The organism is Janthinobacterium aquaticum (assembly GCF_009208565.1).
Classification (GTDB): domain Bacteria; phylum Pseudomonadota; class Gammaproteobacteria; order Burkholderiales; family Burkholderiaceae_D; genus Janthinobacterium.
The window spans coordinates 57672-114936 of record NZ_WFLK01000016.1 but is presented as its reverse complement, the minus strand read 5'-3'; the positions used below and the strand labels follow the sequence as shown (position 1 = coordinate 114936).

The following is a 57265-nucleotide window of genomic DNA, read 5'->3' as shown; positions in this document are numbered from 1 at the left end:
CCGCCGTGACAATGTCGCTCGACAAGGCAGATAGCGGACTTGCGCTTGCTTTTGCCCAAAGAGATCCGTGGATTTGGTTGGCAACAATCATCAACCTATGGAGTCAAGCTGCGCCAGCGGCGCCACTTCGTTGCACCCTGATAGAAGAACTCGGCAAATGGACCGCCCGATCTCGGCATCTTTATCAAAAGCCTGCCAGCAACATGCAAGCGCTGCTGACATCGTCGGCAAGCGCCATGGCGTTGGAGGAAATGCTTGCAGGCAGTTCGTCAAGACGGCAAATAATCATGGATATGCTGGCTAGAATCTGTGGAAGCCAGCCTTAACCATCGTCATCTTGTCGATATCGAGCACACTGAAATCACTTTCTGGCAGATTGGGTAGCGCCTCAGGCAGCGTTTTCCTGGAAACGGCACAGGCCTCAGTTCCATGCACGCATTAACCTCGCCACAGGGACTGCGTATCGACAATTCGCTTGGCTAACCCGGCCAATTTTCGCTTGCGTCACCGTTCTCCCATGATATTGCCCAAGGAAGGCGAAGGCGCATGGTTGCGACAGCTACAGATAGGCGGTTTGCGCAGGCGCGGCGCTCCAGTTGTCGTTTCGTCCATCCAAGTAGGTAATTGGAATAGCGGCCAGTTCGTCCGCCGTCACATCATCAAGACAGGCAAGATTGACCGCATAAAAGTCACCCCAGCGCGGCGAGCGTCCTGTGCCGAATGGATGGACGCCGCACTGTTTGCAAAACAGGTGCTGGTCGGTCATGGTGTGAAACTGGTAGTTGCCCAGCCCGGTTTCGCCCGACAATAGCCGGAACGCGGCTGGCTTGATAATGGCCGGCCAGAACCGCAGCTTGCTGCAGATGGAGCAATTGCAGCGGATGCTGCCGCAGCGCAGGTCGATATCGGCCTCGAAGCGTACCTGGCCACAATGACAGCTTCCCCGGTAGGTTTTCATCCGCGCGCCTTTTGTTTCAGAGGCACTGACTCTAGCAGCCGATTGCAATTTAATCAATTACAATCGGGCGCACATCAGTATGGCGCGGGCACGTGTATCAGTGCTGGCCGATCTTGGTGATCTTCAGCGAATTGGTGCCGCCGACCTTGCCCATCGGCTCGCCCCAGGTCATGACCACGGTGTCGCCCTTGGCCACGATCTTGTTTTCCAGCAGAATATCTTCAGCCTGCTTCAGGACCTTGTCGCGGTCGGTGCCCGAGCTCAGCTCCACCGTGCTGACGTTGCGGTACAGCGCCAGCTTGCGGCGCGTGGCCACGCTGGGTGTCAACGCAACGATCGGAATATCGATATTGATACGGCTCATCCACAAGGCCGTCGAGCCGGACTCGGTCAGGGTGGCAATCGCTTTGACGCGCAGATGGTGCGCGGTAAACAGCGCGCCATAGGCAATCGACTGGTCGATGCGGGTAAAGGTGGCGTTGAGGAAGTCGGCGTCGAGCCGGCTGACATCCCATTTCTCGGCATCGAGACAGATGGCGGCCATCGCTTCCACGGTTTCGATCGGATAGCGGCCGGACGCGGTTTCAGCCGAGGTCATGACGGCGTCGGTACCGTCGAGCACGGCGTTGGCCACGTCGGACACTTCGGCGCGGGTTGGCACGGCGTTGACGATCATCGACTCCATCATCTGCGTGGCGGTAATGGCCAGCTTGTTCGAGGCGCGCGCCATCTTGATCATGCGTTTTTGCAGGGCCGGCACGGCCGCATTGCCCACTTCCACCGCCAGGTCGCCGCGCGCCACCATAATGCCGTCGGACGCGTCGAGGATTTCCTGCAGCGCAGGAATGGCTTCGGCGCGCTCGATCTTGGCAATCATCATCGGCTTGTGGTCCCATGCTTCGCCGGCAATATTGGCCAGCTGACGCGCCATCACCATATCGGTGGCGTTTTTCGGGAACGACACGGCCACGTAATCGGCCTGGAAACTCATCGCCGTTTTGACGTCTTCCATGTCCTTGGCCGTTAGCGCCGGCGCCGACAGGCCGCCGCCCTGGCGGTTGATGCCCTTGTTGTTGGACAACTCACCGCCGATTTTCACGGTGGTATAAATTTCGCTGCCGACCACTTTGTCGACCGTCAGCACGATCAGGCCATCGTTGAGCAGCAGCACATCGCCTGGACGCAGGTCGCGCGGCAGTTCCTTGTAGTCGAGGCCGCAGCGTTCCTGGTTGCCCAGTTCGCCATTCTCGCCCCATTTGGCGTCGAGAATGAAGCCGGCGCCGTTTTCCAGGAAAATCTTGCCTTCTTCAAATTTGCCGACACGAATTTTCGGTCCTTGCAGGTCGGCCATAATGGCCACTTCACGGCCGCACAGGGCCGCTGCCTCGCGCACCATGCGGGCGCGGTCGATATGGTCCTGCGCCTTGCCATGCGAAAAATTGAGGCGCACTACATCAACGCCTGCCTTGAACATGCGCACCAGCGTGTCGATGTCGTTCGAGGCCGGGCCGATGGTGGAAACGATCTTGGTGGCGCGTTGCTGTACTTGCAGTGTCATATCTGTTCTTTCTATAAAAGGTCTGGTGCGGCGCGCCTTGTGGGCACGCCGATGCGCTGGTGAGGTGTCTTAGCCGCTGTTGCGCAAGCCGGCCGCAATGCCGTTGATCGACAGATGAATGCCGGTGCGGGCAGCGTCATCCTGCTTGCCTTCGCGGAAGCGTTGCAGCAACTCTACCTGCACATGGTTGAGCGGGTCGATATACGGGAAACGGTTGCGTATCGAGCGCTGCATCAGCGGGTTGGCCTGCTGTAATTCTTCCTGGCCGGTAATCAGTTTCAAAGCATCGAGCGTGGCCGCGTATTCGGTGCGGATACGGCTGAAAATCGCTTCGCGCAAGGCTTCGTCCTTGACCAGCTCGGCGTACTTGCCGGCAATCGCGATATCGCTCTTGGCCAGCACCATGTCCATGTTCGACAGCAGCGACGAGAAGAACGGCCAGTCCTGATACATGCTGCGCAGCACCTGTTGGCCATCGGCAGGATGGGCGGCCAGGTAGGCTTGCACGGCCGAACCGAAGCCGAACCAGCCCGGCAGCATGAGGCGGCACTGCGCCCAGCTCAGCACCCAGGGAATGGCGCGCAGGTCTTCGATCGAGGTCGATTTCTTGCGCGAGGCAGGCCGGCTGCCGATATTCAGGGCGGCGATTTCGGCAATCACGGTCGATTCCCAGAAATACTGCTCGAAGCCTTCGGTGCCGTAGACCAGTTCGCGGTAGGCGTTCAGGGCCGTGCCCGACAGCTCTTCCATGGCGGCCAGGTGGCCGGCGCCGGCCGACACACCAGGCTGCAGCTGCGCCTGTGGCAGCAGCGTCGACTGGATGGTGGCAGCCACCAGCACTTCGAGGTTGCGACGGCCTACTTCCGGGTTGGCGTATTTGGCGGTAATGACTTCGCCCTGTTCGGTCAGGCGGATCTGCCCCTGCACCGCGCCAGCGGGCTGGGCCAGGATGGCTTCATAGCTGGGGCCGCCGCCGCGGCCGACCGAGCCGCCGCGGCCGTGGAACAGGCGCAGCTTGATCTGGTGTTCGCGAAATACCTCGACCAGTTCGATCTCGGCCTTGTACAGTTCCCAGCCCGATGTCAGGAAGCCGCCGTCCTTGTTGCTGTCGGAGTAACCGAGCATGACTTCCTGCTGGTCTGCGCGCGAGGCCAGCAGGCCGCGGTAGAACGGCAGGCCGAAGGCGCGCGCCATAATGGCCGGGCCGGCGCGCAGGTCGTCGATGGTTTCAAACAATGGGATGATATTGACGTCCACTTCCAGTTTGTCCTGGCGCAGCAGGCCCACTTCTTTGAGCAGCAGCGCCACTTCCAGCAGGTCCGACACGCTGGCCGCCTTGGAAATGATGCAGTTGGTCACCGACTCGCGGCCATAGCGGGCATGCGCCTCGCGCACGGCGCCGAAGATGGCCAGCTCGGAGGTGGTTTCTTCCGAATACGTAGCGTAAGGCGAGACCAGCAGGCGCGGCGAAGCCAGTTCGCCCAGCAGCAAGGCGATGCGCTGCTCTTCGTCCAGGTCCAGGTAGGCCAGGTCCGGCTGGGCACCGGCAAACAGTTCGGCCACCACGCGCTCGTGTACATCGGAATTCTGGCGCAGGTCGACCGGCGCCAGCGAAAAGCCGAACACCCGCACGGCGCGGCGCAACTGACGCAGGCGGCCACGCGCCAGCGCGCGCAGACCGGTCGATACCAGCGACTGGTGCACCACATCGAGGTCGGCCAGCAGGTCGCTTGAGGCCGCGTATGCTTGCACGCCTTCGACCGCCTTGCCTTTGCCGGTCAGGCTGAAACGCGCTGCTTCCAGGCGCGCGCGCACGCCATGCAACGCGCGGCGGTACGGCTCGTCGGCGCGGTGCGGCGAATGGTCGGCCGAGCGCTCGGCCAGTGCGGTCAAAGCTTCGCTGCAGCCATTGAGTTTTTGCGCCAGCGACAGCTGCGAGGCCAGCTTGCGCAATTCATCGAGATAGAAGCCGAGCGCCTTGTCGGCCTGGCGCTGCAGGGTCTGGCGCAGGATATCGGCCGTGACAAAAGGATTGCCATCGCGGTCGCCACCGATCCAGCTGCCCACTTTCATAAAATTGGGCAGCTCGGCGTCTTCCCAGCGCGCATCGCGCTGCGCCAGCATGCTTTCCAGCGAAGCGTACAGCTGCGGCAGTTCGCGCAAGATCGTATGGTCGTAGAACGACAGGCCGTTTTCCACCTCGTCCATGACCGACAACTTGCTCGAGCGCAGCAAACGCGTATGCCACAGCGTGACGATGCCACGGCCCAGCGCTTCTTCGTTCTGCGCTACCTCTTCCGGCGTCATCTGCACGCGGTCACGCTCATTGAGCAGGCGGGCGATGGCCAGCTGGCAATTCTGGATGCTTTTGCGCTGTACTTCAGTCGGGTGGGCGGTAAACACCGGGCTGATAAAGGCGTCTTCAAAGAAACTTTCCAGCGCATCGGCCTTGTCGGCATCGAATACATTGGCCACCGCATGCACCAGGCTGCCCTGGCGCGGCGGCGAGCCGGCAATCAGATGGGCGCGGGTACGGCGGATATGATGCTGGTCTTCGGCAATATTGGCCAGCAGCGAAAAGTAGCTGAAGGCGCGGATCAGCTGGGTGGTTTCTTCCTGCGACAGCGCCTGCAGGGCATCGGACAATTGCGCGCGCGCGGCCTGGTCGTTATCGCGACGAAAGCGCAACGCCAGCTGGCGCACATGTTCGATGCGTTCGAAAGCGGGGTCGCCCAGATGGCTGCGGATGGCGTCGCCCAACAGGCGGCCCAGTTGACGGATATCGCTGCTGAGCAGCTCGTCTTTTACTTCATTCATTTGCATGGTATTTATTCCTGGCGCAGCCCGCACGGGCACGCAGTTTGCATCGCACACGCTTTCCGCTACAGAAAACGCCCCATCAATTTGTAGTAAATTTACGAATCAGCCTGGCCATCTCCTATATTTTCCATTTTTCGGCAGAAGAAAACAGCCTTATTGCGGTGCAGCATACAGAAAACTACGTGCTTTCCACAATAATATGAAAATTTACTACGCATTCAGGTGAAAAGCAATCGACTTTTCCTACTTTTGGTGTGTTGCGCTGGTGAAAGGCGGCGGCAGGCGATACGGCGTAGTGCCGATGGCAGGCTGTGACCATGACGCATTTCCTGTATGCTGACGCCACTGTATCCCTACCTGCCCTTTCCCTGCCCAGCAATGCGATTGACCGCCTACACCGACTACACCCTGCGCACCCTGATGTACCTGGGCATGCACCGCGACCGCCTGGTCACCATCCAGGACATCGCCGACCTGCACTCGATCTCGAAAAATCATCTGATGAAGGTGGTGCACCAGTTGGGCTTGTCGGGCATCGTGGAAACCGTGCGTGGCCGCAATGGCGGCCTGCGCCTGGCGCGCGATCCGTCCGAAATCAATATCGGCAAAGTGGTGCGGGAAACGGAAAGCGATTTTTTTATGGCCGAGTGTTTCAATACCGAATTCAATACCTGTCCGCTGACCCCAGGCTGCCAGCTGCGCTCGGCGCTGGGCCAGGCTACCGGCGCTTTCCTGGCCGTGCTCGATCAAGTGACGCTGGCGTCGATACTGACCCCGGCGCCAGGCATGGCGCCGGCAATGCGGGAAGGCGTGATTACCCTGCAGCTGGCGCCTTGAGGGGAGCTGGCTGATAACGTATGATCACGGGCGGATAAACAGACGGATGCCTGCCGTCAGAATAGACCGTAAAACTTGACCCAACGGCAAAATGCCCGGGCAATCAACCATCGCTACGACTCGCCATCCATGACCACACCCCCACTGCCCGCCAACTTGCGCCTGATCGACTGCACCGAGGCCGAGCATGCGCCAGCCATTCTCGCCATTCTGAACGAAGCCATCGTCAACACCACCGCGCTGTACGACTATGCGCCGCGCCCGCCGCAGGCGATGAGCACCTGGTTCGCCACAAAAAAAGCCAACGGCTTTCCCGTGATCGGGCTGGTCGATGAAGCGAATCAATTGCTGGGCTTTGCCAGCTGGGGCACGTTTCGCGCCTTTCCGGCGTTTAAATATACGGTCGAGCACAGTCTCTACATTCATACGTCGCAGCGCGGGCGCGGCCTGGGCAAACTGCTGATGCGCGAACTGATACGGCGCGCGCGCGCAGCGCAGGTGCATGTGCTGATCGGCTGTATCGACGCCAGCAACCAGGCCAGCATCGGCCTGCACCAGCAACTGGGCTTTACCCATTCGGGCACCCTGCCCCAGGTCGGCTTCAAGTTCGGCCGCTGGCTCGACGCTGCCTTTTACCAGCTCACGTTAGATACGCCTGACCAGCCGCAGGACGGCTGATCCACCTGCTAAGCAGACGCACGATGGACAAAAAAAGGGCCGGTCAATCAACCGGCCCTTTTTCTATTGCACTAGCGCATAGCGATCAGTGTCCGCTCGCTCCTGCTGCGCCGATACCCGTTTCCGAACGCATTTGCTGCGCTTCGTAGCCGGCACGGTCGATGCGGGCACGCGGGCTGTTGTCGAGGATCGAGAACAGCCAGATACCGACGAAACCGGCCGTCATCGAGAAGATGGCTGGGGACGCGTAAGGGAACAGCGCATCGGTGTGGCCCAGTACGTCAACCCAGACCGATTTCGAGACGATGGTCAGGCCAACTGCGGTGATCAGGCCGATAAAGCCGCCGATGGTGGCGCCGCGGGTGGTGCAGTCTTTCCACAACACCGACATGAACAGCACCGGGAAGTTGGCCGATGCCGCAATTGCAAAGGCCAGCGAGACCATGAAAGCGATGTTCTGCTTTTCAAACGCAATACCCAGCACCACTGCCACGATACCGAGGCCAATGGTGGTCAGGCGCGACACTTTCAGTTCGCTGCCGGCAGCCGGATTGCCCTTCTTGAACACGGTGGCGTACAAGTCGTGCGAGACAGCCGAGGCGCCCGACAGCGTCAAGCCAGCAACCACTGCCAGGATGGTGGCAAACGCCACGGCCGACATAAAGCCCAGGAAGACGTTGCCGCCCACTGCCTTGGCCAGGTGCACGGCCGCCATATTGTTGCCGCCCAACAGTTTGCCGGCTGCATCCTTGAATTCAGGATTGGTGCTCACCAGCACGATGGCGCCAAAGCCGATAATAAAGGTCAGGATGTAGAAGTAAGCGATCCAGGTGGTGGCCCAGAACACCGACTTGCGTGCTTCCTTGGCGGAGGGCACCGTAAAGAAACGCATCAGGATATGCGGCAGGCCGGCGGTACCGAACATCAGCGCCATGCCGAAGGAAATGGCCGAGATCGGATCCTTGATAAAGCTGCCAGGACCCATAATGGCTTCCTTGGTGGCGTGCACTTCCACCGACTTGGCAAACAGCGCTTCCGGGCTGAAGTTGAACTGCGCCAGCACCGCAATGGCCATAAAGCTGGCGCCGCCCAGCAGCATGACTGCTTTGATGATCTGCACCCAGGTGGTGGCCGTCATGCCGCCAAACAGCACGTAAATCATCATCAGTGTGCCGACCAGCACCACCGCGATCCAGTATTCCAGGCCGAACAGCAGCTTGATCAGCTGGCCGGCGCCGACCATCTGCGCGATCAGGTAGAACGCCACCACCACCAGCGTGCCGGAGGCCGAGAAAATACGGATCGGCGCCTGCTTGAAGCGATAGGCGGCCACATCGGCAAAGGTATAGCGGCCCAGATTACGCAGGCGTTCGGCCATCAGGAAAGTAATGATGGGCCAGCCGACCAGAAAGCCGATCGCATAGATCAGGCCGTCATAACCGTTCAGGAACACGGCAGCGGAAATGCCGAGGAAGGACGCGGCCGACATATAGTCGCCGGCAATCGCCAGGCCATTCTGAAAGCCGGTAATGCCGCCGCCAGCCGTATAGAAGTCGGACGCCGATTTGGTCTTGGCCGCCGCCCATTTGGTGATGAACAGGGTAAAGATGACAAAGACCGCAAACATGATGATGGCGGTCCAGTTGGTCGGCTGCTGCTGCGCCTGGCCCAGGTCGGCGCCGGCGGCTACCGCGACACTGGCGGCACTGGCAAGGGCTGCTGCAAACAGCGCGTGGCGGGTATCGAAACGGGCGCTCATGCTTGCACCCGCTTTTGAATCGCTTGCGTCAGGTCGTCGAATTGCTTGTTGGCGCGGCGTACATAGACGCCGGTAATCAGCACCGTAAAGACGATCACGAACAGGCCAGCGGGCATGCCCCAGGTCATGACACCGTCGCCGATTCTGGTGGCGAGAAATTCCTTGTCGAATGCAATGAGCAGAATGTAGCCGTAGTACACCAGCAGCATCATGCCTGTCAGCGCCCAGCCGAAGCGCGAGCGTACCCGCACCAGCTCATGATAATTGGGATCGCTTTTGAGTTTTTGAACCAGATCGTCCTGCATTTTATTGCCTCCGTATTTATGTGAACCTATACCCGTTTAGTTCGGGCTTGGTTTCACAGTACAGCGCGAGGCTTACCCGCCGCTTACGGCGGATGATTTTGCAGACAGATCGAAAGTTCAGGCGGCAGCTCAGTTCAGCGCCGCTGCCGGGCCGAAAAATTCGTAATGCGTTTGCGCTTCCGGCACGCCCAGTTCGCGCAATTGCGCCTTGATGGCGCGCATGAACGGCTGCGGCCCGAGGAAATACGCTTCGACATCGCGCGAGGCCGGCAGCCATGCCGCCAGCCTGGCCTGGTCGAGCAGGCCCACCGCGTCGGGCGCATGGTCGCTGCCCTGGTGTTCAGCATAGATATAATGGCGCTGCAGTTGCGGATGTTGCCCGGCCAGCGCATCGATATGGCTGCGGAATGCATGCACGCCATGGTGGCGCGCCGCATGGATAAAATGCACCGGCCGCTTCGTTTGCAACGCAGCGTCCAGCATGGTCAGCGTGGGCGTGATGCCGACGCCGCCGCTGATCAGCACCAGCGGCTTGTCGCTATCGGCCAGCACGAAGTTGCCCGATGGCGGCGTCAGTTGCACCGTATCGCCCACGTTGACGCCGTCATGGAAAAAGTTCGACACCTTGCCGCCCGGCTCGCGCTTGATGCTGATGCGGTAGGTCTGGCCATTGCTGGCCGCCGACAGCGAATACTGGCGGCGCATGGCTACGCCGCCGACTGTCACCACCACGCCGATATACTGGCCCGGCGCGAAGGCCAGTACGGCCTGGCCGTCAACCGGCGCAAACACAAACGAGGTGATTTCTTCGCTTTCGGCGGTCTTGCCGAGCACCGTGAAGTCGCGCGTATCGCGCCAGCCGCCGGGCAGTGCCGCCTGCGCGCGGTAGATGCGCCCTTCTTCGCCGGCCAGGATTTCGGCCAGCTGGCCATAGGCGGCGGCCCAGGCTTCGATCACCGCATCGCTGGCCACCTCGGCGCCCAGCACTTCGCGGATCGCCTGCAGCAGGCTGGCGCCCACCAGCGGATAATGCTCGGCGCGGATCTGCAGCGCCACATGCTTGTTGACGATGGTCGCGACTAGCGGACCGAGCGCCTCTAACTGGTTGATATGGCGCGCATACATCAGCACGCCGTTGGCCAGCGCGCGCTGCTGGTCGCCGCTATGCTGGTGCGCCTGGTTAAAGTAAGGCAGCACTTCAGGGTGATCGCGGAACAGGCCCTTGTAGAAATGGCGGGTCAGCGCTTCGCCGCCCTGCTCGAGGATGGGGACGGTGGCGGTAATAATGTCGCGGTGCTGCTGGGATAACATATGAAACTCCTGGCTGGTTCGGATAGTAAGGTCAGGCTAAGGTCAGGCGGCCATGCGAGCCGGCGCCATCGCCTCGATGGCCGGATACAATTCGTGGTCTTCGCGGCGCATGCGCTGGTACAGCGCATGCAGCACGGTATTGGCTTCGCTGCGGAACTGTTCCGGCTCGGCCTCCAGGCGCAGCGCCGTATTCCAGCGGCTGGCAAACGCCAGGTAGGCGCCGGCGATACCGTCCATCTCAGTCTCGTAGCGATGGCCCATGCGCACCAGGCTGGCCATGCCGCTGCCCTGCACGGCCGGATACAGGTAGCGCTGCTCGACAGCCAGATGCAGTTTGATCAAGCCGCTCATGGCCACGATCTGCGCGGCGATGGCAGGGGCTTGACCGGCCACGCCGGCACGCGCCAGCGTGCGCAGCGCATCGATGGCAGCCAGGATGTCGAGGTGCTGCTGTTTGAATTTGTCGATATTCATCACACTCACTCTTTTCGCTGTTGGTGTAGCGCCAGTGTAAATCAAAGCAGTTAAACATGCAATTTATATGCATGTTTAAATGTGAAAAGATAATTTGTAAAATTCACATGCACAGTTGCGCAACAGAACACGAAAACAGGCTTTGCGCAGTCTATAATCGTGCGACAACAGACCGCCCCTGGCTACCGACTCTTTCGGCGACGGCGAGGCGGCACTCCACAAGCCAAGGATCAACATGACTATCGAGACAGACGCCAATCAAGCCAGGCAACTGGCCGCCATCATTACCGAGTACGAAACCCCATTGCTGGAAGGCTGGATCGCCGATCTGATCGGTCGCCTGATGCGCCGCGACAAGATCGCCGAGAACGAACTGCGCCAGCAAGCGTCGCAGTTCCTGCCGACGCTGGCGCGTGCACTCGAGGCGAGCGGCAACTTCAATATCGAGCACAGCGCATGGGATGACGCGCGTCACCTGCTGACCGATATTTCACAATCGCGCGTGCGCCAGGGCTATTCGCCGATCGATACGGCCAGCTTCATTTTCGCGCTCAAAGAACCGCTGTTCAACTACCTGCGCAATGCGCTCAATGACCAGCCGCAAGTGCTGGCCGATGCCGTCGTCAGTACCAGCAAATTGTTCGATGAACTGGGCCTGCTGACCATCGAGGTCTACCAGAAAACACGTGAACAGGTGATCATGCGCCAGCAGCAGGAACTGCTGGAACTGTCCACGCCGGTGGTGCAGCTGTGGCAGAACGTGCTGGCCCTGCCCCTGATCGGCACGCTTGACAGCGCGCGCACCCAGGTGGTGATGGAAAGCCTGCTGCAAAAGATCGTCGACACGGGCGCGCTGATCGCCATTATCGACATCACCGGTGTGCCCACCGTCGATACGCTGGTAGCGCAGCATCTGCTCAAAACCATTGCCGCTGCACGCCTGATGGGCGCCGACTGCATTATCAGCGGCATCCGTCCGCAAATCGCGCAGACCATCGTGCACCTGGGCGTCAATCTCGACGATGTGATTACCAAGGCCACGCTGGCCGACGCGTTCGTGGTGGCCCTGAAGCGCACCGGCTCGACCATTACCACCACCCAGCCACTCTGAGACGCCCATGGACAAGATTCCCATTTTACGGATGGGCCGGCTGTTGCTGGTCACCATCCAGGTGGACATGCATGACCGCCTGGCCATGGCGCTGCAGGACGACCTGACGCAGCGCATCGTCAAGGACCGCGCCACGGGCGTGCTGATCGACATTTCCGCGCTCGATATCGTGGACTCGTTTATCGGCCGCATGATCAGCAATACGGCGGCAATGGCCAAGATCCTTGACGCGCGCACGGTGGTGGTCGGCATGCAGCCGGCCGTTGCCATCACGCTGGTCGAACTGGGATTGACCCTCGAAGGCGTCAGCACCGCGCTCAACGTGGAGCTGGGCATCAAGCTGCTCGAACGAGGCAGTTTGTGGAGCTGAGTGTGATGCTGATGACGATGGGTGCACCATGCTAGCCGCAGCGCAGGAACTGGTGCTGCCGCTGCATACGGACGAAGACGTGGTGCGCCTGCGCAAGCAGGTACGCGAGCATATGATCGCCATGGGTTTTGGCCTGATCGAGCAGACCAAAATCATTACGGCCGCCAGTGAGCTGGCGCGCAATACGCTGCGCTACGGCGGCGGTGGCGAAGGGCGCATCGCACGCGTGCAGAAAGGCGCGCAGCAGGGGCTGGAAATGAGTTTCAGCGACGAAGGCCCCGGCATACCCGATATTCCACAAGCGCTGACGGACGGCTTTACCAGCGGCGGCGGCCTCGGTCTCGGTCTCGGTGGCGCCAAGCGCCTGGCGGATGATTTCAGGATCGACACCGCCCCTGGCGCCGGTACCACCGTCACCATCGTGAAATGGAAACTGTTTTAATGATTTCGCCCAGCAGGCCTGACTACATCAGGCAGGAACAACATGTCATTGCCGAGGCCAGCGATGTTGCTGCCGCACGCCGCGCCGGCAATGCGCTGGCGCGCGCCATCGGCTTTGACGAAGTGCGCACCGGCCAGTTGGCCATCCTTATTACCGAGGCAGGCACCAATATCCTCAAGCACGCCAACAGCGGCGAGATATTGCTGCGCAAGGTCTTGCGGGCCGGCGCTGCCGGCATCGAAGTGCTGGCGATCGACAAAGGGCCCGGCATCAGCAACGTGGCGCGCCACATGCAGGACGGCCATTCCACAGCCGGCTCGTATGGCGTGGGCCTGGGCGCCATGCGCCGACTGAGCCAGCAATTCGACCTCTATACCCTGCCCGGCCAGGGCACGGTGCTGCTGATGGTCATCTGGGGGCTGCCGGCTGCCGGCGTGTTTGTCCGTCCGGTGCAGTGGCAGGTCGGCGCCGTCTGTCTGCCGCTGGCGTCCGAAGAGATCAGCGGCGACGCCTGGAATGCCGTGTGCGAAGCCGACGAAATCACGGTGATGATGGCCGATGGTCTGGGCCACGGCCCGCTGGCGGCCGAACCGTCGGAAACGGCGGCCGTGCTGCTCGAACAGGCGGCGCCGGGCCTGGCGCCACTGCCGGCGTCGTTCCTGCAACTGGCCCACGGGGCGCTGCGCAGCACGCGCGGCGCTGCCATGGGGGTGACGCATATCGACGCCGGGCGCGGTGAGCTGCGCTTTGCCGGCGTGGGCAATATCAGCGGCTACGTGATCGGCCACGGGCACGAGCGCAATCAGCGCCATCTGCTGTCGCATAACGGCATCGTCGGCACCAATTTGCGCAAGGTGCAGGAATTCGTGCATCCGTGGCAGGCCGACTCGCTGCTGCTGATGCATTCGGACGGCCTGCACACGCGCTGGGACCTGGACTTGTATCCGGGCCTGTTGCGCTGCCATCCGAGCCTGATTGCCGCCGTCATGTACCGCGATTTTTCGCGCCAGCGCGACGATGTGTCGGTGGTGGTGGCGCGCCAGATGCCGCCGGAAGACCTGGAACTGACCGCAGGAGAGCTGCCATGAGCCAGCGCATCCTGACGGCGCATATCGGCAATGAACTCGAAGTGGTCGGTGCGCGCCAGCGCGCGCGCCAGATCGCCGCCCTGTGCGGCTTTGGCACGCAGGACCAGGTGCGCATTGCCACTGCGGTGTCCGAACTGGCGCGCAATGTGTACAACTACGCTGGCAAAGGCAAGATCCACTTTACCATCGAGGGCAGCACGGCGCCGCAGGTGCTGGCTATCCGCGTGGAAGACCAGGGCCCGGGCATCGCCCAGCTCGACCGCATCCTGGCCGGCCAGTACCAGTCGCCAACCGGCATGGGCCTGGGCATTATCGGTGCGCAGCGCCTGATGGACCGCTTCGATATCCAGAGCGCACCGGGCAAAGGCACCGTCATTACGCTGCAAAAGCTGTTCCCGCGCAGCGCCCCGCTGCTCGATGGCCGCCGTATCGGCGCACTAGGCGCCGACCTGCAGGCGCTGCCGTCCGATATCACGCTGTCCGAAGTGCAGCAGCAGAACCATGAACTGATGGGTACCCTGGCTGAACTGAAGGCGCGCCAGGACGAACTGGTGCAGCTGACACGCGAACTGGAAGACACCAACCGCGGCGTAGTGGCGCTGTATGCCGAACTCGATGAAAAGGCCGACCACCTGCGCCGCGCCGACCAGATGAAGTCGCGCTTCCTGTCGAACATGAGCCACGAGTTCCGCACGCCATTGAGCTCGATCCGCGCGCTGTCCAAGCTGCTGCTCGACCGCATCGATGGTGAGCTCAGCGAAGAGCAGGAAAAGCAGGTGCTGTTTATCCTGCAAAGCGCGTCCGGCCTGAACGATCTGGTCAACGACCTGCTCGACCTGGCCAAGATCGAGGCCGGCAAGGTCGATATTGCACCGGGCAATGTCAGCGTGGCCGAACTGTTCAGCGCCCTGCGCGGCATGCTGCGCCCGCTGCTGGTCTCGGAATCGCTGACGCTGACCTTTGTCGAACCTGAAGCGGGCCTGCGCCTGCAGACCGACGAGGGCAAGCTGTCGCAAATTTTGCGCAACTTTATCTCCAATGCGCTGAAATTTACCGAGGCCGGTTCCATCATGGTCAGCGCCATGGCGCTGCCGGACCAGCCGGCAATCCGCTTTTCGGTTGCCGACACGGGCCTGGGCATCAGCGAGGCCGACCTGCCGTATATTTTTGAAGAATTTACCCAGGTGGAGAACCATCTGCAGCGCAAGGTCAAGGGCACCGGCCTGGGCCTGCCGCTGTGCCGCAACCTGGCCACGCTACTGCAAGGCTCGGTGGCGGTAGAGAGTACGCCCGGCGTCGGTTCGGTGTTTTCCGTCACCCTGCCACTGGTCTACCATGCCGCCGCGCCGGAGCCGGAGGCCGCACTGGCGCAGCAGGCCGACAGCAAGTCCGATGGTCGCATGCCGGTGATGGTGGTGGAAGACAATCCACCGATCCGCCTGCTGTACGAAAAATACCTGGCCGGCACCGAGTTTCGCATGGTACCGGCGCGCAGCCTGCGCGAGGCGGTCGAATTGTGGCAGCACGCAGCACCGAGGGCGGTGCTGCTCGATATCGTGCTCCACGGCGAAGATTCGTGGCACTGGCTGGCCGAACTCAAAAACGATCCGCAGCGGCGCGATGTACCGGTCATCGTTGCCACCGAAGTGGACGACCAGCGCAAGGGACTGGCGCTGGGCGCCGACGCCTATTATCTGAAACCGCTGCCGCGCCAGAAGCTGCTGGCCACGCTGCGTGCACTGATCGGCCACCCCACCAGCGAGCATCTGCGCAATGGGGTGCCGCTGGCCACCTATGAACTCCATCAGCGTGACACGCTGGGCGATCCAAACCGAGATCAAGATCATGCCTCAAACTAACGCCTATCAAGATGCCTTGATTCTCAATGTCGATGACAGCGACGGCGCGCGCTATGCCAAGACCCGCATCCTCACGCGCGCCGGTTTTACCGTGATCGAGGCGTCGAGCGGCGGCGAGGCGCTGGTACGCGCACGCGCCGACCGGCCCAGCCTGATCCTGCTCGACGTCAAGCTGCCCGATATCAATGGCCTGGAGGTATGCCGCCAGCTCAAGGAAGGCGAAGAGACCAACACCATTCTGATCCTGCAGACCTCGGCATCCTTTATCGGTACGGCCGACAAGATCCGCGCGCTCGATGGCGGCGCCGACAACTACCTGGTCGAACCGATCGAGCCCGATGAACTCGTGGCCAACGTCAAGGCGCTGCTGCGCCTGGGCCGGGTCGAGCGCGAGCTGCGTGAAGTGGACCGCCGCAAGGACGAATTTCTGGCCACGCTGGCACATGAACTGCGCAACCCGCTGGGACCCATCCGTACTGCCCTGGCGCTGCTGTGCAAGCTCGATCCCGACGTGCCGGCAGTGCAGGACAATGCACGGCGCACCATCGGGCGCCATACCGACCATCTGGTGCGGCTGGTGGACGACCTGCTGGACGTGTCGCGTATTTCCCAGGGCAAGATCTCGCTGCAGTGGGCACGCGTGAGCGTGGCCGGCTTTGTCGGCAGTGCGCTCGAAACGAGTTCGCACATGATCACCACGCGCGGCCACACCTTGAGCGTGGATCTGCCCGAAGACGATCTGTGGGTGCGCGGCGACCCGGTGCGCCTGTCGCAGATCGTCTCGAACCTGCTGCTCAATGCGGCCAAATTTACGCCGCCGGGCGGGGTGATCGGCTTGTCCGCGCAGCGTGCCGGCGACAACGTCATCTTGCGCCTGGCCGACAACGGTATCGGCATCGCCGCCGACAGCATCGACGCCATTTTCGGGCTGTTCGCACAAAGCGGCCATGCACCGGACAGGGTACAGGACGGGCTGGGCATCGGCCTGTCGCTGGTGCGCAACCTGGTCGAACTGCATGGCGGCCAGGTCAGCGTCAACAGCAGCGGCGTGGGCCAAGGCAGCACCTTTGAAATCGTGCTGCCGCTGGACCTGGCCGAGGCGTCGCCGGCAGCCCCTGCTGCTGCAGACGCGCGCGCCAGTACCGCCAAGCGTATCGTGGTGGTCGACGACAATGAAGATGCGGCCGACACGCTGGCCGAACTGCTCGAACTCGATGGCCATGTGGTGCAGACGGCCTATACCGGTGCGCAAGCGATCGAACGGGTGCAGGATCTGCAGCCGGACCTGGTATTTCTCGATATCGGCCTGCCCGACATGAGCGGCTACGAGGTCGCCGGCAAGCTGCGCCAGCTGCCTATCGCCCAGACGTTCGTGCTGGTGGCGCTGACCGGCTACGGCCAGGAACACGACCGCCGCGCCGCGCTCGACGCCGGCTTCAACGAGCATTTCGCCAAGCCGGTCGACTTCGGCAAGCTGGCCAGCCTGGGCATCCATCTCGGCAAGTAGGATCCGCCGGCGCCTGTCATGAAACCGTAAGCGGCTTCGACTATAATCGGGCCGTGCGAAACACGACGGTTTCGAGCCAACTGGGATGGATATTTTGCGGCTTCAAAAATTGCTGGGCGCGTGTGCGCCGGCCTTGTTTTGCCTGTTATCAGGATCGGTGGCGCCAGCGGCCGCGCAGGCATTGCCGGCACGACTGGTCTGCCATGATGATATTTTTGCGCCGTACTTCATGCAGAACGGCGCGCGCATCGAAGGGCTGAACGTCGACGTGCTGCGCGAGGCGGCCAGCCGGCTGGGGATCGCCATCGAATTTCGCGCCATGCCGTGGCGGCGCCTGGAAACCGAACTGGCCAAGCCGCAGGGCGCCGTCGACTGCGCCTTTGCCATGAGCCGTACGCCGGAGCGCGAGCGCTATCTGGAATACGGCAAGGTACCGCTGCAACCGACCGAATATGTGCTGTTCGTGCGCCAGCCCGGCGTTGCGCAGCCTGCCGTGCGCCTGGAAGACATGGCCGGCAAGGTGATCGGCGTGCGCGCCGGTTTTCGCCTGCCCGACGCCGTGGCGCAGGGCGCTGCCGAAGGACGCTGGACGCTCGCTGAAGTGTCCACCGACACGGCCAACTTCCAGAAACTGGCGCTGCACCGGGTCGACGCCGTGCTGGCCAACAGCAGCGTGGGCCTGTACACCGTCAAGCAACTCAAACTCGCCGGCATCGTGCCCGTCTCGCCGGCGCTGACGCACTTCGACACCTTTATCGTGTTTCGCAAGAGCGCTGCCTCGCCGGAACTGGCCAGCGCCTTTGACCGCGTGCTCAAACAGATGCGCCAGGACGGCAGCATCGCCCGCATTACCACCGCCTATCTGGGCACACCAGGCCAGGAACTTTGACATGACTTCCCGTACTCCACTGCTGCGTATCACCATGATCCTGGGCGCGCTGCACGCCCTGCTCGGCTACTTCCTGCTGCCCGCCTTGCAGCTGCCGCTGACGGCCACGCTGCTGTGCGCGCTGGTGCTGTTGGCCTCGACCATGCTGATGCCGATGACGATCTTTGCGCGCGCCGTCACCAGCGACAATACCGTGGCCGACCGGCTGTCGTGGGCCGGCTCGATCTGCATGGGCTTTTTCTCGTCGCTGTTCGTGCTGGCCCTGCTGCGCGAGGCGCTGCTGCTGTGGCCTGCCACACGCGCCCACGCGCAGGCGTCGGCGCTACTCGTATTGGCACTGGCCCTGCTCGCAACCGTGATCGGCTTTGTCAATGCGCGCCGCGTGGCCCGCGTGCGCCGCGTCGATGTGCCGATTGCAGGACTGCCGCCGGCGCTGCACGGCTACCGCATCGTGCAACTGAGCGACATCCATGTGGGCGCCACCATCAAGCGGCGCTGGGTCGAGGCGATGGTGGCGCGTGCCAACGGCCTGCAGGCCGATCTGATCGCCATTACCGGCGACGTGGTCGACGGCACGGTGGCGCAGCTGGGACAACATACGGCACCACTGGGCACGCTGGCCGCGCGCGACGGCGTGTTTCTGGTCACGGGCAACCATGAATACTATGCGGGCGCCGCGCCGTGGGTAGCCGAGTTCCGCCGCCTGGGCTTGCGCGTGCTGATGAATGAACATGTGGTGATCGAGCACGCGGGCAGCCGTTTGGTGCTGGCCGGCGTGACCGACTACAGCGCCGGCCACTTCGACCCGGCCCAGGCCAGCGACCCGCAGCGCGCCATCGCCGGCGCGCCCGACATCATTCCGCGCATCCTGCTGGCCCACCAGCCGCGCACGGCGCCGTCAGCGCTGGCGGCCGGCTTCGACCTGCAGCTGTCGGGCCACACCCACGGCGGCCAGTTCTGGCCCTGGAATTTGTTCGTGCCACTGCAGCAGCCGTATGTCGCCGGCCTGCACAAGCTGGAGACGCTGTCGGTGTACGTCAGCCGCGGCACCGGCTACTGGGGCCCGCCCAAGCGTATCGGCGCGCCGGCGGAAATTACCTTGTTACGACTCGTCGCAGCGTCGGATGACCACCGTAGGTCGGATTAGGCCCCCGAGGGGGCCGTAATCCGACAACACCACAAGCATCAATGGCGCCGTACCAGCGCAAAGCGTGTAATCCGACAACATCGCTGAGGCCAACAATGTTGTCGGATTACGGCCCCTTTGGGGCCTAATCCGACCTACGTGAATCGGCTTGCATCTGCGCGGCAAAGCCGCTCTCTTCAAACTGCGCCAGCAGGAAGTCGACAAACACGCGCGTCTTGGCCGGCAGCAGTTTTTTGCTCGGGTAGTAGATCGACAGCGGGCCGGAATCGGCACACCAGCCGGGCAGCAGGCGTATCAGCGCGCCGCTACGCAGATGGGGCTGGGCGTGTGGCGTAGGCAGCAGCGCCACGCCCAGGCCGTCGATGGCCGCCTGCGCCATCGCTTCCGGGTCGTCCAGGATGGCACGCGGCCGGCATTCGGCCACGCCCTCGCCGCCCTGCCCGTCGCGCAGTATCCAGCTGCGCAGGCGTCCGCTACCGGCCGAACGGCGCACTACGCCGTCGAACTGCGCCAGCTCGGACGGATGCTGCGGCATGACCCTGCCCTGCATAAACGCCGGCGAAGCGGTAGCGACGATATAGGCGTGGCCGAACTGGCGCGCCACCATGCCCGGCGTCAGTTCGATGCCGCCGCCGATGGCCACATCGAAACCCTGTCCGATCAGGTCGACGTGGCGGTTATCGAAATGGCAGTCAGGCACCACGCCCGGATAGCGTTCGATAAAGCGCCCCAGCAGCGGCAGCACATAACGCCGCCCGAACGCCGGCGCCATGCTGATCTTGAGGATGCCGGACGGCTGGCCGCGCTCGCCGGCCACGTCTGTCATGGCGTTCTGCAAGGTCTCCAGCGCGCCGCCCACCTGCTGCAGGAAGCGCTCGCCGCCCTCGGTCAGCGTCAGCTTGCGCGTGCTGCGCTGGAACAATCGCAGTCCAAGATTTCCCTCTAGGCGCGCCACATTCTTGCTGACGGCAGCCGGCGTGAGTCCCAGCCGGCGCGCGGCAGCGGAAAAACTGCCGGACTCGGCCGACAGCACAAACGATTGCAAATGATTAAGTGCTTCCATGCATTCATTCTAACGCTCATTTGATACTCATGGTTGAAACTGATGTGCTGCGTGACCGGCTACCGCACAGGCAGTGAAAGGCAGATACTGAACTCCTCAACCACTTATCTGAAAGCCCATCATGACCAACTCGACCGTATCCACAGCCGCCAACACTCTCCCACTGCAAGGCAAAGTAGCCTTCGTGACCGGCGGCTCGCGCGGCATTGGCGCCGCCATCGTGCGCCGCCTGGCGCGCGACGGCGCCAGCGTCGTCTTCACCTACCAGAACTCTGCTGCAGAAGCACAGGCACTGGCCGACAGCGCCTCGACCAGCGCTGCCAAGGTTGAAGCCGTACAGGCCGATGCGGCCAATGCAGCAGCACTACAGGCGGCGATTGACAACGCAGCGGCAAAACATGGCCGGCTCGATATCCTGGTCAATAACGCCGGCGTCTTCGTACCCGGCGATATTGCCGAGTTTTCACTCGATGATTTCGACCGCACGCTGGCCGTCAATGTGCGCGCCGTATTCGTGGCCATCAAGGCAGCCGTAGCCCATTTGCGCACGGGTGGGCGTATTATCAATATCGGCAGCACCAATGCGCACCGCATGCCGTTTGCCGGCGCCGCTGTCTACGCCATGAGCAAATCGGCGTTGAGCGGCCTGACGCAGGGCCTGGCGCGCGACCTGGGACCGCGTGGCATTACCATCAACAATGTGGAACCAGGCCCGGTGGCAACCGACATGAATCCGCCGACCGGCGACTTTGCCACCCTGATGCACGGCCTGATGGCGTTGCCGCGCCATGGCAAACCCGAAGAAATTGCCGGCATGGTGGCCTATCTGGCCAGCGAGGAAGCGGCGTTCGTGACCGGCGCTGGCCTGAAGATCGACGGCGGCTTTGCAGCCTAAGGGCGCCGCGACAGATGCTCGCCGGCATTGGCCGGCAGGCGCAGGCTGTCGATCATGCCCAGCAGGCTCACCAGCGCCACCAGCACGAAAGCAAGCCGGAACTGGCCGGCCGGCATCGCCTGCCAGCCGGCGCTGGTGACCAGCCAGTGGCCCAGGCGCACACCCAGCGCGCCGAGCGCCACACCGAGTCCCATCGCCACCTGAAAGGCGGTGCTGAACAGCGTATTGGCGGCGGCCATGCGCTCTTGCGGCATATCGGCAAAGGCAATCGTGTTGTAAGCCGTGAACTGCATCGAACGCGTCAGGCCGCCAACAAACAGGACAAAGGCAATCAGCCAGACCGGCGTGGCCGGCGTGAGCAAGGCGCAGGCGGCCAGCGAGGCCACATTGATGGCGCCATTGACCAGCAGCACGCGCTTGAAGCCACAGCGGCGCAGGATGGCGGTGGTGGCCGGCTTCATCAGCAGATTGCCGGCAAACACGGCCAGCACCAGCATGCCCGAGTGAAAGGCATTGAGCCCGAACCCGAGCTGGAACAACAGCGGCAGCAAAAACGGCACGGCGCCGATGGCCAGGCGAAACAGCGAGCCGCCGTGTATGGTCACGGCAAAGGTCTTGATGGACAGCGTACGCAGGTCGATCAGCGGGTGAGCCGCGCGGCGCAAATGGCGAATCGCCAGCACACTCAGGGCCGCACCGAGGCCAAACCAGATGGCAGCCTCGCCCGAGGCGGCATCGGGCCGGCTCAGTTGTTCCGCGCCCCAGGTCAGCGCCAGCAGCGCACCGCCCGCATACACAAAACCGGCCAGGTCGAACGGTCGCCGCTCGGCCGGCAGATGGTTGGGTACCAGGCGCCAGGCAAACAGCAGCGCAATCAGGCCCAGAGGCAAATTGAGATAAAAAATCCAGCGCCAGGAACTGTAGCTGGCAATAAAACCGCCCAGCGGCGGCCCCAGCACAGGCGCCACCAGGGCCGGCCAGGTCAGGGTCGCAATCACGCCGATCAATTTCTCCTTCGGCGTGCTTTTCAGTACCACCAGCCGCCCGACCGGCACCATCATGGCGCCGCCGATGCCCTGCAGCGCCCGCAGCAGCACGAATTCGCCCAGCCCCTGCGCCATGCCGCACAGCACGGACGCCAGCGTAAACAGCGCCAGCGCACTGGCAAACACCTTGCGCGCGCCAAAGCGCTCGGCCACCCAGCCACTGATGGGTATAAACACGCCCAGCGTCAGCAGATAGGCGCTGACACCGATATTGAGGTCGAGCGCCACCACCCCGAACGAGCGCGCAATATCAGGCACCGCCGTGGTAATCACGGTGCCGTCGAGGTTTTCCATAAAGAAGGCGCCGGCCACCAGCAGCGCCAGGGCGCGGCTGTTGTTCTGGCTGGTGTCTGGACTTGATGCTGCGGTAGTATCGCTGGCCATGGCGCAATGAATGATATCAATGCGCCATTATCCCCTGCTCGCGCTTTTGCTGCATGCCGGCAGCACCGTCAAGGCGGTCAGTGCGCAGCAAAGATCAGCGACTGATGCGCCGCCACGCCCGCCATCACGCCGTCCGCCACCGCAAAGGCTACGCCGCCGGCCATGCGCGCCGTGTCGCCACAGGCATAGACGCCGGTCACGCTGGTGGCTTTTTGCAGGTCGGTCTGCACGAACGGACCGATTGGTCCCTCCTCGATCACGCAGCCCAGCTGCGCTGCCAGCGGGCTGGCCGGAGAAGTGCGGCAGGCAGCAAACAGACCCGCCATGGTGTGCGTGCTGCCGTCGACCAGCACCACGTCGGCATCGCCTTCGATGCGCGCCACCGGCGTGGACACCAGCGTGACGCCGCGCCGCGCCAGCGCCGCCAGCTGTTCTGCGTCGGGCGCAAAGGCATCGTTGAGGAAAAACGTGACCTGGCCCCAGTCGGGCAGCATCATGGCATGATGCATGGACAGCGGGCCGGTGGCCAGCACGCCGATACGGCCCTGCTCCAGTTCATAGCCATCGCAGTAGGGGCAGTGAAACACGTGCACGCCCCAGCGCTCGGCCAGCCCTTCAACCGCGGGCATTTCATCGATCACGCCGCTGGCCAGGATCAGGCGCTTGCCTTTCACCGCACTGCCACCGGCCAGCTGTACAGAAAAACCTTGTGGAGTGTCTGTTGCTTGCACGGCACTGCCATCCTGCCAGTGCACGGTTGGATACTTGAGCAACTGCGCCTTGCCTTCGGCAGCAATCTCGCCGGGCGGGCGGCCGTCCTGCGTCAGAAAGCCGTGCGAATGGGCGGCCGTGCGGTTGCGGCGCACGCCGGCGTCGATCACCAGCACGCGCCGGCGCGCCCGCGCCAGTTGCAATGCGGCCGACAGGCCGGCATAGCTGCCGCCGACAATCACTACGTCATAAAGATCGGGTGGTTCATTTTGACTGGACATGCAGCGCTCCTGGTAAATGGGTTGAATCGGGATAGATGGCGCTGAAGCGCTGCGCCAGGTCGGCCAGCGTGACCTCCCCCAGACGCGCGATCAGCAAGGCTTCGGCATCGAGAAAAGCGCTGGCCAGCGAGGCGTTGACCACTTGCTCGACCAGGCATTCGGGATGGTCGACCCGATTGCCCATGGCGAACACGGTGGGCGAACCGACCGCTTCATAGATATCGCGCAGCGTCACCTGCTGCAGGTTGCAACTGATGCTCCAGCCGCCGCCGTGGCCCTTGACCGACGCCACATAACCGCGTTCGCGCAGCCCCGCCATCACGCGGCGCACCAGCACCGCATTGGTGGTGAGGTAGCCGGCCAGCTCCTCGGACGTCATCGGGCGTCCAATATGCGCCATATGCAGCAGCACATGCAGTATCGATGAAAGTTTGCTGTCTCTTCTCATGTAACTAATGATAGTACATATTTGGAAAACGCGCATCGGCGCAATGCACATTGCCTCAAAAAACGGCTGGAGGATATGACTTTCTGAAATAGACGCGGCGCAGCTGCGAGCGTGGCGGGCAACGCGGTCGTTGCAACTACTTGACTGCATGCGCAATGTTATTAGTATAAAGACCAGTCTATAATGAGCATCCTTCATGTAGAAATTAGCACATAATGCGTGGATCTGAATTTGCCGAGCTAAAAGCATTTGTCGCGGTCGTTGAGCGGCACAGTTTCGCACGGGCAGCGGAACACCTTGGCCTGTCGCCTTCAGCGCTCAGCCAGACCATTCGCCAGCTGGAAAGCCGCATTGGCAGCCGCCTTCTCAATCGCACCACTCGCAGCGTCGCGCCGTCGGCAAGCGGCGAGCAGCTGTATCACCGCTTGGCCCCTTTATTCCGAGAAATGGACGTGGCGGTCGCTGAAGCCAGCGAAGCCGCAGGGCAGATGAGTGGTACGCTGCGCATCAACACGCTTGGAATCGGCGCGCGGATGGTCATTGCGCCACGCCTTGCACGCTTTCATCAAGCCCATCCTGACGTCGTGCTCGATATCGTGGTGGACGATGCGCTGGCCGATATCGTCATCGGCCGCTTTGATGCAGGCATCCGCGTGGGTGGGCAGCTTGAGAAGGACATGGTAGCTATCCGCCTGACACCGGACATGAACATGGTCGCGGTGGCGTCACCGGACTACCTCGCGCGTCACGGCACACCCAGGTCACCAGCCGATCTCCACCAGCATGCCTGTATAAATTGGCGGCTGCAGATGGAGGGAAGGCATTATCGTTGGGAGTTCAAGAAGCGTGAGCAGAGCATCGAAGTCGCGGTCGCTGGGCCGGTCGTCACCAATCACGCCGACATTGGTATTGCCGCCGCGCTCAACGGACTTGGGATTGCCTATCACTTCGAGCAGGATGGCGTGGGCGAATTACTGGCGCAGGGGCAGCTGGTCCAGGTACTCGCCGACTGGTCAATCACGCGACCCGGGCTTTTTCTATACTACCCGAACCGGCAGCATCGACCGGCCCTCCTCAGTGCCTTCATCGATTGTCTGCTTGATCGAGGCCCCTTCGGTCAACCTTGACCAGGCACTTCCACGACAGTAGTTCATACGCGGCATTATGCTCGCGACTCTACATAAGCCATCCATATTCTAGAATATTCCCTAATCAAACGGCGGCGCGCATTATAGGGCTTCAGTCACCACTTGGAGCCACCAACATGCACACCCTGACGCTTCCCGAACCGATCTCGACATACTTCGCATCCGAACACGATAGTGAAGCATTGAAACAATGCTTCAAAGACGATGCCATCCTGAAGGACGACGGCCACACATACGAAGGCATCGACACCATCACGGCCTTCCTGGCTGCGGCATCAGTCAAGTACAACGCGACGACCGTGCCGTTCGACATGAAAAACAACGACGGCTTCCACGTTGTGATGGCCAAGGTTACCGGCAACTTCCCCGGCAGCCCCGCCAACCTGTCTTACCGGTTCGGCCTCGATCATGGCCTGATCGAGTCGCTGGAGATCAACGTATGAGCTTCGACCTCGAATTGCAAGGCAAGCGCGCCCTGGTCACCGGCGGTACCAAGGGTCTGGGCGCTGCCCTCGTCAAAAGTTTGCTGAATGCTGGAGTGGAGGTGATGACCTCGGCACGCTCCGCCCCGGAAAAGCCGGTGCAGGGTGTGACCTACGTAGCGACCGACTTGTCTACTGCTGAAGGCGTGGCCAAGCTGGTCCGTGCGGTCGAGGAGCACTGGGGCAGCGTCGACATTCTGATCAACAGCCTCGGAGGCTCGACCGCTCCGGTCGGTGGTTTCGCGGTCCTCGACGATGCTGTCTGGTTCGATGAACTGAACCTTAACTTCATGTCTGCGGTCCGCCTGGATCGTGCACTGGTGCCGCGAATGCTGGCAAATGGCGCAGGCGTCGTTTTGCACGTGAGTTCAATCCAGCACATCCTCCCGCTCTGGACATCGACGACCGCTTACGCTGCGGCCAAGGGCGCTCTTTCGACGTACAGCAAATCCTTGTCGAAGGAAGTGACGCCGAAGGGTGTGCGGGTTTTGAGCGTCTCGCCTGGCTGGATCGAGACCGAGGCGTCGGCTGAGTTCGCCGAGCGCATGGCGCGCGAACACGACACGGACTACGAGGGTGGCAAGAAACTGATCATGGAATGGCTCGGTGGAATTGCCATCGGCCGCCCAGCCAAGCCACAGGAAGTGGCGGATTTCATCACATTCCTCGTGTCGCCACGCGCCGCCTCGGTCGCAGGCTCGGAACATGTGATCGATGGCGGAACGGTTCCGACGGTATAGCCATCAATTTTGCAGTAGCGTGATTCCCTGTACGACGTGGCGCAAGACCGTGCGTAATCTCCTGTGGCACACTGCGCGACTTGCGCCTAATCAGGCGCAAGTCGCCGTTGCACGAGCAGTCATCTTCTGCCGGCTTGGTAGCTTGGCAATGCACATACTTCTCAATTTCACTGCGGCGTCTCGGCTAAGTTTGCCGATGCAAGAGCGCACCAGCTGATCGGTCATGACACGCTGCGGCCTCCACCGGCTGTGTAATACCCAAAAAATGAGCATCTGGCATTCGTGGATTGCCAGGTTGTCGGGCGTAGCTCATACATCGCACGCCTTGTTTTTTCCTGTGGCGGTGCGCATGAATTCCACAAATGCACGCACTTTCCCGGGCATATGCTCCAGCATGCGCCGGTGGTGTTTTACTTGACAGCCGCCCTGGCACGCGCCGCGTGCAGCTTCTTGTAGCTGTCGAGCAATCGCTGATGGCGATCGAGCCCTTCGAGCGCCATGCTGGTCGGCGTCAGGCCGGCAAAGCGCACGCTGCCGTCGACCGAACCGAGCACTGCATCCATGCGCGCGTCGCCAAACATGCGGCGGAAATTGGCTACGTAATCGTCCAGTTCCATCTCGTCATCGAGCGCCACTTCCAGTACCGCTTGCATGGCCTGGTAAAACAGTTTGCGCTCGACCGTGTTGTCGTTGTACTGCAAAAAGGCGCCGACCAGTTCCTGCGCCGATTCAAGCTGCTGCAGCGCCAGGTTGATCAGCAGTTTCAGTTCCAGCACACTCAGTTGGCCCCAGACGGTGTTTTCATCGAACTCAATGCCGATCAGGGTGGCGATATCGGAGTGTTCATCGAGCTCGTTATTTTCCAGGCGCTCGAGCAGCTCTTCCAGGCGCTCGTCATCGAGGCGATGGATATTGAGCACGTCTTCGCGGAACAGCAGCGCCTTGTTGGTGTTGTCCCACACCAAGTCTTCCACGGGATAGACTTCCGAGTAACCGGGCACCAGGATGCGGCAGGCGGTCGCGCCCAGGTGGTCGTAGACGGCCGTATAGACTTCCTTGCCCATGGCGTCGAGAATGCCGAACAGGGCGGCGGCTTCTTCGGCATTGGAGCGCTCGCCCTGGCCCGAGAAATCCCACTCGACAAAGTCGTAATCGGCTTTGGCGCTGAAAAAGCGCCATGACACGATGCCGCTCGAATCGATGAAATGCTCGACAAAGTTGTTTGGCTCGGTCACCGCTTCGCTGGTAAAGGTCGGCGGCGGCAGGTCGTTCAGGCCCTCGAAGCTGCGGCCCTGCATCAGTTCGGTCAGGCTGCGCTCAAGCGCCACCTGCAGGCTCGGGTGCGCGCCAAACGAGGCAAACACGCCGCCGGTGCGCGGGTTCATCAGCGTCACGCACATCACCGGATAGACGCCGCCCAGCGAGGCGTCCTTGACCAGCACCGGAAAGCCCTGCTCTTCCAGGCCCTTGATGCCGGCCACGATGCCGGGAAATTTGGCCAGCACGTCCTGCGGCACGTCGGGCAGGCAGATTTCGCCTTCGATAATCTCGCGCTTGACGGCGCGCTCGAAAATCTCGGACAGGCACTGCACCTGCGCTTCGACCAGCGTATTGCCGGCGCTCATGCCGTTGCTGACAAACAGGTTTTCAATCAGATTGGACGGGAAATACACGGTCTCGCCGTCCGAACGGCGTACATACGGCAGCGCGCAGATGCCGCGCTCTGTGTTGCCCGAGTTGGTGTCGATCAGGTGCGAGCCGCGCAGTTCACCATCGGCGTCATAGATATCGAGGCAGTAATCGTCGAGGATCTCACGCGGCAAGGTATCTTTCTTGCCCGGCTTGAACCAGCGCTCTTCCGGATAATGCACGAAGGCGGCGTTGGCGATGTCCTGGCCCCAGTAGCTGCCGGCATAGAAGTGATTGCAGCTCAGGCGCTCGATATATTCGCCCAGCGCCGAGGCCAGCGCACTTTCCTTGGTCGAACCTTTGCCGTTGGTAAAGCACATCGGCGAATGCGCATCGCGGATATGCAGCGACCACACATTGGGCACGATATTGCGCCACGAGGCGATCTCGATCTTGATGCCCAGGCCGGCAAGCAGCGCCGACATATTGGCGATGGTCTGCTCCAGCGGCAAGTCCTTGCCTGCGATATAGGTGCGCGCGTCGGTATCGGGATTGAGCGTCAGCAGCGCCTGCGCGTCGGCGTCCAGGCTGGCAACCTCCTCGATCACGAAATCCGGGCCGGCCTGCACCACTTTCTTGACCGTGCAGCGGTCGATCGAGCGCAGCATGCCCTGGCGGTCTTTTTCCGAGATATCTGCCGGCAACTCAAGCTGGATCTTGAAAATCTGCTGGTAGCGGTTCTCCGGGTCAACGATATTGTTTTGCGACAGACGAATATTCTCTGTAGAAATATTACGTGTATCGCAATACAATTTGACAAAATACGCCGCGCACAGCGCCGACGAAGCGAGGAAGTAATCGAAGGGACCGGGCGCCGAGCCATCGCCTTTATAGCGGATCGGCTGGTCGGCAATCACCGTAAAATCATCGAACTTCGCTTCCAGGCGCAGCTTGTCGAGAAAGTTGACCTTAATTTCCATGGAGAATCCAAACTCTGTACTGATTAAACAAGCCGCTATTATCCTTGGTTTCAGGCTTGCCGTCCCTCTCCCTGAAAAACACCATGACCTTGCACATGCGCAGTCTGCTTTGCATCAGACCAACGAGCAGTGTCAAACTTACTTCAAACTATGAAAACTTACTGAATATATGGATTACTTTCAAGGTGTCGTAACGGACTATCTGCGTGCAGATCGAGCAATGTTTATCAATACCGAATGCTGCATACAATTAAACCCCGGCCACAATCCCGACAGGACCGGGCACCACTGGTATTGCGACGCTGTAGCCGTGAATTTTCGCACCAGGGAAGTTTTTCTATGTGAAGTCAGCTATTCCAAATCACTCAATGCGCTACTGAAGCGCATTACAGGCTGGAATGAACACTGGACGCAGCTAAAACAGGCACTTGTCAGAGACTGCGCAGTGCCTGGCGACTGGCATGTGCAGCCGTGGCTGTTTGTGCCCGCTGAACTGCAACCAGGGCTGGAGCGAAAACTGGCACTCTTGCCAAAAACCGATGGTCAAGGCGCATTGGTACCTACCGCAAAAATCACGGCGCTGGAGAACATACTTCCGTGGAAGTATCCTTCCTGGAACAGGATTGCCGAAGAAAATTAAACTTCATGAATTTTATCCTCGTAGCAGCCATCGTGAGCTTCTCTGCCTTGACAGGCATAGCGTCATCAGCACCTGGCGCACACTCAGAGCGACCTTTTTTTGTCAGTCCTGTCCTCGCAAGGCTTTAGTTACACGCCAGGGAGGAACTTTGAAGCCATGCCGTATCGACCGCACCGAGCCGCATGGCGCAAGACTGGTGCGCGCGGTTCAGCACAACGGTATAGGGCAGCGCGCCCAGGCGGTTGCCGAAGCGGCGCAGCAACGCGGCGCCGTCGGCCGGTGGCGCCGCCAGCTGCAGGTAGTGCACGCCGACGCGCAGCGCGAATGCGGCGGCAGGCGCCGGATCATCGATCGCCACGCCCACATACGCCATGGACGACGTTTGCGACTGCGCCTGCAGCAGCGGCAGTTCGCGCACGCACGGCACGCAGCTGCTGGACCAGAAGTTCAGCAGCACGGGCCGGTCGTGGAAGCTGGCCAGGGTGACCAGGCGCTGGCCGTCCAGCGTGGGCAGGCGCAGCGCTGGCGGATTGTCATGCGCCATGGCCATTGGCAACATAAAAAACAGTGCCCATGCCCACTTCACGGCGCCACCAGGGTGGCATTGTCGATGCGGTAGTACAAGCCCATCGAATCGTTTTTCAGCACCGTCATCTTGCCCGACATGACCAGCGGAGCGTAGCCGAACTTGACGGCGCTGCTGCTGTTGACCTCGACCACGCCCTCCGGTCCGGCCGGCAGGCAGAACGGGCAACTGGCCGAGGTGACCGTCAGCAGGAAATGCTTGTGCAGCTGGCCCGGCTGCAGCGGCATCATGTAGCCCTGCACTTTCACGTCCGTCTGGTCCAGCGCAGCAATGGCTGGCGTGTATTTGGGCAGCATGCGCCCGCCCTTGCCCTTGACGGTGGTGGCCTGGCCCAGCAGCGACCAGGGCAGCACGCCCGGCATATCGGTCAGCACCGGAAACGTCAGCGCCGCAGGGGCGTTGTCGGTTGCCGCCGTGATGGCGGGATGGCCGGGTTTGGCCAGCACGGGAGCGGCCAGGAACATCAGGCATAAAACTGTAGTAGCTCGTTGCATGGTTTTCTTTCAGTGATGGGCCAGCGTGGCCGCAATATCGGTACGGTAGGCGCGCACGGCGGGTAGCAGCGCAGCGAGCAAGCCGACAGCGGCGGCAACCGGCAGCAGCCATGCTTCGGATGGCGTGATACGCCAGGCAGACAGGCCGAGGTTTTGCTGCGCCTGCATCAGTTGGCCGAGCAGGCCCACGCCGGCGTGGCCCAGCAGCCAGCCCAACAGCGCGCCGCCCAGCGAGAGCAGCAGGCCCTGGGTCAGCAGCAGTAGCAGCAAGGTACGTGGTGGCGCGCCCAGCGTGCGCAAAATGGCCAGGTCGGCCTGGCGTTCCTGCAGCGCGTGATACAGCGCCACCAGCATCGACAGGCAGGCCACGGCCAGTACGCCGCCGGCTATGGCGCGCAGCACATCGGCGCCCACGCCCAGCAGCTGGAACAGCTTGGCGGCCTCGAACGCCGGCTGGGCCGCCTGCAGGCGCGTCTGGCTGTTGATCCAGCGCGGCAGGCTGACGGCAGCCAGCGGCGAGGCGTAGCGCACCAGCAGGGCCGTTACCTCGTGCTCGTTGGCGCTGGCGGCTGTGCGCACATGGTCGGGGTCGGTGTCATGCACATGCCAGACCGAGGCGACGGGTGTGACGATCAGCCGGTCAAGCACAGTGCCGGTCGGGCGCAGGACACCCACCACCTGATACGGCGCATGCGCATGCTGCTCGCCGCCGGCCACCAGGCCGTGCGAGCCGGCAAAGCTGTCGCCCGGCTTTTTGCCCGTTACGCGCGCCGCTTCTGCTCCCAGCACCACCTGCATCGGTCCGCCAAACAGCACGCCGGTAGCTGCCTGCCCGCCGTATTGGCGCACATAGTCAGAGTTGGTGCCGACGATGCGGTAGCCCTGGTAGCTGTCGCCAAGCGCCAGTGGAATCACTTGCGCCACCAGCCGATTGGCTGCCAGTTCAGCCTGCGCCGTGGCCGGAATATTGCCGGTCGGGATATCGATGTGATACACGGACGACAGGATCAGCTGCAACGGCGAGCCCTTCGCGCCCACCACCATATCGATGCCGTCGGCGTCGCGCAGCGCGCCCTGCTCCAGCTGGGCGCTGACGGCGACGATAAACGTCATCAGCGCCACGCCAAACGCCATCAGCAGCAGGTTCAGGGCGCTCGACAGTTTTTGATAGCGCAAGGCGGCCAGCGCCAGCGTGACGGCGTTTAGGCGGCGCATGGCAGGCCCTCCCGCGCAGGCAGGCGCAAAACCAGGGCGACGGGCATGGCGGCAATCAGCCTGGCATCATGGCTGGCAATAATCAGTGACGCACCGGACTCCTGCGCCTGGCGCAACAGCAAGGCGGTCACGCTCTGGCAGGCTTCATCATCGAGGCTGGCGGTCGGTTCATCGGCCAGCAGCAGGCGCGGCCGGTTCAGCACGGCGCGCGCAATGGCCACGCGCTGGCGCTGCCCGCCGCTCAATTGGTGCGGTTTGGCTTGCGCCTTGCCGGCAAGGCCAAGCTGGGCCAGCAGCGCATCGGCACGCGCCGGATCGGCCGGCTGGCCGCTGGCGTAGCCGGGCAGCAGCACATTGTCGCGCACGCTCAGGCTGGCAAGCAGCGACAGCTGCTGCGGCAAGTAGCCCACATGACGGCCGCGCCAGCGGTCAGCCTCGCGCGGCGCCAGCGCGCCAATGTCGACACCGTCGACACTGATGCGGCCCGCCTGCGGACTCAGTATGGCTGCCAGCAGGTGCAGCAGCGTGGATTTGCCGGCGCCCGATGGCCCCAGCAGCAGCGCATGTTCGCCGCGCGCCAGCGCAAACGACGGCACCGACAGCACGCTCTGGCCGCAGCGCCGGTAGTCCAGATCTAGTATGGATAACACGTTCTTCCCCAGCAGGTTGGTGTAAAGCGGCGCGCCAAAGCGCACCGGATATCAACAGGAGCCAGGAATGCACGGCGGGCCGTGCGCGAGCGGAATCAGGAGGGGCTTTGGCAACAGGCCAGCCGGCGCCATGGCCGGCAACAGTATCTGCTGCAGCGTCCATGCGCCAGGCTGCGGCGCCAGCGGCGCGAATGGCTGGCTGGCCGGCGGCAGGCTGTCCACAAAACAGGCGCTGCAATCGACCGCGTGTGTACCCAGCGCATGGCTGTGCTGCGTGGCGCCCAGCAGTTGCCAGACCAGCGCTGCCGCCAGCAGCCACGCCACCCAGCGCAGCCAGGGCGGGCGAGCCGGGTGAAGTCGGTCAGCAGCAAAAACAGAAAGCAACATGCGAGGGCGGCACACTAATGCAAGATGATTGCATATCGTAGCACGCCCTGCAGCGATACTCTAGTCCTCCTTGCGACGGCGCCACCAGAGTATGGCCAGCAGGAGCGCCAGGCCGGCAACGATCAGGCTGCCGCGCACCAGGCCGATCAGGTCCGACGGCGCGCCACCCTGGCGCAGAATCGTGACCTGCTCCAGCGTGACCTTGCCGGCCGGGTTGCCGTACAGTTGCTGCACGTAGTTGCCCAGGCTGACGAGCTGCTCGGACGACAGCGTCTGGCGAAACGCCGGCATCAGATAGCCGTTGGCGTCGCCCACGCCGGCACCCTGGCGCTGCACACCATCGAGCATGGCCATCACCAGATTGTTGGTGTTGCTGCGCCCGGTGGTGGAGTTATGGAACAGCGGCGGCAGGCTGCCGTCAAAACTGCCCTGCCCGCGCGCCTGGTGGCAACTGGCGCAGTGGGCGTCATAGAGCTGCGCGCCGCTCATGCGGTTAAGGTCTTTGGGCAGCGGCACGCCGCGCAGTTCGGCCAGCCTGTCGCCGGCCTGGCCCCACTGCGTGACTGGTTTGCTGTCGCTCGGGTCGCGCAGCGCCGGCACGCTTTTGATGTACAGCGCAATGGCGTCGAGGTCGTTTGGCGTCAGATGGCGCAGGCTGTGGTCGATCGCTTCGGCCATCGGGCCGGCAGCCTGGCCGCGCTGGGCGCTGCGCCCGGTGCGCAGGTAGGCGGCCAGGTCCTGCCGGCTCCACGAACCGATGCCGCTGTTGACGTCAGACGTGATATTGGGCGCGCTCCAGGTGCCCAGGTCGGCGCCGCCCAGCAGTTTTGACGCCTGCTCGCCCATCAGCGCATTGCGCGGCGTATGGCAGGTGCCGCAGTGGCCCAGCCCCTGCACCAGATAGGCGCCGCGGTTCCATTCCACGCTTTTTGCCGGGTCGCCCTTGAACGGTTCCTTGTCGAGAAACAGCCAGTTCCAGGCCAGCATCGACAGGCGGATATTGAACGGAAACGGCAAACGCGTGCTGCGTTCGGGCGCGGCATTGACGGGCGCCACGCCCTGCATGAACCAGGCGTACATGGCGGCCATGTCTTCGTCCGTGACTTTGGCATAGGCCGTGTACGGCATGGCCGGGTACAGGTGGGCGCCATCGGCACGCACGCCGTGGCGCACGGCGCTGGAAAACTGCGCCAGGCTGTAATTGCCGATGCCATGGCTTTTCGATGGCGTGATATTGCTGGCGATAATCGGTCCGATCGGCGTCTCGACGGCCAGGCCGCCGGCCATCGGCTTGCCGCCGGCCACGGTGTGGCAGGCGATGCAGTCGCCGGCCGCGGCCAGATAACGGCCACGCTCGATCTGCGCCGCCGCGTCCACGTCAACCGCATGGCCGTGACTGGACAGCAGCAGGCCGGCCGATAGCAGCAGGGGCCGCCATGCAAACCGCGCGCTCATGCCGGCGCTCCCGCTGCTGATGCCGCTGTGCCGGGCTTGATGCCCTGCTCGGCCAGTATATGGTCGACCGTGCGCAGCGCCAGCGCCACGCCGTTCTCGGTGGAGTTGCAGGTGCCGCAGGTGGGCAGTACGCCGGTGCTGCAGAAGAACAGGTTGGCGTGGTCGTGCGCGCGCCCCCATTCATTGCACACCGACGCCGCCGGATCGCGTCCCATCGACAGCGTGCCGCAGATATGCTGGTTATTGGCGTAGGCGCCCTCCTTGCTCGGACGCAGATTGGTGCCGCCCATCAGCCGCGCCACATTGGCAAAATCCTGGCGCGCGCGTTCGTGGCCCAGGCGCGTATATTCGCCGATCGAGTAATGGGCCTGCGGCTTCGGGATGCCCATGCTGTCTTTCTCGCTGCTGAGGGTAATGCGGTTTTCAGGGTCAGGCAGCACTTCAAGCACGGTTTTCAGGCTCATTTCACGCGCCGAGGCAAAGCGCAGCTGGCGCTCGAATTCCTCGCCGAACACGGCGCGACTGATCAGGTCTTTGGTGGCGCCGTCTACGCGCGAGATATTGGTGAAATCGAGCCGGTAGGCCGCGTGCTGGCCACGGAAGTCGCCATCGCGCATGGTGCCGATCGAGCTGGGGCTTTGCGGGCCCCGGCCCAGCCACAGGTCTTCGTCGGCGTCGAATGTCAGCGACGTGCTCGGATGATCCATCAGGTGTCGCCCGACCATGTCGCTGCTATTGGCCAGCCCCTTCGGATACTTTTCGGACGCCGACAGCAGCAGCAGGCGCGGGCTTTCAATGCCGTTGGCGGCCAGAATGAACGTCTTGGCGGTGACGCGCTGGCTTTTTTTGTCGGCGTCGTAGTAGAGCGCGGCCGTGATGCGCCCTTGCGCGTCGTGTTCGAGCTGGTAGACATTGGCGTTGACGCGGATGGTCACACCGGCCGCCTCGGCCTGCAGCGCGGCAATGCCGCCGTGGTATTGCGCGTCGACCGGGCAGATAGGCTGGCAGTTGTTGTTGCCGCAGCAGGCCGGACGCCCGCCGTAGCTCACGCTGTTGCGCGCCGTGGTATTGCTGACCACCTTGTACTGCGGCGCGAGGCGTTCGCGCACGCGGCGCATGGCGTAAGGCTCGATCACCGGTTCCATCGGAAACGGCTGCTTGCGCGGCGAACCGGTATTGTCGGCGCCGGACACGCCCATGATTTCCTCGGCCTCCTGGTAATACGGTTCCAGGTCCGCATAGCTGATCGGCCAGTCCACGCCGACGCCATACAGGCTGTGCAATCGAAAATCGTTGGGTACATTGCGCCAGGCCTGCGCCGCCCAGTGCCAGGTGGTGCCGCCGAACTGGCGGATATATTCGGCCGGGTACGGATACGGTCCGGCCTGCACCAGGTAGCCGCTGTCGGTAGGCTGGTAGATCGGGTGCGGCGCCGTCGGCACCGACGGATATGGCGACATCAGGTCGCTGCGGCGTGTGGAATTGCGAAAGCGCGAGACGATCTCGCCACGCGTCACGCGCGGGCCCGCTTCAAGGATCAGCACCGAGGCGCCGGCCAACGCCAGCTTGCGCGCCGCCAGCGAGCCGATAATGCCCGAGCCGATAACGAGGAAATCAGTACTCATCGACTCAGCCATGCCCGGCTCCTTCAGGTTTGCTGGCCCAGCTGCCGTAAGCGCCGTCGGCGTAGCTGGGCGGCTTGAGGATATCACCGACGATGGTGGCGTTCAGCGCTTCCTCATACGCCACGCAGACAGCACTCTCGCCACTGCCGACGATGCCGAGAAACCACGCGCTGGCAATTTCGCGCGGCAGCGGCGCCAGCGGCGACTGCGCTTCATCGAGGGCTGGTTGCAGCGTCGCTGCCGTCAAACGCTGCTCATTGATCTGCGCCAGCAGCGCGCGCACCTGCGTGGGAAATTGCGCGTTCTGCGCGACCAGTGCGTTATACAGGCGCTTGGCCAGGCCAGGTTCGAGCGCCAGGCGCCCCACCAGCAAGGCCGACACACCGAGAAAGGCGCCCTGCTCGGCATTGTCGACCGGTTCGGCCAGCGCCCACGGCACCAGCGCTGCGGCCGAGGCCGACAACAGCGCGCCCAGCAGCAGGCGCCGGCCGGGATGGAACGGGCGTGCGCCCGCCGCGTTGATGGCAGAATCGGTATTCATAGTCTCTCCTGTGATTTCAACTGGATGACAGCAACGGGCCATGCCGTGCTGTCAGCGAGAAAAATTATAGAAGAAACTATTTATGCGTGAATAATGCTTGCAAACAGCATGATCTTCGCGCTACTGCCACCGATTACCGACCAGTCTGCGTAGCGCGCTGTGCAGGAATAAACTGCTCGCGCACCGCCTTGGCCAGCAGGTCAGGCGGCAGCAGGCCCTGGCCTAACAGGAAGTTGTTGAAAGCCAGGCGGTCGAAGCGCGCGCCCAGCGCCAGTTCGGTTTCCGCACGCAGCTGCAAAATACGCGTGTAGCCGTAGAAATAGCTGCCGGCCTGGCCCGGCATCTTGAAGGTGTAGCGGTCCAGTTCCGAACGCGCCATGGCTTTCGACAACATCACTTCGTCGGTCAGGATGCGCCCGGCTTCTTCGCGCGTGATCTGGCCCAGGTTCAGCATCGGGTCGAGCATGGCGCGCGCGGCGCGCAGCATGCGAAACTGCAGCGCGATAAATTGCCCTTCGACCGGCTCGTAGGGAATCATCTCGGCTTCCGCATACAGCGCCCAGCCTTCGACGTTGACGCTGTTGAACGCATACAGGCTGCGCGCCTGCGATACGCCGCGCTCGACCATCGCGCTGAACTGCAGCTCGTGGCCGGGGCGCCCTTCATGCGCGCTCAGGGTCCAGGCGGCGCCGGCAAAGTTGAAGTCGTCATACGCTTCGCCCTTCCCCTGCGCTGCGGGATTACTGACCGGCAGCACAAACTGGCCGTGTTCGCCGTTGTTGCCGATCAGCGGTGGCGGGCGCATATGCGGCGCCGGCAGCGCAGCCGATTCAGCCGCTGAGGCCAGGCGCATGGTCATGGCGCGCTGTGGCAGGTCGACAACGCGCTGCTGCACGATGCGCTGTTCCAGTTCGGTATTGACGCCCTTGTAATGGGCTTCGAGCTGGTCGTTCGGAATCGAATCGCTTTTCAGCGCACGCAGCACCTGGCGATAGTCGCTGCCATCAATGCCCTTCAGCTGCAATCTGGTGGCCACGACAGGCGCCAGCGCCTGCATGGCGGCGCGCGTTTCCATATACGCCACTTCGGCCCGTTCGATCAGCGCCTGCGGTGCGATATCGATGCCCACCTGCTGCAGGCGAAACGCATACAGTTCGGGCGCCATGCGAAAGTCGGTGCGCGACAGCGGCAGCACCACCTTGCGCTCCCACGCCGCATAGTCGTTCAGCTGCTGTTCCAGCGCGTCCAGCGCAGGTCCGGCGCCGTCGATCTTCATGTCGGCAAACAGCTTGCGGATGCCGGCGATATAGGTCGGCACGTTCTCGAGCGACTGTTCGACCTGCAGGCGCACTGGCCCTGCCAGCCCGCGCTGGCCGATTTTTTCGGTAAAGCGCGCCTTGGCCTGTTCGGTGATCGAAGTGCTGCCGGGGAACTGGCCCACGTAGCGCTGCAGCCGTTCAAGCGCTTTGGCGCGGCGCGCGGCAGGGCGCTGTTCCTGCAACAAGCCCTGCATGCTGCCAAACACCATCTGCGGCACATCGATCCACGGCAAGGTGTACTTGGCATCAAGGCGCGTACCGGTGATTTCCTGGTCGACGGCGTGGATCAGTATCTGCAGATCCTGCGCAATGCGCTCGTCTTTTTCAGCAGCCAGGCGCAACTGCAGCTTGCCGCGCGTCTGGGCCAGCGCGGCAACATAGCGCTCGGTAATCTTCGGCCCCAGGTCGGTGGCCAGACCGTCGTATTGGGCCAGGCCGCTGTCGGACGCATTCTCGGGTGAAAAGCGCGCCTGCGCTTCGAGCACAATGGCGGTGTGGCGGTTCGACGCCTCGACCCAGGCATTGGGCGACGCGGCCTTGGCCACGACAGACGCGGCGATGGCGGAACTGCACAGCGCGCTGGCGGCGCCAGCAAGCACGGTAAGACTGAACAGGAGGCGGACGGACATAACGGTACTTTCGCGAAAAACAATGAAAAACGGGGTCAGGTTTATTGCTACCCTACACACAGTTAAGCCGATATGCAATCTTGCAAAATAAGCATATCAAGCCGATTATCGAACAGCGCAACAAAAACTTCCTGCCGCTACAACAGAAGCCACACGTACGGGCTGCTGCGTGCTACTCTATGTTATCGATAACAATCTGCTGCACCATACTTTATGTGCAGCGCAGCATTTTTAAGCACACGCCAGCAGGAAATGGCTTAATCTTTTACAATATCGCCTCTTTACCCGTCCTTCCATCCTTTACCCAACAAGCACATGCACTCTTCCGCAGATCAATTCATCCCGCGCGTGACGGCGCCATTTGGCGCTGGCTATGCCGACCTGGCGCTGGCCATCGGCGGCCTGGCTATCGGTACCGGCGAATTTGCCTCCATGAGCATCCTGCCGGTGGTCGCCGACGATCTGGGTGCCACCCTGCCGCAGATGAGTCATATGATCAGCGCCTACGCGCTGGGCGTGGTGGTGGGCGCGCCGCTGATCACGATTTTCCTGGCCCGCATGCCGCGCAGGCTGATGCTGATCTGCCTGATGATGATGTTCGCTGTTGGCAACCTGCTGAGCGCCATTGCGCCCAACTACGCGATGCTGGTCATTGCCCGCTTCGTGGCCGGCATTCCGCATGGCGCCTTCTTTGGCGTGGCCGCACTGGTGGCCGCTGCCATGGCCGAACCGGACCGGCGCGGCCAGGCCGTGGCACGGGTGCTGATGGGCCTGACGGTGGCCAATATTTTCGGCGTGCCGCTGGCGACCTATATCGGCCAGACGCTGGGCTGGCGTCCAGCCTTCCTGCTGGTGGCGGCGCTGGGCCTGCTGACCATGCTGATGATGCGCATTTTCGTGCCAAAAGTAGCGGCCGGCAATGCCAGTCCGCGCCGCGAACTGGGCGTCTTCCGTCGCCTGCAGGTGTGGCTGACGCTGCTGATGGTCGCTGTCGGGTTTGGCGGCATGTTTGCGGTCTATACCTTTATTACCCCGACCCTGCTGGAAGTGACCAAGGTCACGCCGCTGGTGGTGTCGCTGCTGCTGGCCGTGATCGGTATCGGCATGACGGTCGGCAACATGATCGGCGGCTGGCTGGCCGACCGTTCGCGCCTGTGGACCATCTTTGGCGTGCTGGTCTGGAACGTGGCGGCGCTAACAGCGTTCAGCTTTACCACCAGCAATGTCTGGCTGACCGCGATCAACCTGTTTGCCATCGGCGCCGGCATTGCCGTGGCCCCTGCCGTGCAGACGCGTCTGATGGATGTGGCCGGCGATGCACAGACCGTGGCGGCCGCCCTGAACCACTCGGCCTTTAATATCGCCAACGCCCTGGGCGCCTGGGCCGGCGGCATCGCCATTGCCATGGGCATGGGCCTGCATTCGACCGGCTGGGTCGGCGCCCTGCTGGCCTGCGGCGGCATCGTGGTACTGGGCATTTCGGTGATGGTGGAAAACCGCAGCGCCAGCGGCGTACAACCGGCGTAAGCTGTCCCGCGCATCAGGCAAAGCGGCCACCTTCGGGTGGCCGTTGTCATATTGACCTTGCCAAAGCCGGCGCCACCACAGACAATAAGAACCATTCTCATTGGCTGGCAAATCCAGGCCGCTTAATTTCTGAAGGTTTGCTGGCATGCGTAGTTTCTGGACCGTAGTACACCGCTGGGCAGGCTTGACTGTCGCCCTGTTCCTGATCGTGGCCGGCCTGACCGGCGCCGTCACCTCGTGGGATCACGAACTCGATGAATGGCTCAATGCCGACATCATGGAAACGCCGGGCCGCGGCCCGCTGCAAGATCCTTTCGTGCTGGCGCAGAAGGTGGCCGCCAGCGATGCGCGCGTGGAAGTCAATTACATCACGCTGGGCCTGGAACAAGGCCATGCGGCGCAGTTCATGGTGCGGCCCTTGCCTGACCCGGCCACCGGCAAGCCGTACGTGCTTGACTACAACACCGTGTATGTCGACCCGGTCACCGCACAGATTACCGGCACGCGCGACTCGACCGCCATTTCCCTGTCACGCCGCAGCCTGATGCCGTTCCTGCGCCACCTGCATTACAGCCTGCACGTGCCGGCCTTCTGGGGCACCGACCGCTGGGGCTACTGGCTGATGGGCACGGTGGCGCTGGTCTGGCTGCTCGACAGCCTGGTGGCGTTCTACCTGACCCTGCCCCGCCGCCTGCGCGAGCGCTCCGATGCGCCGCGTCACCGCAACGCGGCCAGCTGGCTGCAGCGCTGGAAGCCGTCGTGGGTGGTGCGCTGGGCGGCAGGCGGCTACAAGCTCAATTTCGACCTGCACCGCGCTGGCGGGCTGTGGGTGTGGCTGATTATTATCGTGGTGGCGTTTACCTCGTTTTCGCTCAATCTGTACCGCGAAGTGTTTTATCCGGTCATGTCGCTGGTGTCGACTACCACGCCGGGGCCGTATGAAACCCAAGTACCTGCACCGCTGGGCACCCATATCACGCCGAAGATCGGCTTCGAGCAGGCGGTGTCGATTGCCAAAAAGGAAGCGGTGCAGCGCGGCATTAACGCACCGATCGGCGGCATTTATTACGGCGGCAATTATTCGTTCTACAACGTCTCGTTCTTCGACCCGGCCGATGAATTCGGCACGGCCGGCATGGGCCTGTCCAACCTGTATGTCGACGGCATGAGCGGCAAGATTATCGGCCAGCACAAGCCGTGGGAAGGAACGGCTGCCGACGTGTTCGTGCAACTGCAGTTCCCGCTGCACTCGGGCCGCATCCTGGGTATGCCGGGACGCATCATGATGTCGTTGATGGGACTGATGGTGGCGATGCTGTCGGTCACCGGCATCGTGATCTGGGAGCGCAAACGCCGGGCGCGGCGCCTGCAAAAAAATAACACCGGCGCGTAGGTCGGATTAGGCCCTTCGGGCCGTAATCCGACAATATTGTTGGCGTCAGCGGTGTTGTCGGATTACGGCGCTTCGCGCCTAATCCGACCTACGCCTGGGGCCGTGTCCAATTGGCGGAACTGACCCCGAGTTGGCGACAACACCGTTTAAATCGCGCTATCCCACGGCGCCGACAGCCGCACGGCGCAGTTGATCAGCCCCACCATCGAGTAGGTCTGCGGGAAGTTGCCCCACATTTCGCCGGTGACGGGATGCGTGTCTTCCGACAGCAGCCCCACGTGATTGCGCGCCTGCAGCATGGTTTCGAATATCTTGCGCGCTTCGTCCTTGCGGCCGATGCGGGCCAGCGCGTCGATGCGCCAGAAGGTGCAGATATTGAAGGCCGTTTCCGGCTTGCCGAAATCGTCCGGCGCCTCGTAGCGGCGCATATAGGGGCCGTCGCACAGCGATGCTTCGAGCGCGTCGACGGTGGCGATAAAGCGCGGGTCCATCGGATCGATGAAGTTGACCTCGGCCATCAGCAGCACGGACGCGTCCAGATCGCAGCCGCCCAGGCTTTCGGCAAAAGCCTGGCGCTCTTCGCTCCACGCCTCCTTGAGCAGGCGCTCGCGGATAATCACGGCGCGGCCCTGCCAGTATTCGGCGCGATCCGGCAGTTCGAGCTTGTGCGCCACTTTCGACAGCCGGTCGCAGGCCGCCCAGCTCATCAGCATCGACGAGGTATGCACGCGCGCGCGGGTGCGCAACTCCCACATACCGGCGTCGGGCTCGGCGTGCAGCTTGAAGGCCTGCTCGCCGACCGCTTCCAACGCCGTAAATTCAGCCTTGCCGGCGCGGTGGAACAGGCGATGATCGAGAAAGGCCTGCGCCGCGCCCAGCACGATATTGCCGTACACATCATGCTGGAAATGCTCCTGCGCCTGGTTGCCCACGCGCACCGGGCCGTTGCCGCGGTAGCCGGGCAGATGGTCGACAAACGACTCGGGCAGCAGTTCTTCCAGTCCGATGCCGTACAAAGGCTGGATATGGCCGCCCTTGGAACGGGCCACGATATTGGTCAGCCAGCGCAGGTATTCTTCCATCGTGCCCACTTCGGACAGGCTGTTCAAGGCCCGTACCACGAAAAACGCATCGCGCAGCCAGCAATAGCGGTAGTCCCAGTTGCGGCTGCTGCCGGGCGCCTCGGGAATGCTGGTGGTCATGGCGGCGATAATGGCGCCGGTGTCTTCGTACAGCGACAGCTTGAGCGTGATGGCGGCGCGGATCACCACGTCCTGCCATTCGAGCGGCACGGCCAGGCGTCGCGTATAGGTGCGCCAGTAGTTGATGGTTTCCTTCTCGAACACGCGCGCCGTCTCGTCGATGCCGCCGGCCAGCGTTTCATCGGGCCCAAGCAGGAAGTTGGCGGTGCCGCCGAGCACGAAATACGATTCACTCAGCACATAGTTGAGCGACACATCGGTGTTGAGGCGCAGCGTCTGCTCCGGCCCCACATAGCGAATATGGTGGCTGCCCTGGGTGATCTGCGGGGCCAGCTTGCCCCATTCGAAACGCGGGCGCAGGCGCACGCGGATGCGCACGGCATGGTCGAGCGGACGCACGCGGCGGATCATCATCAAAGGGCGGAACATGCGGTCGCGGCTCAGGAAACGCGGCGCAAAGTCGGTGATTTCAATGCCGCGTCCGTCCGCGTCGTACAGACGCGTATGCAGCACGGCTGTATTGGGCTCGTAGAACTGTTCGCTGCGCGCGAAATTTTCAATATCGATGGCCCAGACACTGCCGTTGTCGCTGCCGTCGAGCAGATGGTTGAATACCGGATCGCCGTCAAAGCGCGGCAGGCACGACCACACTACCTGGCCGCACTGGTCGACCAGCGCGGAAAACGCGCAGTTGCCGATCACGCCGCAATCGAGCGAGGCCTGCGCAGGCGGTGCGCTGGCAGTAGGCGCATGGGCGCCGCTTGGGGTTTCATACGATGTCGTCATAGGCTACTCCTGGTTCGGGTTGCGGGGTGGCCAGCAAGACGGCGCGCAAGGCGTCGGGGCTGTCAAGCCGCCGTTCGGCCACGCTGGCACCGGCGCCAACCTTGACGCCGGTGCCGCCGGCTTGCTGCACAGTGGCAAATCCTGCCTCATCGGTGGTGTCGTCGCCCGCAAACACGGGGACGCGGCCGGCAAACGGTGCTTCGCGCATGAACGCGGCAATCGCACCGCCCTTGTCGCTGGCCGCCGGCTTGGCTTCGAGAACCATTTTGCCATGCAACAGTAAAACACCGGGGCACGCTTGCACGGCCGCCGTCATTTCACGCACGCACAGTTGTTCCAGTTCGGGCGCCAGCCGGTAATGCAGCGCGACGGCGCCGCGCTTGTGTTCGACCAGCAGGCCCGGATGCAGCACCGCCAGCGACTGCGCGCGCGCCAGTACCGGCGAGATATCGGGCGTGGGCGCCACGTGCAACTGGCCGTCAAAGCCGCGGCGCTCCACGCCATGCACGCCAGCCACCGGCAGCACCAGTGGCGCCAGCATGGCGTCGATCTGGTCGACCGGCCGGCCGGATACAATCGCCAGCGCACCGTCATGATGCGCCGCCAGGCGCGAGAGCGCCTCGCGCACGCCCGGCTGCAGCCGCACGCCGTCCGGCGTGGCAGCGAGGTCAACCAGCGTGCCGTCAAAGTCAAGAAAGATGGCGCGGTCAGGCTGCGCCAGCAGGGTCGCCACGATGGCGCTATCGTCGTGAGGGGGAGTCAAATGTACAAATTCCTATTATTTTTCGGTGTTTTTCGATGTATGCCAGTCAAGCATAGCAGCAGCGCGTGCGATTGCCCCAACGGCCGAACTGCCGGGGTCGGACCCTGAGGGGCTAGGCGCCCCCGTCCGACCCCAGTCGTCTTTTGGGTCAGGAAGCCTTGCGCCGCTTCATCCGGCTATGCGCATCGATCTTGGTCATCACCTTGTCGCGCTGGCGCAAACGCGAGGCGTCGAGCAGCATGCGGCCGGCCCAGCGGTACACATTGAAGTGCTTGACGCGTGCGCGCATGCTCTTCATGCGTTCGCGCTGTTCCACCGGCGGCATTACCAGCCCGCGGTACAAGGCATCGGCGCCCTGCTCGATATGATACGGGTTAATGATCAGCGCTTCATGCAGTTCGCGTGCGGCGCCCGTGAACTGGCTCAGCACCAGCACGCCCTGCTCGTCTTCGCGCGCAGCGATGAATTCCTTGGCCACCAGGTTCATACCGTCGTGCAAGCTCGTTACCATGCACACCTCGGAGGCGCGGAAGTAGCGCTGCAGCGCGTCCTGGCCATGGTGCTCGGCTTTCAGCAGGATCGGCACATAGTCGCCGCTGCCGAAGCGGCGATTGATGCGCTCGACCATCTTGCGCACGCGTGCGTCGAAGTTCTGGTATTCATCGAGCGAAGCGCGGCTCGGTGCGGCAATCTGCACAAAGGTAAAGTGGCCGACCATGCCCGGATGCAGTTCAAGCATGCGCTCGACCGCCTGGAAGCGCTCGACAATACCTTTCGTATAGTCGAGACGATCCACGCCGATGCCCAGCAGGTGATCGGCCGGCACGCCCAGTGCGGTGCGGATTTCGGCGCGGCAGGTGGCCACGTCCGGCAGGTTCGGGTCTTCGTCAGGCCAGGCAATCGAGATCGGATAATCTTCCACCTGGGTCATCTCGCCACCATAGGAGATGGTCGATGCTTCCGGCTCAATGCGCGTTTCCAGGTAGCGGTCGACGGTTTCCAGGAAATTTTTGCGGTGGAACGGCGTATGGAAGCCCAAAATGGTGCTGCCCAGCAAACCATCGAGGATTTCTTCGCGCCATGGGCAAATGCCGAACGACTCCGAGTTTGGCCAGGGGATATGCCAGAAGGTGATAATGGTTGCTTTCGGCAACGCTTCACGCACCATGCGCGGCAACAGGGCAAAGTGATAATCCTGTACCAGCACCACCGGATTGTCGGTCTTCGCTTCGGCAATCACGGCGTCGGCAAAGCGGCGGTTCACTTTCACATACTGATCCCAGTCCGACGAACGGAACACGGGGCGCACGTGGGCGATATGGCACAGCGGCCACATGCCTTCGTTGGCAAAGCCATAGTAATAGCCCTGCTCTTCTTCCTCGGTCAACCAGACGCGGCGCAAGGTATAGCTGGGGTTATCGGGCGGCACGGGAACATGGTCGAGCTTGTCGACGGTTTCACGGTCGGCCGAACCGGCGCCGTGCGCGATCCAGGTACCCGAACAGGCGCGCATCACCGCTTCCACGGCCGTCACCAGGCCGGACGCCGGGCGCTGCACCTTGATGCCATCGTCGGTTTTGGTATGGATATACGGTTCGCGGTTCGACACCACCAGCACCTGGTCGCCGGCCAGATCCGATTGGAGCAGGCCGCGCAGCTTTTCCGGCGTCCATTCCGAGGTCCAGCCCGAATCGCTGCGGCGCTCGAGGTGGTATTCCTGCAGCAGTTCGCGCAGGTCGCCGATCAGCGGCTCCATTTCAGGCGGAGGCGGCGGCGTTTCGGCCGGTGCATCGGCCGGCACCACGGCGGTGTTTTTCGACAGCAGTTCGCCGCGCAGAATGTCTTTCACCGCCGCCAGCCAGCCGCGCCAGCTCAGATGCGCGACAAACACGGTCATCACCGAAATGAGCACCGCCAGCACGGCCAGGAAGGCAAAGATAAAGCGCTTGGTGTCGGTATTGCGACGCTCGACAAAGCTCATGTCCTGCACCAGGATCAGGCGTCCCATCTGCGAGGCCTCATTCATCACCGGCGTTTCGCTCAGGTGTACCTGGCCTTGCGGCAGTTGCAGCAAGGACTTGTTCAGGCCACCCGAAGACGGCGTGCTCCAGCAGCCGATCGAGACCGGATACTGGGTTGTTTTATAGAGCAGCTTGCCGGCATTGTCGCAAAAGCCGATGGCGATCAGGCGCTCGTCGCGCGTGGCGCCCTGGAACAGCTCATCGATACGGGCCGTATCGTTTTCAGGCAGGTAATTGGACAGCGAGGGACGCAAGGTGCCGGCCAGCAATTCGGCGCGACTGTCGAGGTCGCGCACATACCAGCGCAAGGTAATGTTGTCCAACAGCGGCACCACGATATAGGCAAACAGACCTAATACCAGGGCCAGAGGCAGAATGAAACGCAAGGACATTCTGAGCGATCTGAAAATCATCATTTTCCTTTGCAAAAACAAAAAGCTTGACAAGTATGCCAATATGACTCGTGTGACGTCGCGCGGTTGATTTCCATACTGAAACTTTAAGCCAGGAAATGACTAGTCATCTCCACGCAATACGCACTTCTGAAACCAGTATCGCTGCAATGCACAATCTTTTCAGTTCGGCACCGCACATCCCGGTATGCTTATTTGCTTTACTATCTGCATTAAAATAAGCATTTGCGGCAATATATTACATTAACAATAAGGAGTTTTCGCCTATGGATTTGATTACCTTCCATTCGCTGATGGGCGGGCGGCTCGGTTCGGCGCTGACCGTGCTGCTGAGCGCCATCGTCGCCACCCTGATTACCGTAACGCTGCATCGCGGCGGTATCAGCCTGATCAAGCGCCTGGCCAATGGCCGCCCGTTTACCACCAACCTGACCCGCGTGGCCTTCAACGCCAGCCAGTGGTGCATGATCGTGTTCGGCCTGCGCATCGTGCTCGCTGGCGCGCCCACTGATACGCCGGGCCTGGTGGCCATGTCGCATATCGCCAGCGTGGCGCTGATCGTGGCGCTGACCTGGTTTGCCATGAAATGCATCGAGTCGCTGAGCCTGACCATCGCCCAGCTCAACCCGGTCGATGTGGCCGACAACCTGCGCGCGCGCCGCCTGATTACCCAGGCGCGTGTGCTCACGCGCAGCGCGCACGCGATCGTGCTGGTGCTGGGCCTGTCGTTTGTGCTGCTGACCTTGCCGGGGGCGCGCCAGATCGGCGCCAGCCTGCTGGCCTCGGCCGGCGTGGCCGGTCTGGTGGCCGGTATTGCCGCCCGGCCAGTGCTGGGCAACTTCATCGCCGGCCTGCAGATCGCGTTCTCGCAGCCGATCCGCATCGACGACGTGCTGATCGTCAATGGCGAATGGGGCCGCGTCGAGGAAATCAAGGGCACCTACGTGGTGGTGCGCATCTGGGACGAGCGCCGCCTGATCGTGCCGCTGCAGTGGTTTATTGAAAATCCGTTTGAGAACTGGACCCATACCTCGTCCACCATCCTGGGCACGGTGTTCCTGTGGCTGGACTTCAGCGTGCCGATCGAGCCGCTGCGCGCCGAACTCGAACGCATCTGCAACGACTCACCCATCTGGGACCAGCGCGTGTGCAAGGTGCAGGTCACCGACGCCAATGACCGCGCCATGCAGCTGCGCTTCCTGATCAGCGCGCAGAACGCCGGCGACGCTTTCGAGCTGCGCTGCGTGATCCGCGAAGGCATCCTCGGCTATGTCGCCGAGCATTACCCGCACGGCCTGCCACGCGTGCGCTCCTCGCTCGACCCGCTGGAAATGGCGCCGCCGGCCAACCGCCCGGAAGCGCTCGACACCATTATCGACGGCCACCCGCACGCCAAGGCGTAAGTGCAACGCCCTTGCTCAACCGCTACTGGCGCAGCCGAGATCGATTGTCATTGCTGCGCAGCAATGTTTTGTCAAATGGGACAGCTTTCTTTGAAAATATTGTTAAGATAAATAAACCGGCGCAAGCCGCTATCGAATGACAAGCAAGCCAATTACAAGTAATCGCAGAAAGTGACTCCATGAAACGACGAAGCGTGCTGGGACTGGGCATCTCGCTGGCCCTGCTGCAAACAGGGTGCGTGACTGGCCCCAAGCCTGATCTGGTATGGGAAAACGCGTTTGACGCCTTTATGCGCGACGGCCTGGCGCGCACCGAAACGCCGGCCATGAGCGTGGCCGTGGTGCGCGGCGACCAGACCATTTTCGCGCGCGGCTATGGCTGGGCCAATATCGAGTCCGGCGTCAAGGCCGATGCCGATACGGCCTTTCATATCGCCTCGGTCAGCAAACTGGTGACCGCCACGGCCGTCATGATGCTGCTGGAACAGGGCGGCTTCCAGCTTGACGACAAGGTGGCGCCCTACCTCGACTTTCCGCTGCTGCATCCGAAATTTCCCGATGTGCCGATCACCTTCCGCCATCTGCTCACGCACACGTCCGGCATTTCCGACGCCGTCTATGAAAAGACGGCAGCATTTGCCGTGCAGGGCGATCCGCGCTTGCCGCTGCGCGACTTCGTCAAGGGCTATCTGTCGCGCGGCGGCGGCTGGTACGACGCCGACCTGTCGTTTGCCGGCCGCCCTGGTACCGAATGGCGCTACAGCAATGTCGGCTATGCGCTGCTTGGCTATGTGCTGGGCCGCATGAACCCCGACACGCTCGATGTCTTTACGCGTGAAAACCTGTTCGAGCCGTTGGGCATGGACGACACGGCCTGGAAACTGGCCGGCCTGCCGCGCGGCACCAATGTAGCCCAGCCCTACAAACACAAGGAACCAGGCCTGCAGGTACTGCCGCCGACCGGCTACCCGGACTGGCCGGCCGGCCTGCTGCGCAGTTCAGCCCATGATTTTGCGCGCTTCCTGGCTATTTTCAGCAACGGCGGCATGGTCGGCAAGCGCCGCTATCTGCAGGAAAGCACGTTGCAAGCGATGTTTGCCCCGCAAGTGGGCACGGTGTCTGCCACTGAGCCGTCCATGCACCAGGCGCTGGGCTGGGTATTGCGCGACCTGGACGGCGTGCAGCTCGCTACCCACAGCGGCGGCGACCCGGGCGCGGCGTCCGTCGTGTGCGTGGACCGTACGCGCAAGACGGCGGTGCTGGCTTTTGCCAATATCAGTGCCGACAAGGAACTGCGCAACTTCCAGAAAGAAGTGGTGCAGCGGCTGCTGGCGCACGCCGCGGGGTCAAATCTTGCCGCAGTCAAAATGTAAATTATGTGGACGGACGCACAGTAACATTGCGGCAAAACCGTATGCTGGAGTCATCAGTGTTTGTACTGATTTTGCAGTGACTTAACTTCAGGAGATCATGATGACTAACCGCATCGGCAACAAAGACGTCGCACAGCAACGCAGCAAGAGTGAAAAAGCCCGTATTCGCGCCTCGAACATCGCCAGCGAAGCGGAGAAAAAAGCCATCGCCAAAGCCAAGTACCGCAATGCGGTCAAAGGCCAGCCTGGCGTACCGGGCCCTGCCGCCTGAGTTTGACGCTCTGGCCCTGGCAGCCGCTTCAGCTACCGAACCAGCCGCGCAGCTTTTCCGCTGCGCGTTCCTTGACCTCGGCCGTGATATAGGCCGAGACGGTGGCGACGGCGGCAGCCAGCACGGCCAGGTCATCAACGTAGCCGATGACCGGCGTGATGTCAGGTATGGCATCGATGGGCGAAATAAAGTAGCCGAGCGCACCATACACGGCCGTCTTGGCCCACACGGGCGTATTAGGTTGCTGCGCGGCGTAATAGAGCCACAGCGCCTTCTCGATCACCTCGTAGCCGGCCGTCTTGGCGAACTTGAGCACCTTGTCCCAGAAACTGTCGTCCGTATATTTCTTCTCGTACGCTTTGGTCGACTGGGCCGCGTGGTCTTCTTCCAGGTTTTTTCGTTTGCCAAACATCATCGCTCCTTTGCATCCCATTTTGGGCGCACAGTAACATAAATCATCTGATCGCAGCGCCCCGGCACTGCAGATCCCCGCCTGGAGTATCGAACATGAGCAAGCAGCAAGACGCCCTGGATGACGCACCGGCCACTGCCAAAGCGGCAGGCCTGCGCTACGTGGGCGACCACCAGAACGGTATCGCCCGGCGCGGCAAGCCTGGCAAATTCCGCTATGTCGACCACGACAATGCCCCGATCAAGGACCAGGACACGCTCGAGCGCATCAAAAAACTGGCCATACCGCCGGCCTGGACCGACGTGTGGATCTGTCCACGCGCCAACGGCCACCTGCAGGCCACCGGGCGCGATGCGCGCGGGCGCAAGCAATACCGCTACCACGCGCGCTGGCGCGAAGTGCGCGATGAATCGAAGTACGAGCGCATGCTGAGCTTTGGCCGCGCCCTGCCCGCCATCCGCCAGGCAGTCGACGCCGGCATGAAGCTGCCCGGCTTGCCGCGTGAAAAAGTACTGGCCACCATCGTGCATCTGCTGGAACTGACCATGATGCGCATCGGTAACGAGGAATATGCACGCACCAACAAGTCGTTCGGCCTGACCACCTTGCGCACGCGCCATGTCAAAGTGCAAGGCAGCGGCGTGGAATTTCATTTTCGCGGCAAGAGCGGCGTGCACCATGACATCAAGCTGAGCGACCGCCGCCTGGCGCGCGTGCTGCAGACCATGCGCGAGCTGCCGGGCCAGGAACTGTTCCAGTATATCGATGAAGATGGCCAGCGCCACGGCGTGGACTCGGGCGATGTGAATGACTACCTGCGCGAGGTGACCGGAGAAGATTACACGGCCAAGGATTTCCGCACCTGGTCAGGCACCTTGCTGGCGGCGCTGGCGCTGGAAGAATTTGAAAAGGTCGATTCGGAAGCACAGGCCAAGAAAAACATCGTGCAGGCGATCGAATCGGTGGCCAAAAAGCTCGGCAATACGCCATCGATCTGCCGCAAGTGCTATGTGCATCCGGCGGTGCTCGATTCCTACCTCGATGGCAGCCTGCTCGAAGGCTTGCGCACGCGCGCAAGGCAGGAACTGAAGAATGATCTGCATGCGCTGGCGCCGGAAGAAGCGGCCGTGCTGGCGCTGCTGCAACGGCGCCTGCAAAACCCGGAAAGCGTCAGGCGTCGCGCTTAGGCTTGCACTGGGCCGTCAGGCTCAGTTCAGTCATGCCGCAGGCTGGCAGGCCTGCATCGGCCATCTGCACCGGTGCACTTGCTGCCTGCTGCGCGTCGTGCGCCGTGTCCTGACCTTGCCACACGGTCGCTGTCAGCGTGGAGGCCACGAACAGGCAGATGAGCAGAAACGGTTTGTTGATGGCGGCGGCAGGCTGTTTTTTGGTGTGCATGGCAGAGTCCCGGTCAAATGCTGAGCTTGGTTGCAAAGTTGACTCATAGTCTCGTGTTTGCTCAGCAGCGGCAATCAGACGGTTCCCGCACATCAAGTAGGAAAAAACTGACAAAACCTGCCGTGCGCCCTAGCCTGCCGGGGCGTCCGGATCCTTGACCTGCAACACCCCCGGTACCGCACCCAGGCGCTTTTGCAACGCCAGGAACTGCACTGGCGTCACGCGCGTAAAAGTAATGACGATATCGTCGAGCTGGGGCGCGCTGTCTTTCTGGCGTATCACAAACTGCTGGATGCGCGTGGTGCCCGCGCCCAGCGCATCGTGCAAGGTATCAAACGACAGCGCGTCGCGCTCGGCAGTGACCAGCAGTTCGCGGCGCTGGTGCGTGCCGATAAAATGGCGTTCGAGCGGCTTGATGCCGGCCAGAATAATCAGGATGATAATGGTGGCCGCCACCGCCGGCGTGTACAGACCGCCGCCGACGGCCAGGCCGATACCGGCCACCGACCAGACACTGGCCGCCGTGGTCAGGCCGCGCACGATCTCGCCACGCGCGAGGATGGCGCCAGCGCCCAGAAAACCGATGCCAGAGACCACCTGCGCGGCCATGCGCGACGGATCGAGCGTCACCCGCTCGCTGAGCACATCGCTGAAACCATAGGCCGACACGATCATGATCAGGGTCGAGCCGACACAGACCAGCATATGCGTGCGCAGGCCGGCCACCCAGGCCAGGCGTTCGCGCTCGTAGCCGATGGCGCTGCCCAGCAAGGCTGAAAACGCCAGCCGTCCTACCAGTTCCCATTCATTTGCCATTGCCATCGCCGCTCCTTGACCGCGTGTTCATGGCCGAATTTAGCATGAATCACGGCGACAGGCGGCAAGCTGCGTTCAGGACGGCAGGTCGGACAGCTCCAACTCGCTGAAACCGGCGCGCCGGCGCGCTTCCAGATTGAACGGACCGCGCAGCGTCGGCGCCTCGTACTGGCGCGCCAGTTGCGCGTAGGTGTCACGCAATTCGAGACCGCGCTGCGCGCACAGATAGCCGTACCAGCGGTTGCCGATCTCCACGTGGCCGACTTCGTCGCGCAGGATAATGTCGAGGATGGCGGCAGCGGCCATGTCGCCGGCCTGCGCCAGCTTGGCGCGCAGCGGCGGTATTGCATCGAGCCCGCGCGCTTCCAGCGTGCGCGGCACCAGCGCCATGCGCGCCAGCACATCGCCGCGCGTCTTGTCGACCATTTCCCACAAGCTGTCATGGCCGGGATAGTCGCCGTACGCGTGCCCCAGCACATCGAGGTGCGCCACCAGCAGCGAAAAATGCGTGGCTTCTTCCGCCGCCACGCGCAGCCAGTCTGTGTAGTACTCGTGCGGCATGGCGCCAAAACGCCACAGCGCATCGAGCGCCAGATTCATGGCGTTAAATTCGATATGCGCCAGCGCATGCACCAGCATCGCGCGCCCCTCCTGCGTGACCATCGAACGCCGCCCCACCAGCCGCGGCGGCACCAGTTCAGGGCGCACGGGACGGCCCGGCACCTCGCCCTGCGGCTGCAGCGTTGCACCAGGATCGGCCGCCAGGCCCGCCGCTGCCATGGCAGCAACCATCGCCACCTTGGCCGAAGGATCGGTTTCCAGCAAACAGGCCAGCGCGCAGGCGCGCAGTTCGCTTGGGACGGAGGAAGGTAAGTCGGTGGCTTGCATGGCAATATGTTGCGATAGAAAGAAGGGCCGCAGTGTATCAAAAACAGGCTCAGAAAGCCGGGTCGGTTTGGCCCTAATGCCGCTAATACCGCTAATACCGCTAATACCGCTAAGTTACGAGGATTAAGAGGACGGTAGGTCGGATTAGCCGGAACGGCGTAATCCGACAACATTGTTGGCAGCTGTGGGATTGTCGGATTACGCCTGGCTGCGCCAGGCTAATCCGACCTACTTGGTTTGCCAGGATTTCTCCTTAATTTTCCTTAACTTAGCGGCATTAGGAACTGACCCCGATTTAGAATTGCAGTTGCAGACCCAGATCGACCGAGCGGCCCTCTGCTGGCAGGGACTGCAGGGCGCCACCTTGCGTGGCCAAGCGCGACAGGTAGACGCCGCCCAGCGGGTCGGCGTAGGCGCGGTTGAACAGGTTGGACACGCCGAAGCTGACACTGGCCTGCTTGCCCAGCGCCACGCTGCTGCGCAGATTGACCAGCGCGTAGCCGCCCGTTTCCAGTTCCAGCCGGCGCGCGTCGACGGTGGTTTTGGCGGCGACTGCCTTGAGTTCCAGGCGGTTGCTCCAGGCGCCCAGCTGGTGTTCGAGGGCAAACAGGGCGTTCAAGGGCATCATGCGGTACAGGTCGCCGCCATCCTGGCGCTTGCCGCGCGTGTATGCCGCCGTGCCGCTGACGCCAAGACGACCCCAGCGCGCACTGGCCGACAGCGGCAGCTGCCACGACAGGTTCAGGCCATACAGCTTCGCGTCGTGATTGGCGAACTGCAGCAGATTGCCCCTGGCCGCCATCTGCATATAAGGATTGAATGACGCCAGCACGTTGACGTCGATATAGTCGTTGACGCGGCTGTAATAAGGATTGAGGCGCACGAACCAGCCATCCTGGCCCTGTTCGCCGCCATGCCAATCGGCCGTGAAGGCTGCCGTGTAGGCCGTTTCCGGTTTCAGGTCAATATTGCCGACATAGCCATTGCCATCACCAAACCAGTTGGTCATGGTCATGGCCATCGTGCCGCGACCCCAGGAATAGCGTTCGTAGAGATTGGGCGAGCGCACCTTGCGCGCCAGTGCAAATTCGTAGCTACTTGATGCGTCCGGCACAAGGCTGGCCTGGGCGGCAGCGTCAAGGTTGGTGTCGCGCTGCTTGTGCGAGCGCGCATTGAAGGCGGCGGCTGCGGCCGAGTCAGCCATGTTCATCATGCCGGTTCCATACGACTGGACCTGGCCGGTATCCATGCGTACCGATTCGGCGCGCACGCCCACGACCGTGCTCCAGCGAGCGTCCAGGCGCGAGGCCAGTTCGCCAAACAGCACGGCGCGGTCGCGCTTGCCACCATTGATATTGAGATAGGTGCGCGGCCCCATCATCATCGAGCCCGGCACAGCCGGCCAGTAGTCGTCCAGGCGGAACGCATGCAGCTCCTGCCCCAGGCGCAGTTCGCCGGCCGCCAGCGGCACGCTGGCCTTCAGGGCGTAGCCGGTATTGCGGCCCCGCGTGACCATCGGCATGGTGCCGGGTCGTTCGCTGCTGAAAAAACCCATCTCATGGTCGGTCTGCTGCCAGTAGGCGCGCGCCTCGAGCATGCCCCAGCCCAGCGTGCCCTGGTAAGCCAGGTTGGCGAACTGGCCGTGGTTGTCCGTCATGTCCATGTACTGGTTGGGGAAACCCTGGTAGGGAATATGCTGCACGCCGGCGCGCAGCGTCAGTTGCTGGCCCTGCCCTCTGGCCGCCAGCACGATGGCCTGATTGATGCTCTCGGCCATGCTGCCCAGCACCTTGTCGCCATTGCCGTCTTTGTAGCTGCGGCTGCGCGCATAGGCGCCGCTGTAGCCGACACTGAGCGATTCAGTGGCAGTATTGGCCGCCACGCTGGTCGACACGCTGCGGTTGACGCTGCGTCCGGACAGCGCAAACGAGCCGCTGACCAGCCGTCCTTCGCCCGGCTGGGCAAACACCGGCGCGTTTGACTGCACCTCGATCACGCCGCCAATGCTGTCGCCGCCACTGCTGACGGGCGGCACGCCGGCCAGCAGCACGATGCGCTGCACCTGCTGCGGGTCAATATAGGACAGCGGCGCGTTCATGTGGTTGGCGCAGGCCGAAGTGATTTCCATGCCGTCGATACGGATTTTCAGGCGGTCGTCGGCAAAGCCGTTGGCCACCGGCAGGCCCGAGACGGCGCCGCCGGCAGCCACCTGGTAGCCGGGCGTACCGTTCAGTAGCTGGGCGGCGTCCTGCGCGCCGGGATAGCTGCGGGCAACCGACGAAGCGATCACGGTCAGTTCGGGCATCACCTTGACGGCAGAATCGGACTGGGCCGTGGCGGACAAGGGGAAGGCAATGGTGATGGAGATGGCCATCAGTATAGGTAAGTGTTTCATGCTGCTGCTTTCAAGTCGGATGCGTAAGGACGCACGGCTGCGCTGGCGCGTAGCGCCACAACCATGCAAAACGGAAACGGACAATCAGAAAGCGGCAGGCGGACCGCGTGCAAGACGCGGTGTCCATGCAAACAGCGGGAAGCAGGACTGGTAAAACAGGGAAGGCAGCAGGCCGGCCAGCAATGCGCCGCTAGCGGGCAGCAGTTGCAACGGCGGCAGTTCAAGCAGGGCCACATGCATGCTGCAGCACAGGCAGTCGCCCATGTTCATGGTCGGCTGTTGCGGCTGATCGGGCGCCTGCATGCTGGCCTTGAGACTGAGCATGTTCATGCCGCCAGCCACGGTGCAGATTTCAAAGCTCGGTACGGCAGCGCCACGCGCTACCGTCAGCACGCGCGACACGGCCGGCGCCAGCGCCGCCATCAGGATGGCGAAACAGGCGATCCACAATACGCACGCGGCTCTGGCTTGGTTGACTGGCATGGCGCCATTGTAGCAGCGCGAAGCGGCCGCCAACAGCGCCAGGGTCAAGCCAGCCGCTTACAAATCAACCTTGACGCTGAGCTTGACGGTGCGCGGCGCGCCGGACGCCAGGCGCGTACCGGCGCCGGCCCAGTAGCGCTTGTCGGCGGCATTGTCGACGTTGAACTGCCAGGTCACGTTTTTCTCCATCAGCCGGCCGGCATAGCGCACCCCGGCCGAAAACAGCGTCACGCCGCCCAGGAACGCCTGGTTCAGGTCGTTGACCGGCCGTGCGCTGTAGTAAAACGCGCCGCCGTTGACAGCCAGGCCGGGCACGGCGTCAAATTCATAGGAGAGGAACGCGCTGGCGGTGCGCCTGGAGGCATTTTCCGGCGCCTTGCCGTTGTACGCTGCATTGATATGCTCGAAGCTTGGATCGAGCAGCTGCGCCGAAGTCTGCCACGACAGCTGGCGCGTCAGCTTGCCCTGGGTCGACAGTTCCAGGCCGCGATAGCGCTGCTGGCCGTCCGAGGTAAATACATTGCTGGTGTTGGTATAGTAGCCGGGGCGCTTGATATCGAACAGCGCGGCCGACAGCAGCGTGCCTGCGCCCGTCATCCAGCGCGCACCCAGTTCCTGCTGGCGGCTAACGCCCGGCGCCATCTTGACGCCCTCGTTGGCGGTGCCGGTCGGACTGGTTTCGCCCTCTTCCAGGCCGCGCGCAGTCGATACATAGAACGACACGGCAGGCGTCAGCTTGTAGATCAGCGACGCCATCGGCGTGGTCTTGCTGACGTCATAGTGGCTGGCGCCCTGATCGCTGCGGTAGCTGCTGTGGCGCACGCCGATCACGCTTTGCCATTGCGGGCTGAAGACCATCCGGTCGAGCGCATACAGGCCGGTGTCGCGCGTATCGAGCGCCGCCGTGGTCGGGTTGGCTGGCGCGGCACCGAAGACCACGTTCGTGACCGGCACCGGGTTGTACAGGTTTTGCGAGGCGATCGTGTAGTTGCGCTGATAGATCGGGTCTTGCGACTTGTCGGTGCGCGAAGCGCCCAGCGTCAGCTCGTGGGCAATAAGGCCGGTGTTGAAGGCGCCGGCCAGCTCCGTGCGCAGCAGGTCTGACTGCACCACGCTGTGCTGGATATTGCCGGTAATGCGGCCGGCACCGGTGGCCAGGGCGGCCGCGTTATTGAGACGGAAAATCGCCAGGCGGCGGTCGCGCGCCGTCTCCGAGTGGCCCGCTTCCACCGTCAGCGCCCAGCCGTCGGCCAGCGCATA

Annotated in this window: 53 protein-coding genes (2 of these 53 only partly in view); 22 read left to right on the top strand and 31 right to left on the bottom strand. The window is 62.6% G+C overall.

Annotated elements, in window-relative coordinates; genetic code table 11:
• Positions 1–326, top strand: partial view of a hypothetical protein gene (locus GCM43_RS22320; RefSeq protein ID WP_152248089.1) — the end only. Its footprint begins 1078 nt before the window's first position; the window shows 326 of its 1404 coding nt (coding positions 1079–1404); its start codon lies beyond the left edge, outside the window; it ends in the stop codon at positions 324–326.
• Positions 327–559: 233 nt separating this feature from the next.
• Here GCM43_RS22320 and GCM43_RS22315 read toward each other — a convergent pair whose 3' ends face one another.
• From GCM43_RS22315 to ppc, 3 genes are all read right to left on the bottom strand, one after another.
• Complete coding sequence (locus GCM43_RS22315) at positions 560–958, bottom strand: GFA family protein (protein ID WP_152248088.1); 399 nt, start codon at positions 956–958, stop codon at positions 560–562.
• A 97-nt stretch (positions 959–1055) separates the two neighbouring features.
• Positions 1056–2516, bottom strand: a complete 1461-nt coding sequence (gene pyk / locus GCM43_RS22310) for a pyruvate kinase (RefSeq protein ID WP_152248087.1) — start codon at positions 2514–2516, stop codon at positions 1056–1058.
• A 69-nt stretch (positions 2517–2585) separates the two neighbouring features.
• Positions 2586–5339 (bottom strand): phosphoenolpyruvate carboxylase, encoded by a 2754-nt coding sequence (gene ppc, locus GCM43_RS22305; protein ID WP_226929615.1) that lies wholly within the window; start codon positions 5337–5339, stop codon positions 2586–2588.
• 375 nt (positions 5340–5714) lie between these two features.
• Here ppc and GCM43_RS22300 point away from each other — a divergent pair, with 375 nt between their 5' ends.
• Both GCM43_RS22300 and GCM43_RS22295 read left to right on the top strand, forming a co-directional pair.
• Positions 5715–6173, top strand: a complete 459-nt coding sequence (locus GCM43_RS22300) for an RrF2 family transcriptional regulator (RefSeq protein ID WP_152248153.1) — start codon at positions 5715–5717, stop codon at positions 6171–6173.
• Positions 6174–6302: 129 nt separating this feature from the next.
• Positions 6303–6851, top strand: a complete 549-nt coding sequence (locus tag GCM43_RS22295) for a GNAT family N-acetyltransferase (RefSeq protein ID WP_152248086.1) — start codon at positions 6303–6305, stop codon at positions 6849–6851.
• Positions 6852–6936: 85 nt separating this feature from the next.
• Here GCM43_RS22295 and GCM43_RS22290 read toward each other — a convergent pair whose 3' ends face one another.
• The 4 genes from GCM43_RS22290 to GCM43_RS22275 form a co-directional block, all read right to left on the bottom strand.
• A complete protein-coding gene (locus tag GCM43_RS22290; protein WP_152248085.1) occupies positions 6937–8610 on the bottom strand; it encodes a cation acetate symporter in 1674 nt (557 codons plus the stop codon).
• Positions 8607–8915, bottom strand: a complete 309-nt coding sequence (locus tag GCM43_RS22285; RefSeq protein ID WP_152248084.1) for a DUF485 domain-containing protein — start codon at positions 8913–8915, stop codon at positions 8607–8609. Before GCM43_RS22285 ends, GCM43_RS22290 begins: the two co-directional genes overlap by 4 nt.
• Before the next feature lie 129 nt (positions 8916–9044).
• Positions 9045–10226, bottom strand: coding sequence for an NO-inducible flavohemoprotein (hmpA, locus tag GCM43_RS22280; protein ID WP_152248083.1), 1182 nt, complete (start codon positions 10224–10226; stop codon positions 9045–9047).
• Between the two features lie 42 nt (positions 10227–10268).
• Positions 10269–10700 carry a hemerythrin domain-containing protein gene (locus GCM43_RS22275; protein WP_152248082.1) on the bottom strand — a complete coding sequence of 144 codons (432 nt, stop codon included), beginning with the start codon at positions 10698–10700 and terminating at the stop codon, positions 10269–10271.
• A 235-nt stretch (positions 10701–10935) separates the two neighbouring features.
• Between GCM43_RS22275 and GCM43_RS22270 the strand changes: the two genes are divergently transcribed.
• The 8 genes from GCM43_RS22270 (at position 10936) to GCM43_RS22235 (ending at position 19113) form a co-directional block, all read left to right on the top strand.
• Positions 10936–11811: an STAS domain-containing protein gene (locus tag GCM43_RS22270; protein WP_152248081.1), complete on the top strand. Its 876-nt coding sequence runs from the start codon at positions 10936–10938 to the stop codon at positions 11809–11811.
• Positions 11812–11818: 7 nt separating this feature from the next.
• Positions 11819–12181 (top strand): STAS domain-containing protein, encoded by a 363-nt coding sequence (locus GCM43_RS22265; RefSeq protein ID WP_152248080.1) that lies wholly within the window; start codon positions 11819–11821, stop codon positions 12179–12181.
• Between the two features lie 28 nt (positions 12182–12209).
• Positions 12210–12623, top strand: coding sequence for an anti-sigma regulatory factor (locus GCM43_RS22260; protein ID WP_152248079.1), 414 nt, complete (start codon positions 12210–12212; stop codon positions 12621–12623).
• The gene (locus GCM43_RS22255) at positions 12623–13711 is read left to right on the top strand and encodes an ATP-binding SpoIIE family protein phosphatase (RefSeq protein ID WP_226929614.1); all 1089 of its coding nucleotides are present in this window, start codon (positions 12623–12625) and stop codon (positions 13709–13711) included. The genes GCM43_RS22260 and GCM43_RS22255 overlap by 1 nt, the downstream gene beginning before the upstream one ends.
• Positions 13708–15570 carry an ATP-binding protein gene (locus tag GCM43_RS22250; RefSeq protein WP_152248077.1) on the top strand — a complete coding sequence of 621 codons (1863 nt, stop codon included), beginning with the start codon at positions 13708–13710 and terminating at the stop codon, positions 15568–15570. The genes GCM43_RS22255 and GCM43_RS22250 overlap by 4 nt, the downstream gene beginning before the upstream one ends.
• On the top strand, positions 15557–17077 hold the full coding sequence (locus GCM43_RS22245; protein WP_152248076.1) for an ATP-binding response regulator: 1521 nt from the start codon (positions 15557–15559) through the stop codon (positions 17075–17077). Before GCM43_RS22250 ends, GCM43_RS22245 begins: the two co-directional genes overlap by 14 nt.
• A gap of 157 nt (positions 17078–17234) precedes the next feature.
• Complete coding sequence (locus tag GCM43_RS22240) at positions 17235–17966, top strand: substrate-binding periplasmic protein (protein WP_193315704.1); 732 nt, start codon at positions 17235–17237, stop codon at positions 17964–17966.
• A 1-nt stretch (position 17967) separates the two neighbouring features.
• The gene (locus GCM43_RS22235) at positions 17968–19113 is read left to right on the top strand and encodes a metallophosphoesterase (RefSeq protein WP_152248074.1); all 1146 of its coding nucleotides are present in this window, start codon (positions 17968–17970) and stop codon (positions 19111–19113) included.
• 124 nt (positions 19114–19237) lie between these two features.
• Here the strand turns inward: GCM43_RS22235 and GCM43_RS22230 are convergent, their stop codons facing one another.
• Positions 19238–20176 (bottom strand): LysR family transcriptional regulator, encoded by a 939-nt coding sequence (locus GCM43_RS22230; RefSeq protein WP_152248073.1) that lies wholly within the window; start codon positions 20174–20176, stop codon positions 19238–19240.
• A 121-nt stretch (positions 20177–20297) separates the two neighbouring features.
• Here GCM43_RS22230 and GCM43_RS22225 point away from each other — a divergent pair, with 121 nt between their 5' ends.
• Complete coding sequence (locus tag GCM43_RS22225) at positions 20298–21071, top strand: SDR family oxidoreductase (protein ID WP_152248072.1); 774 nt, start codon at positions 20298–20300, stop codon at positions 21069–21071.
• Here the strand turns inward: GCM43_RS22225 and GCM43_RS22220 are convergent.
• From GCM43_RS22220 to GCM43_RS22210, 3 genes are all read right to left on the bottom strand, one after another.
• Positions 21068–22501, bottom strand: a complete 1434-nt coding sequence (locus tag GCM43_RS22220; protein WP_152248071.1) for an MFS transporter — start codon at positions 22499–22501, stop codon at positions 21068–21070. The two genes, GCM43_RS22225 and GCM43_RS22220, sit on opposite strands and share 4 nt — an antisense overlap.
• Before the next feature lie 77 nt (positions 22502–22578).
• On the bottom strand, positions 22579–23493 hold the full coding sequence (locus GCM43_RS22215) for an NAD(P)/FAD-dependent oxidoreductase (protein ID WP_152248070.1): 915 nt from the start codon (positions 23491–23493) through the stop codon (positions 22579–22581).
• Complete coding sequence (locus tag GCM43_RS22210; protein WP_152248069.1) at positions 23477–23941, bottom strand: RrF2 family transcriptional regulator; 465 nt, start codon at positions 23939–23941, stop codon at positions 23477–23479. The genes GCM43_RS22215 and GCM43_RS22210 overlap by 17 nt, the downstream gene beginning before the upstream one ends.
• Positions 23942–24156: 215 nt before the next feature.
• Between GCM43_RS22210 and GCM43_RS22205 the strand changes: the two genes are divergently transcribed.
• The 3 genes from GCM43_RS22205 to GCM43_RS22195 all read left to right on the top strand — a co-directional run bounded on the left by GCM43_RS22205 (position 24157) and on the right by GCM43_RS22195 (position 26311).
• Positions 24157–25068, top strand: coding sequence for a LysR family transcriptional regulator (locus tag GCM43_RS22205; RefSeq protein ID WP_152248068.1), 912 nt, complete (start codon positions 24157–24159; stop codon positions 25066–25068).
• 137 nt (positions 25069–25205) lie between these two features.
• On the top strand, positions 25206–25532 hold the full coding sequence (locus GCM43_RS22200) for a nuclear transport factor 2 family protein (RefSeq protein ID WP_152248067.1): 327 nt from the start codon (positions 25206–25208) through the stop codon (positions 25530–25532).
• Positions 25529–26311 carry an SDR family oxidoreductase gene (locus GCM43_RS22195; protein WP_152248066.1) on the top strand — a complete coding sequence of 261 codons (783 nt, stop codon included), beginning with the start codon at positions 25529–25531 and terminating at the stop codon, positions 26309–26311. The genes GCM43_RS22200 and GCM43_RS22195 overlap by 4 nt, the downstream gene beginning before the upstream one ends.
• A 410-nt stretch (positions 26312–26721) precedes the next feature.
• Here GCM43_RS22195 and GCM43_RS22190 read toward each other — a convergent pair whose 3' ends face one another.
• A complete protein-coding gene (locus tag GCM43_RS22190) occupies positions 26722–28920 on the bottom strand; it encodes an OsmC domain/YcaO domain-containing protein (RefSeq protein ID WP_152248065.1) in 2199 nt (732 codons plus the stop codon).
• 169 nt (positions 28921–29089) lie between these two features.
• Between GCM43_RS22190 and GCM43_RS22185 the strand changes: the two genes are divergently transcribed.
• Positions 29090–29560, top strand: coding sequence for a hypothetical protein (locus GCM43_RS22185; protein ID WP_152248064.1), 471 nt, complete (start codon positions 29090–29092; stop codon positions 29558–29560).
• Between the two features lie 124 nt (positions 29561–29684).
• Here the strand turns inward: GCM43_RS22185 and GCM43_RS22180 are convergent, their stop codons facing one another.
• The 9 genes from GCM43_RS22180 to GCM43_RS22140 form a co-directional block, all read right to left on the bottom strand.
• Positions 29685–30146, bottom strand: coding sequence for a TlpA family protein disulfide reductase (locus tag GCM43_RS22180; protein WP_226929613.1), 462 nt, complete (start codon positions 30144–30146; stop codon positions 29685–29687).
• Positions 30143–30640 carry a DUF3299 domain-containing protein gene (locus GCM43_RS22175; protein ID WP_152248063.1) on the bottom strand — a complete coding sequence of 166 codons (498 nt, stop codon included), beginning with the start codon at positions 30638–30640 and terminating at the stop codon, positions 30143–30145. The genes GCM43_RS22180 and GCM43_RS22175 overlap by 4 nt, the downstream gene beginning before the upstream one ends.
• Before the next feature lie 9 nt (positions 30641–30649).
• Positions 30650–31855, bottom strand: a complete 1206-nt coding sequence (locus tag GCM43_RS22170; protein WP_152248062.1) for an ABC transporter permease — start codon at positions 31853–31855, stop codon at positions 30650–30652.
• Entirely contained in the window at positions 31843–32505 is a 663-nt protein-coding gene (locus tag GCM43_RS22165) for an ABC transporter ATP-binding protein (RefSeq protein WP_193315703.1), read from the bottom strand. The genes GCM43_RS22170 and GCM43_RS22165 overlap by 13 nt, the downstream gene beginning before the upstream one ends.
• 51 nt (positions 32506–32556) lie before the next feature.
• Positions 32557–32892, bottom strand: coding sequence for a hypothetical protein (locus GCM43_RS22160; protein ID WP_152248060.1), 336 nt, complete (start codon positions 32890–32892; stop codon positions 32557–32559).
• 60 nt (positions 32893–32952) lie between these two features.
• On the bottom strand, positions 32953–34347 hold the full coding sequence (locus GCM43_RS22155) for a cytochrome c (protein WP_152248059.1): 1395 nt from the start codon (positions 34345–34347) through the stop codon (positions 32953–32955).
• Positions 34344–35984 carry a GMC family oxidoreductase gene (locus GCM43_RS22150; RefSeq protein WP_152248058.1) on the bottom strand — a complete coding sequence of 547 codons (1641 nt, stop codon included), beginning with the start codon at positions 35982–35984 and terminating at the stop codon, positions 34344–34346. The genes GCM43_RS22155 and GCM43_RS22150 overlap by 4 nt, the downstream gene beginning before the upstream one ends.
• The gene (locus GCM43_RS22145; RefSeq protein ID WP_152248057.1) at positions 35977–36513 is read right to left on the bottom strand and encodes a sugar dehydrogenase complex small subunit; all 537 of its coding nucleotides are present in this window, start codon (positions 36511–36513) and stop codon (positions 35977–35979) included. Before GCM43_RS22145 ends, GCM43_RS22150 begins: the two co-directional genes overlap by 8 nt.
• A gap of 133 nt (positions 36514–36646) precedes the next feature.
• Positions 36647–38461 (bottom strand): DUF885 domain-containing protein, encoded by a 1815-nt coding sequence (locus tag GCM43_RS22140; RefSeq protein ID WP_152248056.1) that lies wholly within the window; start codon positions 38459–38461, stop codon positions 36647–36649.
• Positions 38462–38776: 315 nt separating this feature from the next.
• Here GCM43_RS22140 and GCM43_RS22135 point away from each other — a divergent pair, with 315 nt between their 5' ends.
• Together GCM43_RS22135 and GCM43_RS22130 are read left to right on the top strand one after the other, a co-directional pair.
• A complete protein-coding gene (locus tag GCM43_RS22135; protein ID WP_193315702.1) occupies positions 38777–39988 on the top strand; it encodes an MFS transporter in 1212 nt (403 codons plus the stop codon).
• Positions 39989–40133: 145 nt separating this feature from the next.
• Positions 40134–41381 carry a PepSY-associated TM helix domain-containing protein gene (locus tag GCM43_RS22130; RefSeq protein WP_152248055.1) on the top strand — a complete coding sequence of 416 codons (1248 nt, stop codon included), beginning with the start codon at positions 40134–40136 and terminating at the stop codon, positions 41379–41381.
• A 146-nt stretch (positions 41382–41527) separates the two neighbouring features.
• Here the strand turns inward: GCM43_RS22130 and GCM43_RS22125 are convergent, their stop codons facing one another.
• The 3 genes from GCM43_RS22125 to GCM43_RS22115 all read right to left on the bottom strand — a co-directional run bounded on the left by GCM43_RS22125 (position 41528) and on the right by GCM43_RS22115 (position 46545).
• Positions 41528–43369 (bottom strand): glycoside hydrolase family 15 protein, encoded by a 1842-nt coding sequence (locus tag GCM43_RS22125; RefSeq protein ID WP_152248054.1) that lies wholly within the window; start codon positions 43367–43369, stop codon positions 41528–41530.
• Entirely contained in the window at positions 43353–44132 is a 780-nt protein-coding gene (otsB, locus tag GCM43_RS22120) for a trehalose-phosphatase (RefSeq protein ID WP_152248053.1), read from the bottom strand. The genes GCM43_RS22125 and otsB overlap by 17 nt, the downstream gene beginning before the upstream one ends.
• A gap of 148 nt (positions 44133–44280) precedes the next feature.
• A complete protein-coding gene (locus GCM43_RS22115; protein WP_152248052.1) occupies positions 44281–46545 on the bottom strand; it encodes an alpha,alpha-trehalose-phosphate synthase (UDP-forming) in 2265 nt (754 codons plus the stop codon).
• A 287-nt stretch (positions 46546–46832) separates the two neighbouring features.
• On the opposite strand from GCM43_RS22115, the gene GCM43_RS22110 reads away from it, so the two are divergent.
• The 3 genes from GCM43_RS22110 (at position 46833) to GCM43_RS25885 (ending at position 49613) form a co-directional block, all read left to right on the top strand.
• Positions 46833–47969: a mechanosensitive ion channel family protein gene (locus GCM43_RS22110; RefSeq protein ID WP_152248051.1), complete on the top strand. Its 1137-nt coding sequence runs from the start codon at positions 46833–46835 to the stop codon at positions 47967–47969.
• Between the two features lie 179 nt (positions 47970–48148).
• Complete coding sequence (locus GCM43_RS22105; protein ID WP_152248050.1) at positions 48149–49342, top strand: serine hydrolase domain-containing protein; 1194 nt, start codon at positions 48149–48151, stop codon at positions 49340–49342.
• A gap of 97 nt (positions 49343–49439) precedes the next feature.
• On the top strand, positions 49440–49613 hold the full coding sequence (locus GCM43_RS25885) for a hypothetical protein (protein ID WP_193315715.1): 174 nt from the start codon (positions 49440–49442) through the stop codon (positions 49611–49613).
• A 28-nt stretch (positions 49614–49641) separates the two neighbouring features.
• On the opposite strand, the gene GCM43_RS22100 is transcribed toward GCM43_RS25885, so the two are convergent.
• Entirely contained in the window at positions 49642–50025 is a 384-nt protein-coding gene (locus GCM43_RS22100; protein WP_152248049.1) for a YkvA family protein, read from the bottom strand.
• A 95-nt stretch (positions 50026–50120) separates the two neighbouring features.
• On the opposite strand from GCM43_RS22100, the gene GCM43_RS22095 reads away from it, so the two are divergent.
• Positions 50121–51212 carry a DNA topoisomerase IB gene (locus tag GCM43_RS22095; protein WP_152248048.1) on the top strand — a complete coding sequence of 364 codons (1092 nt, stop codon included), beginning with the start codon at positions 50121–50123 and terminating at the stop codon, positions 51210–51212.
• Here GCM43_RS22095 and GCM43_RS22090 read toward each other — a convergent pair.
• The 6 genes from GCM43_RS22090 to GCM43_RS22065 form a co-directional block, all read right to left on the bottom strand.
• Positions 51196–51423, bottom strand: a complete 228-nt coding sequence (locus GCM43_RS22090) for a hypothetical protein (RefSeq protein WP_152248047.1) — start codon at positions 51421–51423, stop codon at positions 51196–51198. The genes GCM43_RS22095 and GCM43_RS22090 overlap by 17 nt on opposite strands.
• A 129-nt stretch (positions 51424–51552) precedes the next feature.
• Positions 51553–52239, bottom strand: coding sequence for an MgtC/SapB family protein (locus tag GCM43_RS22085; protein WP_152248150.1), 687 nt, complete (start codon positions 52237–52239; stop codon positions 51553–51555).
• Positions 52240–52314: 75 nt separating this feature from the next.
• Positions 52315–53127 carry a ferritin-like domain-containing protein gene (locus GCM43_RS22080; RefSeq protein WP_152248046.1) on the bottom strand — a complete coding sequence of 271 codons (813 nt, stop codon included), beginning with the start codon at positions 53125–53127 and terminating at the stop codon, positions 52315–52317.
• Between the two features lie 295 nt (positions 53128–53422).
• Entirely contained in the window at positions 53423–55522 is a 2100-nt protein-coding gene (locus GCM43_RS22075; RefSeq protein ID WP_152248045.1) for a TonB-dependent receptor, read from the bottom strand.
• A gap of 84 nt (positions 55523–55606) precedes the next feature.
• Entirely contained in the window at positions 55607–56005 is a 399-nt protein-coding gene (locus GCM43_RS22070; protein ID WP_152248044.1) for a DUF2946 domain-containing protein, read from the bottom strand.
• A gap of 57 nt (positions 56006–56062) precedes the next feature.
• A protein-coding gene (locus tag GCM43_RS22065) for a TonB-dependent siderophore receptor (RefSeq protein ID WP_226929612.1) crosses the window boundary here: on the bottom strand, positions 56063–57265 show its 3' portion. Its footprint extends 924 nt past the window's final position; the window shows 1203 of its 2127 coding nt (coding positions 925–2127); the start codon falls outside the window, past its right edge; it ends in the stop codon at positions 56063–56065.

Coding starts and splice junctions, on each gene's coding strand:
- GCM43_RS22315 (WP_152248088.1), bottom strand. CDS start 958: ATGAAAACCTACCGGGGAAGCTGTCATTGTGGCCAGGTACGCTTCGAG.
- pyk (WP_152248087.1), bottom strand. CDS start 2,516: ATGACACTGCAAGTACAGCAACGCGCCACCAAGATCGTTTCCACCATC.
- ppc (WP_226929615.1), bottom strand. CDS start 5,339: ATGCAAATGAATGAAGTAAAAGACGAGCTGCTCAGCAGCGATATCCGT.
- GCM43_RS22300 (WP_152248153.1), top strand. CDS start 5,715: ATGCGATTGACCGCCTACACCGACTACACCCTGCGCACCCTGATGTAC.
- GCM43_RS22295 (WP_152248086.1), top strand. CDS start 6,303: ATGACCACACCCCCACTGCCCGCCAACTTGCGCCTGATCGACTGCACC.
- GCM43_RS22290 (WP_152248085.1), bottom strand. CDS start 8,610: ATGAGCGCCCGTTTCGATACCCGCCACGCGCTGTTTGCAGCAGCCCTT.
- GCM43_RS22285 (WP_152248084.1), bottom strand. CDS start 8,915: ATGCAGGACGATCTGGTTCAAAAACTCAAAAGCGATCCCAATTATCAT.
- hmpA (WP_152248083.1), bottom strand. CDS start 10,226: ATGTTATCCCAGCAGCACCGCGACATTATTACCGCCACCGTCCCCATC.
- GCM43_RS22275 (WP_152248082.1), bottom strand. CDS start 10,700: ATGAATATCGACAAATTCAAACAGCAGCACCTCGACATCCTGGCTGCC.
- GCM43_RS22270 (WP_152248081.1), top strand. CDS start 10,936: ATGACTATCGAGACAGACGCCAATCAAGCCAGGCAACTGGCCGCCATC.
- GCM43_RS22265 (WP_152248080.1), top strand. CDS start 11,819: ATGGACAAGATTCCCATTTTACGGATGGGCCGGCTGTTGCTGGTCACC.
- GCM43_RS22260 (WP_152248079.1), top strand. CDS start 12,210: ATGCTAGCCGCAGCGCAGGAACTGGTGCTGCCGCTGCATACGGACGAA.
- GCM43_RS22255 (WP_226929614.1), top strand. CDS start 12,623: ATGATTTCGCCCAGCAGGCCTGACTACATCAGGCAGGAACAACATGTC.
- GCM43_RS22250 (WP_152248077.1), top strand. CDS start 13,708: ATGAGCCAGCGCATCCTGACGGCGCATATCGGCAATGAACTCGAAGTG.
- GCM43_RS22245 (WP_152248076.1), top strand. CDS start 15,557: ATGCCTCAAACTAACGCCTATCAAGATGCCTTGATTCTCAATGTCGAT.
- GCM43_RS22235 (WP_152248074.1), top strand. CDS start 17,968: ATGACTTCCCGTACTCCACTGCTGCGTATCACCATGATCCTGGGCGCG.
- GCM43_RS22230 (WP_152248073.1), bottom strand. CDS start 20,176: ATGGAAGCACTTAATCATTTGCAATCGTTTGTGCTGTCGGCCGAGTCC.
- GCM43_RS22225 (WP_152248072.1), top strand. CDS start 20,298: ATGACCAACTCGACCGTATCCACAGCCGCCAACACTCTCCCACTGCAA.
- GCM43_RS22220 (WP_152248071.1), bottom strand. CDS start 22,501: ATGGCCAGCGATACTACCGCAGCATCAAGTCCAGACACCAGCCAGAAC.
- GCM43_RS22215 (WP_152248070.1), bottom strand. CDS start 23,493: ATGTCCAGTCAAAATGAACCACCCGATCTTTATGACGTAGTGATTGTC.
- GCM43_RS22210 (WP_152248069.1), bottom strand. CDS start 23,941: ATGAGAAGAGACAGCAAACTTTCATCGATACTGCATGTGCTGCTGCAT.
- GCM43_RS22205 (WP_152248068.1), top strand. CDS start 24,157: ATGCGTGGATCTGAATTTGCCGAGCTAAAAGCATTTGTCGCGGTCGTT.
- GCM43_RS22200 (WP_152248067.1), top strand. CDS start 25,206: ATGCACACCCTGACGCTTCCCGAACCGATCTCGACATACTTCGCATCC.
- GCM43_RS22195 (WP_152248066.1), top strand. CDS start 25,529: ATGAGCTTCGACCTCGAATTGCAAGGCAAGCGCGCCCTGGTCACCGGC.
- GCM43_RS22190 (WP_152248065.1), bottom strand. CDS start 28,920: ATGGAAATTAAGGTCAACTTTCTCGACAAGCTGCGCCTGGAAGCGAAG.
- GCM43_RS22185 (WP_152248064.1), top strand. CDS start 29,090: ATGGATTACTTTCAAGGTGTCGTAACGGACTATCTGCGTGCAGATCGA.
- GCM43_RS22175 (WP_152248063.1), bottom strand. CDS start 30,640: ATGCAACGAGCTACTACAGTTTTATGCCTGATGTTCCTGGCCGCTCCC.
- GCM43_RS22170 (WP_152248062.1), bottom strand. CDS start 31,855: ATGCGCCGCCTAAACGCCGTCACGCTGGCGCTGGCCGCCTTGCGCTAT.
- GCM43_RS22160 (WP_152248060.1), bottom strand. CDS start 32,892: ATGTTGCTTTCTGTTTTTGCTGCTGACCGACTTCACCCGGCTCGCCCG.
- GCM43_RS22155 (WP_152248059.1), bottom strand. CDS start 34,347: ATGAGCGCGCGGTTTGCATGGCGGCCCCTGCTGCTATCGGCCGGCCTG.
- GCM43_RS22150 (WP_152248058.1), bottom strand. CDS start 35,984: ATGGCTGAGTCGATGAGTACTGATTTCCTCGTTATCGGCTCGGGCATT.
- GCM43_RS22145 (WP_152248057.1), bottom strand. CDS start 36,513: ATGAATACCGATTCTGCCATCAACGCGGCGGGCGCACGCCCGTTCCAT.
- GCM43_RS22140 (WP_152248056.1), bottom strand. CDS start 38,461: ATGTCCGTCCGCCTCCTGTTCAGTCTTACCGTGCTTGCTGGCGCCGCC.
- GCM43_RS22135 (WP_193315702.1), top strand. CDS start 38,777: ATGCACTCTTCCGCAGATCAATTCATCCCGCGCGTGACGGCGCCATTT.
- GCM43_RS22130 (WP_152248055.1), top strand. CDS start 40,134: ATGCGTAGTTTCTGGACCGTAGTACACCGCTGGGCAGGCTTGACTGTC.
- GCM43_RS22125 (WP_152248054.1), bottom strand. CDS start 43,369: ATGACGACATCGTATGAAACCCCAAGCGGCGCCCATGCGCCTACTGCC.
- GCM43_RS22115 (WP_152248052.1), bottom strand. CDS start 46,545: ATGTCCTTGCGTTTCATTCTGCCTCTGGCCCTGGTATTAGGTCTGTTT.
- GCM43_RS22110 (WP_152248051.1), top strand. CDS start 46,833: ATGGATTTGATTACCTTCCATTCGCTGATGGGCGGGCGGCTCGGTTCG.
- GCM43_RS22105 (WP_152248050.1), top strand. CDS start 48,149: ATGAAACGACGAAGCGTGCTGGGACTGGGCATCTCGCTGGCCCTGCTG.
- GCM43_RS25885 (WP_193315715.1), top strand. CDS start 49,440: ATGATGACTAACCGCATCGGCAACAAAGACGTCGCACAGCAACGCAGC.
- GCM43_RS22100 (WP_152248049.1), bottom strand. CDS start 50,025: ATGTTTGGCAAACGAAAAAACCTGGAAGAAGACCACGCGGCCCAGTCG.
- GCM43_RS22095 (WP_152248048.1), top strand. CDS start 50,121: ATGAGCAAGCAGCAAGACGCCCTGGATGACGCACCGGCCACTGCCAAA.
- GCM43_RS22090 (WP_152248047.1), bottom strand. CDS start 51,423: ATGCACACCAAAAAACAGCCTGCCGCCGCCATCAACAAACCGTTTCTG.
- GCM43_RS22085 (WP_152248150.1), bottom strand. CDS start 52,239: ATGGCAAATGAATGGGAACTGGTAGGACGGCTGGCGTTTTCAGCCTTG.
- GCM43_RS22080 (WP_152248046.1), bottom strand. CDS start 53,127: ATGCAAGCCACCGACTTACCTTCCTCCGTCCCAAGCGAACTGCGCGCC.
- GCM43_RS22075 (WP_152248045.1), bottom strand. CDS start 55,522: ATGAAACACTTACCTATACTGATGGCCATCTCCATCACCATTGCCTTC.
- GCM43_RS22070 (WP_152248044.1), bottom strand. CDS start 56,005: ATGCCAGTCAACCAAGCCAGAGCCGCGTGCGTATTGTGGATCGCCTGT.